The sequence below is a fragment of the Bartonella sp. OC16QHHD genome (assembly GCF_042194035.1).
Classification (GTDB): Bacteria; Pseudomonadota; Alphaproteobacteria; order Rhizobiales; family Rhizobiaceae; genus Bartonella.
Genome location: NZ_JBHIMJ010000089.1, coordinates 1 through 57,671, shown reverse-complemented (window position 1 = coordinate 57,671; position 57,671 = coordinate 1). Strand labels below are relative to the sequence as shown.

Annotated in this window: 44 protein-coding genes and 4 pseudogenes (1 of these 48 running past the window's edge); 13 read left to right on the top strand and 35 right to left on the bottom strand. The window is 38.3% G+C overall.

Annotated elements, in window-relative coordinates:
* Nucleotides 1-109 carry the final stretch of a glycine--tRNA ligase subunit beta gene (gene glyS, locus ACFIK1_RS09080; RefSeq protein ID WP_375662630.1) on the top strand. The gene continues 2,114 nt to the left of window position 1, outside the view, so 109 of the gene's 2,223 nt are visible here — the last part of the coding sequence; the start codon falls outside the window, past its left edge; it ends in the stop codon at nt 107-109.
* A gap of 124 nt (nt 110-233) precedes the next feature.
* On the opposite strand, the gene ACFIK1_RS09075 is transcribed toward glyS, so the two are convergent.
* The 8 genes from ACFIK1_RS09075 to ACFIK1_RS09040 form a co-directional block, all read right to left on the bottom strand.
* Nucleotides 234-728, bottom strand: a complete 495-nt coding sequence (locus ACFIK1_RS09075; protein WP_375612090.1) for a F0F1 ATP synthase subunit B — start codon at nt 726-728, stop codon at nt 234-236.
* Nucleotides 725-1,306, bottom strand: a complete 582-nt coding sequence (locus ACFIK1_RS09070) for a F0F1 ATP synthase subunit B (protein WP_375662629.1) — start codon at nt 1,304-1,306, stop codon at nt 725-727. The genes ACFIK1_RS09075 and ACFIK1_RS09070 overlap by 4 nt, the downstream gene beginning before the upstream one ends.
* A gap of 144 nt (nt 1,307-1,450) precedes the next feature.
* On the bottom strand, nt 1,451-1,681 hold the full coding sequence (locus ACFIK1_RS09065; RefSeq protein WP_005773968.1) for a F0F1 ATP synthase subunit C: 231 nt from the start codon (nt 1,679-1,681) through the stop codon (nt 1,451-1,453).
* A gap of 54 nt (nt 1,682-1,735) precedes the next feature.
* On the bottom strand, nt 1,736-2,494 hold the full coding sequence (locus ACFIK1_RS09060; RefSeq protein ID WP_375623586.1) for a F0F1 ATP synthase subunit A: 759 nt from the start codon (nt 2,492-2,494) through the stop codon (nt 1,736-1,738).
* Between the two features lie 7 nt (nt 2,495-2,501).
* Complete coding sequence (locus tag ACFIK1_RS09055; RefSeq protein WP_375662628.1) at nt 2,502-2,936, bottom strand: AtpZ/AtpI family protein; 435 nt, start codon at nt 2,934-2,936, stop codon at nt 2,502-2,504.
* Between the two features lie 1,064 nt (nt 2,937-4,000).
* Nucleotides 4,001-5,443, bottom strand: a complete 1,443-nt coding sequence (der, locus tag ACFIK1_RS09050; protein ID WP_375662627.1) for a ribosome biogenesis GTPase Der — start codon at nt 5,441-5,443, stop codon at nt 4,001-4,003.
* A 4-nt stretch (nt 5,444-5,447) separates the two neighbouring features.
* The gene (locus tag ACFIK1_RS09045) at nt 5,448-6,119 is read right to left on the bottom strand and encodes a tetratricopeptide repeat protein (RefSeq protein ID WP_375618447.1); all 672 of its coding nucleotides are present in this window, start codon (nt 6,117-6,119) and stop codon (nt 5,448-5,450) included.
* 582 nt (nt 6,120-6,701) lie between these two features.
* Nucleotides 6,702-8,474: an SLC13 family permease gene (locus ACFIK1_RS09040; RefSeq protein ID WP_375634700.1), complete on the bottom strand. Its 1,773-nt coding sequence runs from the start codon at nt 8,472-8,474 to the stop codon at nt 6,702-6,704.
* 354 nt (nt 8,475-8,828) lie between these two features.
* Between ACFIK1_RS09040 and ACFIK1_RS09035 the strand changes: the two genes are divergently transcribed.
* Together ACFIK1_RS09035 and nhaA are read left to right on the top strand one after the other, a co-directional pair.
* A complete protein-coding gene (locus ACFIK1_RS09035; protein WP_375662626.1) occupies nt 8,829-10,535 on the top strand; it encodes a hypothetical protein in 1,707 nt (568 codons plus the stop codon).
* 146 nt (nt 10,536-10,681) lie between these two features.
* Nucleotides 10,682-12,040: a Na+/H+ antiporter NhaA gene (nhaA, locus tag ACFIK1_RS09030; RefSeq protein ID WP_375618444.1), complete on the top strand. Its 1,359-nt coding sequence runs from the start codon at nt 10,682-10,684 to the stop codon at nt 12,038-12,040.
* Nucleotides 12,041-14,660: 2,620 nt separating this feature from the next.
* Here the strand turns inward: nhaA and ACFIK1_RS09025 are convergent.
* The gene (locus ACFIK1_RS09025) at nt 14,661-15,917 is read right to left on the bottom strand and encodes an aspartate kinase (RefSeq protein WP_375633544.1); all 1,257 of its coding nucleotides are present in this window, start codon (nt 15,915-15,917) and stop codon (nt 14,661-14,663) included.
* A gap of 189 nt (nt 15,918-16,106) precedes the next feature.
* Here ACFIK1_RS09025 and ubiG point away from each other — a divergent pair, with 189 nt between their 5' ends.
* Nucleotides 16,107-16,850: a bifunctional 2-polyprenyl-6-hydroxyphenol methylase/3-demethylubiquinol 3-O-methyltransferase UbiG gene (ubiG, locus tag ACFIK1_RS09020; RefSeq protein WP_375633543.1), complete on the top strand. Its 744-nt coding sequence runs from the start codon at nt 16,107-16,109 to the stop codon at nt 16,848-16,850.
* Nucleotides 16,851-16,870: 20 nt separating this feature from the next.
* Here ubiG and grxC read toward each other — a convergent pair whose 3' ends face one another.
* Nucleotides 16,871-17,125 (bottom strand): glutaredoxin 3, encoded by a 255-nt coding sequence (gene grxC / locus ACFIK1_RS09015; protein WP_375662625.1) that lies wholly within the window; start codon nt 17,123-17,125, stop codon nt 16,871-16,873.
* Between the two features lie 47 nt (nt 17,126-17,172).
* Complete coding sequence (locus tag ACFIK1_RS09010) at nt 17,173-17,958, bottom strand: ComF family protein (RefSeq protein ID WP_375634703.1); 786 nt, start codon at nt 17,956-17,958, stop codon at nt 17,173-17,175.
* Between the two features lie 195 nt (nt 17,959-18,153).
* On the opposite strand from ACFIK1_RS09010, the gene ACFIK1_RS09005 reads away from it, so the two are divergent.
* Nucleotides 18,154-19,032: a methyltransferase gene (locus ACFIK1_RS09005; RefSeq protein ID WP_375655207.1), complete on the top strand. Its 879-nt coding sequence runs from the start codon at nt 18,154-18,156 to the stop codon at nt 19,030-19,032.
* 7 nt (nt 19,033-19,039) lie between these two features.
* Here the strand turns inward: ACFIK1_RS09005 and ACFIK1_RS09000 are convergent, their stop codons facing one another.
* On the bottom strand, nt 19,040-20,395 hold the full coding sequence (locus ACFIK1_RS09000; RefSeq protein WP_375612078.1) for an L-cystine transporter: 1,356 nt from the start codon (nt 20,393-20,395) through the stop codon (nt 19,040-19,042).
* A 1,021-nt stretch (nt 20,396-21,416) separates the two neighbouring features.
* Between ACFIK1_RS09000 and ACFIK1_RS08995 the strand changes: the two are divergent.
* Nucleotides 21,417-21,647: pseudogene (locus ACFIK1_RS08995) on the top strand (type ISP restriction/modification enzyme); the annotation flags it as partial.
* 1,127 nt (nt 21,648-22,774) lie between these two features.
* Here ACFIK1_RS08995 and ACFIK1_RS08990 read toward each other — a convergent pair.
* The gene (locus ACFIK1_RS08990; RefSeq protein ID WP_375662624.1) at nt 22,775-24,148 is read right to left on the bottom strand and encodes a glutamate--cysteine ligase; all 1,374 of its coding nucleotides are present in this window, start codon (nt 24,146-24,148) and stop codon (nt 22,775-22,777) included.
* A 68-nt stretch (nt 24,149-24,216) separates the two neighbouring features.
* Complete coding sequence (locus ACFIK1_RS08985; RefSeq protein WP_375662623.1) at nt 24,217-24,960, bottom strand: 16S rRNA (uracil(1498)-N(3))-methyltransferase; 744 nt, start codon at nt 24,958-24,960, stop codon at nt 24,217-24,219.
* Nucleotides 24,961-25,195: 235 nt separating this feature from the next.
* Here ACFIK1_RS08985 and ACFIK1_RS08980 point away from each other — a divergent pair, with 235 nt between their 5' ends.
* Complete coding sequence (locus tag ACFIK1_RS08980; protein WP_375618436.1) at nt 25,196-25,339, top strand: hypothetical protein; 144 nt, start codon at nt 25,196-25,198, stop codon at nt 25,337-25,339.
* 315 nt (nt 25,340-25,654) lie between these two features.
* On the opposite strand, the gene ACFIK1_RS08975 is transcribed toward ACFIK1_RS08980, so the two are convergent.
* Nucleotides 25,655-27,535, bottom strand: coding sequence for an AsmA family protein (locus ACFIK1_RS08975; protein ID WP_375662622.1), 1,881 nt, complete (start codon nt 27,533-27,535; stop codon nt 25,655-25,657).
* A gap of 315 nt (nt 27,536-27,850) precedes the next feature.
* On the opposite strand from ACFIK1_RS08975, the gene folD reads away from it, so the two are divergent.
* A complete protein-coding gene (folD, locus tag ACFIK1_RS08970) occupies nt 27,851-28,750 on the top strand; it encodes a bifunctional methylenetetrahydrofolate dehydrogenase/methenyltetrahydrofolate cyclohydrolase FolD (protein WP_375618434.1) in 900 nt (299 codons plus the stop codon).
* Nucleotides 28,751-28,816: 66 nt separating this feature from the next.
* Here folD and edd read toward each other — a convergent pair whose 3' ends face one another.
* The 7 genes from edd to ACFIK1_RS08935 form a co-directional block, all read right to left on the bottom strand.
* Entirely contained in the window at nt 28,817-30,640 is a 1,824-nt protein-coding gene (gene edd / locus ACFIK1_RS08965; RefSeq protein ID WP_375662621.1) for a phosphogluconate dehydratase, read from the bottom strand.
* A gap of 55 nt (nt 30,641-30,695) precedes the next feature.
* The gene (pgl, locus tag ACFIK1_RS08960) at nt 30,696-31,448 is read right to left on the bottom strand and encodes a 6-phosphogluconolactonase (protein ID WP_375662620.1); all 753 of its coding nucleotides are present in this window, start codon (nt 31,446-31,448) and stop codon (nt 30,696-30,698) included.
* A 10-nt stretch (nt 31,449-31,458) separates the two neighbouring features.
* Nucleotides 31,459-32,931, bottom strand: a complete 1,473-nt coding sequence (zwf, locus tag ACFIK1_RS08955) for a glucose-6-phosphate dehydrogenase (protein WP_375633535.1) — start codon at nt 32,929-32,931, stop codon at nt 31,459-31,461.
* Between the two features lie 119 nt (nt 32,932-33,050).
* Nucleotides 33,051-34,334, bottom strand: a complete 1,284-nt coding sequence (locus ACFIK1_RS08950; protein WP_375662646.1) for an NAD(P)/FAD-dependent oxidoreductase — start codon at nt 34,332-34,334, stop codon at nt 33,051-33,053.
* Nucleotides 34,335-34,345: 11 nt separating this feature from the next.
* Entirely contained in the window at nt 34,346-35,773 is a 1,428-nt protein-coding gene (locus ACFIK1_RS08945; protein ID WP_375618430.1) for a glutamine synthetase family protein, read from the bottom strand.
* A 909-nt stretch (nt 35,774-36,682) separates the two neighbouring features.
* The gene (locus tag ACFIK1_RS08940) at nt 36,683-37,378 is read right to left on the bottom strand and encodes a hypothetical protein (RefSeq protein WP_375633533.1); all 696 of its coding nucleotides are present in this window, start codon (nt 37,376-37,378) and stop codon (nt 36,683-36,685) included.
* Nucleotides 37,379-37,974: 596 nt separating this feature from the next.
* A complete protein-coding gene (locus ACFIK1_RS08935) occupies nt 37,975-38,100 on the bottom strand; it encodes a hypothetical protein (protein WP_375618428.1) in 126 nt (41 codons plus the stop codon).
* 205 nt (nt 38,101-38,305) lie between these two features.
* On the opposite strand from ACFIK1_RS08935, the gene ACFIK1_RS08930 reads away from it, so the two are divergent.
* Nucleotides 38,306-39,139, top strand: a complete 834-nt coding sequence (locus ACFIK1_RS08930) for a hypothetical protein (protein WP_375662619.1) — start codon at nt 38,306-38,308, stop codon at nt 39,137-39,139.
* A 10-nt stretch (nt 39,140-39,149) separates the two neighbouring features.
* A complete protein-coding gene (locus tag ACFIK1_RS08925) occupies nt 39,150-40,370 on the top strand; it encodes an MFS transporter (protein WP_375662618.1) in 1,221 nt (406 codons plus the stop codon).
* Between the two features lie 822 nt (nt 40,371-41,192).
* Here ACFIK1_RS08925 and ACFIK1_RS08920 read toward each other — a convergent pair.
* From ACFIK1_RS08920 to ACFIK1_RS08880, 9 genes and pseudogenes are all read right to left on the bottom strand, one after another.
* Entirely contained in the window at nt 41,193-41,336 is a 144-nt protein-coding gene (locus ACFIK1_RS08920) for a hypothetical protein (RefSeq protein WP_375633529.1), read from the bottom strand.
* A pseudogene (locus ACFIK1_RS08915) lies at nt 41,333-41,740 on the bottom strand (hypothetical protein). The gene ACFIK1_RS08920 and the pseudogene ACFIK1_RS08915 overlap by 4 nt, the downstream one beginning before the upstream one ends.
* Nucleotides 41,741-42,010: 270 nt before the next feature.
* A complete protein-coding gene (locus tag ACFIK1_RS08910) occupies nt 42,011-42,178 on the bottom strand; it encodes a hypothetical protein (protein WP_375633528.1) in 168 nt (55 codons plus the stop codon).
* A gap of 248 nt (nt 42,179-42,426) precedes the next feature.
* Nucleotides 42,427-42,552 (bottom strand): NADPH-dependent FMN reductase, encoded by a 126-nt coding sequence (locus tag ACFIK1_RS08905; protein WP_375633527.1) that lies wholly within the window; start codon nt 42,550-42,552, stop codon nt 42,427-42,429.
* A gap of 341 nt (nt 42,553-42,893) precedes the next feature.
* Entirely contained in the window at nt 42,894-44,237 is a 1,344-nt protein-coding gene (locus ACFIK1_RS08900) for an MATE family efflux transporter (RefSeq protein WP_375662617.1), read from the bottom strand.
* Nucleotides 44,238-45,042: 805 nt separating this feature from the next.
* Nucleotides 45,043-45,951 (bottom strand): MFS transporter, encoded by a 909-nt coding sequence (locus ACFIK1_RS08895; RefSeq protein ID WP_375662616.1) that lies wholly within the window; start codon nt 45,949-45,951, stop codon nt 45,043-45,045.
* Between the two features lie 159 nt (nt 45,952-46,110).
* Nucleotides 46,111-46,233: a hypothetical protein gene (locus ACFIK1_RS08890; protein WP_375633524.1), complete on the bottom strand. Its 123-nt coding sequence runs from the start codon at nt 46,231-46,233 to the stop codon at nt 46,111-46,113.
* Between the two features lie 138 nt (nt 46,234-46,371).
* Nucleotides 46,372-46,542 carry a hypothetical protein gene (locus ACFIK1_RS08885; RefSeq protein ID WP_375662615.1) on the bottom strand — a complete coding sequence of 57 codons (171 nt, stop codon included), beginning with the start codon at nt 46,540-46,542 and terminating at the stop codon, nt 46,372-46,374.
* Nucleotides 46,543-46,607: 65 nt separating this feature from the next.
* Nucleotides 46,608-47,102 carry a hypothetical protein gene (locus ACFIK1_RS08880; RefSeq protein ID WP_375662614.1) on the bottom strand — a complete coding sequence of 165 codons (495 nt, stop codon included), beginning with the start codon at nt 47,100-47,102 and terminating at the stop codon, nt 46,608-46,610.
* A gap of 202 nt (nt 47,103-47,304) precedes the next feature.
* Between ACFIK1_RS08880 and ACFIK1_RS08875 the strand changes: the two genes are divergently transcribed.
* The 3 genes and pseudogenes from ACFIK1_RS08875 to ACFIK1_RS08865 all read left to right on the top strand — a co-directional run bounded on the left by ACFIK1_RS08875 (nt 47,305) and on the right by ACFIK1_RS08865 (nt 49,690).
* Complete coding sequence (locus ACFIK1_RS08875) at nt 47,305-48,471, top strand: tyrosine-type recombinase/integrase (protein ID WP_375662613.1); 1,167 nt, start codon at nt 47,305-47,307, stop codon at nt 48,469-48,471.
* A gap of 246 nt (nt 48,472-48,717) precedes the next feature.
* A pseudogene (locus ACFIK1_RS08870) lies at nt 48,718-48,810 on the top strand (DNA-binding protein); the annotation flags it as partial.
* 127 nt (nt 48,811-48,937) lie between these two features.
* Nucleotides 48,938-49,690, top strand: a complete 753-nt coding sequence (locus ACFIK1_RS08865; RefSeq protein WP_375662612.1) for a toprim domain-containing protein — start codon at nt 48,938-48,940, stop codon at nt 49,688-49,690.
* Between the two features lie 124 nt (nt 49,691-49,814).
* Here ACFIK1_RS08865 and ACFIK1_RS08860 read toward each other — a convergent pair whose 3' ends face one another.
* The 4 genes and pseudogenes from ACFIK1_RS08860 to ACFIK1_RS08845 form a co-directional block, all read right to left on the bottom strand.
* Nucleotides 49,815-50,105, bottom strand: a complete 291-nt coding sequence (locus ACFIK1_RS08860) for a CopG family ribbon-helix-helix protein (protein WP_375612607.1) — start codon at nt 50,103-50,105, stop codon at nt 49,815-49,817.
* A 140-nt stretch (nt 50,106-50,245) separates the two neighbouring features.
* Complete coding sequence (locus tag ACFIK1_RS08855; protein WP_015856193.1) at nt 50,246-50,650, bottom strand: hypothetical protein; 405 nt, start codon at nt 50,648-50,650, stop codon at nt 50,246-50,248.
* Entirely contained in the window at nt 50,647-51,693 is a 1,047-nt protein-coding gene (locus ACFIK1_RS08850; RefSeq protein WP_375662611.1) for a hypothetical protein, read from the bottom strand. The genes ACFIK1_RS08855 and ACFIK1_RS08850 overlap by 4 nt, the downstream gene beginning before the upstream one ends.
* 68 nt (nt 51,694-51,761) lie before the next feature.
* A pseudogene (locus tag ACFIK1_RS08845) lies at nt 51,762-57,671 on the bottom strand (hemagglutinin repeat-containing protein); the annotation flags it as partial.

Here is a 57,671-nt window from a genome sequence, read left to right as displayed (position 1 = left end):
ATTGGTGAATGATAAAAAACCTGATATTCGTGCTAACCGTCTTGCTCTTCTCAAACGCACTTACATTGTGACACAATCGGTTGCAGACTTCTCAAAACTTGTCATTTAAAATCAAAATACCCTATTAACTGATAAAAACAATAAAGATAATTTTTTCTTTTTTATGACTTTTATTAATTAATATTGAGAAAATTATGCAACCAAAGAGAGTGTTCTTTATCTCTCAAATATCATTAATTAAGATATGTTTTCATTTTGATAAATGATTCTTTCTCAAGAGACTCTTTGATAAGTTCATCAGCCTTGTTAGAATCTATTTCCCTTGCAATAAGGGTACGTGCTGTAGAAATTGCCAAATCAATCGCCGATGAAGAAACCATGCGTATTGCATCGGCTTCTGCTTGGGCAATTTTTTGTTCTGCCAATTTATTGCGGTTTTTTACATATTCTTCTGCTTTTGCACGGGCCTCAGCAATAACAGATTCAACTTCATGCTTTGCTGCTGCAATAATTTCTTGCGCATCTTTTTCTGCTTCTGCATGTTTGCGTTGATATTCAGCCAATATTTCCTGTGCCTCTTCACGAAGACGCAGCGCCTCATCCAGTTCATCTTTGATACGTTTCGCGCGTGCATCAAGATGGTGTATAACCCTCTGTGGAATTTGGAAATAGACTAAAAGAGCCAAAAAAAGAACTAACCCAACAAATGCCCAAAAAGTATCAGTCATCTTTGTCTTCCTCCATAATCCGCAGTTTTAACAACTGAACGAACAGCCTCTTTGCTGATATCAACGTCAATCAATTTTTTCACAATTTCAAGAGCTACTTCTTCAGCGATAGAACCAACATTTTGCATCGCTTTATCCCGAATTTTTGTTATCTGTTTTTCAGCATCTGCGAGTTTTTTCTCTAGACTCTCTTCAATTTCTTTCCGTTCAAGCTCTGCCTTTTCTTTTAATTCTTCACTAGCTACCTGCGCTATAGCCTGCGCGTTCAAACGCGCTTCCGCTAATTTCCGCTCATAAGTTTCAACAACAATGTCTGCTTCTTGCTTCATGCGCATTGCCTGATCTAAATCAGATGCTATTCGATCTCGCCGTGTTTCAATAACACCGCCAATACGTGGTACAATTACACGGGAGATAAAAAGATAAAAAAGTCCGAAAGAAATTGCCAACCAGAAAAAATGCGAACCAAAATGCACAAAATCAAAAGGCGGAAACACACGATTTGCATGCTCTGCCACCTTTTTAATATGTTCTATCGACGTTTCAGTGTTCTGTGCATAAGCGCTTGAAACAAACATCTTCTTTCATCCTTTAAATAGCTTATTAAAGCCCTCTATAACCGATGATAACTGACTAACATCTCTCTGGCATCTCTCTGGTTAAGAGCCTAAAAGGGTAAATCTTTCCTCATGCAAGAACATGATATACCCTTTTGATGATGATTAAACCCCAAAAAGAAGTAATAAAGCAATGAGCAATGAAAAAATTCCCAAAGCTTCTGTTACAGCAAAACCAAAGACGAGACGTCCAAACTGACTATCTGCTGCTGATGGATTTCGTAATGCACCAGAAAGATAGCTACCAAAAATATTACCAAGTCCTAAAGCTGTTCCAGCCATACCAAAGCAAGCAAGACCAGCACCAATATATTTTGCTGCAAGCACCATTTCCATGTTATTCTCCTTTAAAGCGAAATTGCATTATTCGACGGAAAACCGCCAGTTCTATTAATGTCCTGGATGAATTGCATCATTAAGATACATACAAGTTAAAACCGTAAAGACGTAAGCCTGAAGAAATGCGACCAAAAACTCAAGAGCAGTAATTGCTACAGTCATAATAAGCGGTAAAATCGAACCACCCACACCTACGAGTCCTACCCCAATCATTGAAACAACAAACCCAGAAAACACTTTAAGCGTAATATGACCAGCAAGCATATTCGCAAAAAGACGAAGAGAAAGACTAATTGGACGGGAGAGAAAAGAAATAACCTCAATCATTGTCACCAGAGGTAAAACCACAACAGGAACTCCACTGGGAACGAACAGTTTCAAAAAACTGACCCCATGCTTATAAAAGCCATAACCAATCACCGTCAAGATTACCACCATTGCTAACGAAAACGTGATCATGATTTGAGACGTAACCGTATAAAAATAAGGAAAGAGACCAATAAAGTTAGCAACCAAAATAAAAGTAAACAGAGAAAAAACTAAAGGGAAAAACTGCATTCCCTGCACACCAGATGATTCCCGCAGAGTCGATGCTACAAATTCATATGCCATTTCCGAAAGAGACTGCATCCGCGTTGGAACCAATCCACGACTCGATGATGAAATAAAGAGAAAAATAGAAGTTACAACAACCGTGAGGACTGTAAACAATGATACATTTGTAAACGATAAATCCATATTTCCTATGGAAATCTTAATCAGCCTTGAAACCTCAAACTGATGAATAGGATCTGGAGCGTGTGCTGTCACTTCAACCTCATTTATCGGACCTCTCATTGGCCCCTTTATCTTGTTTATCTTGGCGCAATACGCCTTTTTTTCCTAATTGACTGGAGGAAACATACCCCACAGACCGAAGAATACTCAATACACCCGCAGCAAATCCAAAGAAGAGAAAAAATACCAATCCCCAAGGCCATGAACTTGCTAACTTATCAAACCCCAACCCCAAAACAATACCAACTATAATACTTGCCAGAAACTCACTGGAAAGCTTAATTGCATCTGCCATCCTTCCTTGTGATTTTTCCCGCTCACTCTTATACTCCCGCTTCTTTAATGCTTGCTTGCGCACTAAAGCTACGCTTAAGTTCCTACTACGACATTCCAAATCCTCTGAATGAAGACACTCTCCTTGCTTTTTCTCTTCAGCCTCCTTACGGCTCATAACGGGTTTCTCGCCCATCGCCATCATTGGCTCCTTAATTAAAAAGCAACGTAAGAATACATTTCATAAAACCGTGTGCATCATATTGTTCCCGAATTTATTCGTCAAGATACTAAAAGAAATCTATCACAAGTTATCGTATAAATTTCATTGCAGAAATAACGTATTTTTCAATTTACATGCTTTCTTAAAAAGATATTCTAAGCACCTAAACCGATTTCACGACAGCACCCGTGAATGTATAACGAAAAGTTCCCGTGAATAATATAAAACTTATAGAACAACCATTTTACGCTTAACGAAAGGTGTAAACTAATACCATCTTATTTTCCGGCTCCCAATGTTATATCAGTCCTAGTTTTGAAAGAGAACATAGAAAACTAAAAACAGTATGAGAACGTTGGTTTTCTCCTTTTATTCGAATAAACTTGCACTTTTCATTTTATGAAAATGATAATAATCAATGGTTTCTGTATGATCCTATTCGCAAAGTATTTTATATACACCATTACAAGCCTCATCACGAAATGAGCTTGAGGGTATTAAGAGAAGCTCCTTTAAATACAAGATATTAATAAATCAAAAATTTCAAATAGATTAAGCCAATAGAACACAATAAAATTTAAATATGATTACCATACCACTTTATACAATTTTAATCTACTTTTATAAACTTCGCTCCTTACAATTGAATATCTGTGGATTCAGCAAATATTTTTGCTTTTTATTCAGACAAACAAGCAAAAGCGCTTATTCATAAGCTTTATTTTTATGAAACGATAATCTAATGCTGCTTTTCAAACAAGCATCATAATTATATTCCCCTACCCTCATATTGCATCTATTCTTGCACTTAAATAACCCATTAAGAGGATTATGTACTCTTTCTTAAATACTCCCTATTAAACTCTTCTCATGACATGCAAATAAATAATCTTTATCAAGATGAGAGAGCTCTATTCAATAGCGCTCATGATAAATGATTATCAATAAAATTAAAACTTTAGCAAATAAAACTTTTTCTTTTATGAAAAGAAAGATCATTAAAAAACTTATTTTTAAGATTCTTAATTATAGATTTCATTCACTTAAAAAATTAAAGAGTTATCATTTCTCTTGGAACGTGTCGCAAAAGGATTATCAGAGGCTCGTAATGATATGCGAACGGGTATACCAGACATATCAAATGTTTCACGTAACCCATTGACAAGATAACGCAAATACGACTGGGGCATACTTTTGGGGCGCGAGCAGGAAATCATAAATCCAGGAGGACGTGTCTTAACCTGTGTGATGTATTTAACCTTAAGTCGACGTCCAGAAACCGCAGGAGGTGGATGATGTGCCACAACAGTTCCAAGCCATTGGTTCAATTTAGCCGTCGAAATGCGACGATTCCATACACGGTGCATCATCATGACATTTTCCATCAGTTTATCAATCCCTTGACCATATTGTCCTGATAAAGGAACAGCTCTCAAACCACGAACTTGAGGAAGAAATCGCGCACATTTTTCATGCAAATCAATCAATGTGGTCTGACTGTTTTCAATAAGGTCCCACTTATTGAAAGCAATAACTGGAACACGCCCTTCACGAATCACAAGATCAGCAATTTGTAAATCCTGCTTTTCAAAAGGTATCGTTGCATCAAAAACAATGACCACCACTTCTGCAAAACGAATAGCACGTAAAGTATCTGCAACAGATAGTTTTTCTAATTTTTCTTGAATTCTCGATTTTCGACGTAAACCTGCAGTATCAAAAAGTTTAATATGACGACCACGCCATTCCCAATCTACAGAAATAGAATCACGCGTGAGTCCTGCTTCTGGTCCTGTTAACAATCGCTCTTGTTTCAACATACTATTGATAAGAGTGGATTTTCCTGTATTGGGACGCCCCGCAATTGCAATCCTAATGGGCTTACTTTCATCGTAAATAAGCTCCTCTTCTTCCAAATCCTTTACATCATCACCAACAGATGCAGGTTGTATCATTCTATCTTCTTCTTTGTTGTTGCCAAAAGCATGCTCTGACCCAACAGCATCTATAATTGCATCACGCAGATCACTAAGTCCCAAACCATGTTCAGCCGATATTGGGCACGGCTCCCCCAAACCTAATGACCACGCCTCATACTCTCCTCCTGTTGCCGCTCTTGACTCAGACTTATTGGCAACAAGCACAACTGGCTTTCCTGATTTGCGAACCAATGAAGAAAAATTTAAATCACTTGATGTTATTCCGCTCTTTGCATCAAATACAAATAAAATAAGATCCGCTTCATCAATTGCAACTTTTGTATGAGAACGCATACGCCCCTCAAGTGTATGATCACCTGCTTCTTCCAGCCCAGCGGTATCAATCACATCAAAACGTAGATCTTGAAGTTTTGCCGCATGAATACGCCGATCACGTGTTACACCAGGCTTATCATCAACCAAAGCCAATTTTTGCCCAACCAAACGATTAAATAGTGTTGACTTCCCAACATTGGGACGACCAACGATAGCAATGGTAAGGCTCATCGATTTATTCCTTATTTGCCTTGCCCTCAGCTTGTATAAGCTCAAGCATCATTCGAGCCCGATCTGTTATTTTTAAACCCAAAGAACCTTCTTCAGAAATTTTCTTAAAATAATAAACCGCCTCATCCATTTTATCCGCCTTATAAGCAGCTAAGCCTAAAGCTTCTCTTGCAGACATACGCATAGGATCGGTATCACTTGCCATATCTTTGATGCGCTTTTCAACATCAGTTAATGTCCCTGTATCAACCAGAATATAAGCCGCCCGAATTTTTGCAACTTTCTGCAAAATCTGCGGTGCTTTCTCGTCCGCTGCAACAGAATCAAAGATCTCCACTGACTTAATAATATCACCTTTCTCCATGAGTAAAGAAGCCTCACGTAAACGAGCAAGAAAAGGATACCCCCCAAAATGAGAGGTTTTAACAGTTTCTAATTGCTTTATCGCTTTATCAAAATCACGTGTATCCGCAAGATCAAGACTCTTTACAAATGCATCACCAATATAACCAGCTTTCTTTATTTGTGTATGATGATAAACTTGATAAGCAACTATCATGAATATAAAAAGAATAGCTGCTCCAATAATTGAAAAACCATACCGTCTCCAAAAAGCAAGCGCCTTTTCCTGACGAAATTCTGCATTCACTTCAGCAATAAAACTATCATACGACATATATCATACCTTGAAAAAAGTTACTTCACCTATGCTTTTACGCATAAATGGATAAAGATGGTAGCCCTAATTAACTAAAAATCTTTAAATTGCTCGTTTATTTATTTTAAATCAACATGTAGCCAATTCAATCAGATTTTTGCAACAGTCTTAATCGAAAATGATGTAAGCACCCTGTTTGTTCACATTACAGCTTTTACATATATTGAGTCTTATGAAAAATTCACTGCCTTAATATTTATCATGATTGCCTATCATCTCAAGCGAACTTTCTCCCCATTATATAGAGGGATAATCTTTTGAAGTCTTCAACCGCAATCGTTGGTTGTATTGGATTATACAATTATAATAGAAAAACCAATTCTTGAAAAAACTTGAATAAACAGTAAATTTCCACGAATGTCTACTAAAACCAAATAGATAAAGTTTTATCTGTATCAAAAATACCGAAGCGCCATGATTAAAGTGTGGTATAATTCCAAATCTTCAGTTAAAGTTCTATATACAAAGTGTATCCCTTCAGCTTATCTTCATGCGATTAACAACTTTTTATAATTGATCCTTAAAGTTTTTTAAAATATCCTATTGTAAGGGCCAAACCCACATAAGCATTGGAACAGCAATAATAACGATCAACACCGCCAATGGAGCACCCAAACGTGGATAATCACTAAAACGATATCCTCCTGGCGCCATCACGAGCATATTACTTTGATGTCCAATAGGTGTAAGAAACTCACAACCCGCACCAATTGCAACAGCCATCAAAAAAGCTTCAGGCTTATAATGAAGGGAATGAGCAAAACTTGACGCAATTGGTGCTACCATCATCACTGTTGCTGCATTATTCAAAAATGGCGTGACCAACATAGCTGTCACCAACATAAGTGCTAAGGCACCAGATGGTGGGAAAAATATTGCCAATTGGCTTAGCCATTGACCAATGAGATCCGTACATCCTGTTTTCTCTAACGCTTCACTCACTGGAATAAGAGCCGCTAATAGTACTAATATTTGGCCATCTAATGCCTGATACAGATCACGCGCGGGCAAAACGCGAAAGATAACCATTGCAGCAGCAGCAGAAAAAAAAGAAAACGCAACGGGAACAATATGAAAAGCTGTAAAAATAATTGCTATAAATAAAACAGCTAAAGAGATGAAACCATGTCGTAAATTTCCAAACACAATATTTCGTTTTGCTAGGGGCAGGCATTTCAATTCTCTTAACAAATTTGGAATAACTGCATCCTGTCCTTGCAAAACAATCACATCGCCAAGATGGAAAATAATATCATCAAGTCTTCCCCGCACCCTTTCATGTTGACGACTTAACGCAAGCAAATTTACATTATAGTGATCAAATAGGGAAAACTCTTTCGCACTAATACCAATAAGAGGTGAATTATGGGTGATGACTGCTTCAATAATATCGATGTCACTGTCCTTATCACCTGCAGCAATAGTTCGCCCCTTAGAAAACTCTAAACGAGCAGAGTTCATCACGCTATCTAACCCTGTATGCGACCCTTCCAGCAAAATAATATCATTTTCAGACAAAACAAAATCTGGTAATGGTGAAATAGATACTTTGTTTCTGATGATTTGAATCACCATAACATCACCACTTGATGGCTTAACCAAATCAACAATATTTTTTCCCACAATCGGTGAATTTATTGGAATATGCACTTCTGCAACATAATTACGAATATCAATGGCATCATCAAACGATACACCTGAACGCACACGCACAGGCAAAAGCCAATAAAAAAGAACCAAATATAAAACACCAGCCGTCGCAATAACCGCACCAACTGGTGTAAAATCAAACATAGTAAAAGGTGTTCCTGCTAAACGTTCTTGCATCGCTGAAATAACAACATTGGGAGATGTTCCTATCTGTGTCATAAGCCCCCCCAACAAAGAACCAAAAGCCATGGGCATCAAAAAGACAGAAGGAGAAACCTGAGAACGACGTGCAAACTGAAAAGCTATCGGAAGCATAATCGCCAAAGCACCAATGTTTTTAACAAACATTGATAATACGACAACAGAAAGAACCAAAAAAGCTAACTGAAGACGCACCGATTTCACGTCTGGCCATATCCGTTGGATAATAAATTCCATTATACCAGAGCGAGATACAGCAGTACTGACAACAAACACACTCCCCACGATAATAACGATATCATTACTAAAACCGCTAAAAGCTTCCTTCGGACTGACAAGACCAAGAGCACAAGCTATTAATAACGTACAAATAGCAACAAGATCATAACGAAATCGATCCCAAATAAAAACAACCATCATGAGACCAATGATCGAAAAAGCCATTATTTGATTTTCTGTCATAACACTTACCTCTCCCCATTAAATTATAATGAACAAGAACATATTTTTTATGTTTTAAATATTCCTATAAACAGCAGCAAGATAAAAGCAGACATCGAAATATTTTAGGATAATTTTAAAGTGATAAAAAATTATGATGCGCATAAACTTGCCTCTCCTTATTATGCGTGCTTTTCTATAAAGTGCTGAACCCAAAGAAAATTGATAAAAGTTGATAAAGCTATATTGCAAAAAAGATGAGAATAACTCTAATATAGAGAGTAGATAATTGTTGAAACTGGTACACGCTATATTTAAACCTTTGTCGTTGCTTAAAAGAATTTATCTTCACTCTCAATTCAAAGAGTGATAAAAATGAAAGAAGAAAGAATGGTCAATCTTAATAGTGGGTATCAAAGTAACCTCAGATATTGGCTCACTTGCATTATTGGATTTGTTGCTATCTTGGCAATTATAATTGTTGGTGGATTTTATATTGCAAAACCCTATCTTGACAGTTTTGTAAGAAAAGAAATAGCCCGTCATTCCATAAAAGCCGAAACATCTGAAGTAAGCATTCTAGGTAAAATTAATTTGAAGAATGTGACAATACCTGTTCCAGCTGGTACATCACTTAAAATTGGTGCCATTTCTGCCCGTCCTCCTCTTTCCTTTATTCCCGGAACTTTTACATTTTATAATGTTGATTTAAAGCATAATAATATTCATGTGCAAATTCCCCAAATTTCTCTTCGGAATGTATCCTTAAAAGAAAAAGATAGAACGATAACATCACGTCTTTTACAATCAATGATGCGTATTGAGCTTTCCTCAATTATTGCTCCCAATATACAACTTTCTATAGAAAATAAAAATAACCGAACAGAAACGGTTGAAATCAAGAATTTCCAGCTTTCTGATTTTAGAAATAACCATATCCATTCAGTTAGTATCAAAAATATGGATCTTAAAACGGTCGTAGCAAATGGTGCCAAACAGATGCAACTTATGGCTAAAAGTGATACAATAAAAGCCCATGATATCGACATCAACTATGCCTACTCTATCATTTTTGGAAAAAACAATGCTCTCAATCAAGGTAAAACCGTTACTGGCCCCATTTCTTTGAATAATATAAATGTCGATATTTTTGAAGAAGCAGAAAAAAACAGCTCTTTCTTCCTTGGGCAATTTAAAACATCTGGTTTAAAGATGAAACCGCTTGAGCAAACTCCTGAAAAATTAATCAAAGCTTATCTTAATGCAAGAAAAGAGAATAATAAAATCGCTGAAAAAGTAGCACAAAATGGTCTTCTTCTAAACATACTGCTCGCCATTACCTCAGCGGATGCCAAAGTTGATAATATCACCGTTGATATACCGCAGTTGAAAGCAACGCTCGAATCATTCCAATTCAAACCAAGTTTGTGGAAACAACCTATCCCTAAAAAGCTTTTTCTTTCTCTCAACAACCTTTCCGTTTTACCTAAAAAAATGAATGAAAAAGACTTAGAGTTCTTCAAAAATCTGAACTTTGAGCGCTTTAATGTTTCAGGAAAAATTGATATTTCTTACGATGAAAAAAAACGTATGCTCTTTCTTGATACAATGTCTTTCAATATGAAAGACGTTGGATCTGGGAACATATCGGCTAAGGTTATTGATGTTGATGAAAAGCTTTTTTCGGGTCAGAAAAATATAATGATTGCTGCGTCTCAAGACCTTGGCATCAATGAAATTGATATACAATATACGGATGCAGGTTTCATTGATAAGCTTTTTTCTTATCTTGCGCAAAATCTTAATGACAGCCAACATGATCTAAAAAAGGAACTTTATGACGATTTCTATCTAATGATGACGCAGACCCCAAAAATTCTGCTAAAAAATCATGACGAAGCAGAAAAAATTTCAAAATCCTTAGGAGAATTTGCTAAAAATCCACAAACATTGATCGTTAAAATTAAAGCAAACGATAATAAAGGTCTCGCAATAGTTGATCTCGAATCTGCTCTACAAAATGATCTATCTAAGGCTTTAAGCAAAGTACATCTCACTATTAAAAATGAAACATCACCTTAAACATTTTGTGCTTTAAACATGATGATCTTGCCTATAAATTAAGAACTTTGTTCCTCTTTTTTCTTTTGTATGATACAGAAGGTATCATACAAAGTCATTTATACAGAGAATATAGAATCTAAAATTGTCGATGCTTGGAGTTGTTCATGTCTGATTTATCTTCAAATCGCCTGCCTAATCGCGCTTCTCGTGTCACTAATCAAGCGCTTTCTGCTATCGAGCGTTTTCTCCATATTGAAGCTCTTAGTGGTGTTGTTCTTTTATTAGCTGCTGCTTCTGCACTTATTTTTGCCAATTCTAAATATGCTGCTTTCTATGAATCTTTTTGGCATACACCTCTTGGCTTTAATTTGGGTCATTTCACTCTTTCATGGGATTTACATTTCTGGGTTAATGATGCCCTTATGACTATTTTCTTTCTCGTCGCAGGAATGGAAATTCGACGCGAAATTCATGAAGGTGCTCTTGCCGATTTTAAACAAGCAATCTTACCAATTGTTGCTGCAATAGGGGGCGTTTGTGTTCCTGCAATTATTTACTTTATCTTCAATTTTAACGAGGGACATATCCGCGGTTGGGCTGTGCCAACAGCAACAGATATTGCCTTTGCTCTAGGTATTCTTGCTCTTCTAGGAAAAAAAATTCCTTCTAATCTTCATATTATTCTTCTATCATTAGCGATTATTGACGATATTATCGCTGTTCTTATTATTGCTTTTTTCTACTCAACAAACATTGATCCTAGCGGTTTAATGATTGCAGGAGCAGGTATTGCTTTGGTACTATTTTTTCAGTGGATCGGGCTTGCATCAGCATGGCTTTACATTTTACCTGGTGCAATCATTTGGTGGGGTTTAATGGTAACAGGCGTTCACCCATCGCTTGCTGGCGTAATCTTAGGGATGATGACTCCCGTTCTTCCCACCCGTACTCTTGTAGCGCCACTCACCATGCTCAGTAACGCTATGCAAATTCTTCAAGAAAAAAATACAAAAACAGATCTGCATCATATTTCAACAGCATTGAAAAAGATGCGCAAAGGACAACGGGCCATGATTGCCCCAGTAACACGTGTTCAAAAAGCATTGCATCCATGGGTTGCATACGGTATCATGCCAGTTTTTGCCTTCGCAAATGCAGGAGTAAGTTTTGCAAACTTTGATCTTTCTTCTGACAAATCATTCTTGATTGTTCTGGGTGTTGTCATTGGTCTTTTCATCGGTAAGCCTCTTGGTATTATCACTGCCAGTTATATAGCTGTAAAATCAGGGCTATGCCGCCTACCCCCTCATATGACCTGGACAGGCGTTTTACTCATTGGTTTTTTAGCAGGAATTGGCTTTACAATGTCTATTTTTGTTTCAATGCTCGCTTTTAAAGATATTATTCTGCTTGATGCAGCAAAAATTGGGGTCCTCTGTGGCTCTGGTTTATCTGCTCTTATTGGTCTGGGATATGGATTTATTTATATTAAGCGCAATAAAGGAATTTCTCATAGTTCCTAACAAACTAACTGAAAATACATTTTTATGCAGAACTTTTAAAAAGCGATTTCGCTCATTTGTTGGGTTCGGACGATATTTAATGTAAAAGCTGTTGTCTCGCCTCATCTTTACACTTATAAAGGAGAAAACTAACATCATCATACTATTTACGAGCTTCTAATGTTGAAACACCTTTGACTCTTAAGAAGTCTTATAAGAGATATTTTATTCCTTTCTTCAATATTCTTTTACTCATGCACCAGCTCCACTCATGTTGTGCACAGAAATAATTTTAATTGTTTCAATATAAAAGGCTTCGTGGTTTCATAAAAGCTGCCTTTCGTCGAGACTATTATTCACTATAAAGAAAAAATTAATTATTATGAATCAATATCTTATGTTTAATTATACGAAACAGATAAGAATAAGCAAAGTTCAATAATCAGTTAAGTAATTCCATGGTTTATTTTTTTCCAATAAACCACCCTCCTCGTTACTGATTTTATTGCCGGTATTCTAAACAACTTTAATTTTATCTTCTTAAAAAGCACATTATTTTTGGGTAAAAATATTTAATTTATCATTATAAATCTTGAATGAAATTCAAATATCGTATGATTTTTTCATTTCAAATCTGTACATGATGAATCAATCAAGACTATTCGCTTACACGTCACAAGCCGAAGAGAAATATGGATTATTGAGGAAAGAAATAAGAATGCTTCATCATATCCATACAAGAGCTGTTCAACACGAAAACTAAAAATTAAATGATGACGACCAACTGACACCTTTGATCTAAGAAGGAGATGGGGCCCCAATAAATTTTACGTTACACCATCCACAAACGCCGTAATGGGCTTGGGGAGAAATATTTCTTTAAAACAAGCGCGTAAATTGGCACTATAATAGCGTTTTTTTACGTGAAAGGCATATATGATTTAATAACGCAATAAACAAAAACGTGAACCAATGTGTAATATCCATTATTTAAAAGATATTGCTGTCAATCCCTTTGAAAGTTGTAAAGCAGAATTAAAAGGAAGTTGTAAAATGGAAGTTGGTTTTCACTTTTATGGCTTCATATTCTCCCCCAATTAGGTTTTATCTCCATTTCAGAAATTACCCCAACAGGTATACGCAACATCCTTGTTCCTATCTGGCATACAAAAACAGGAGTTGCTCGTAGTCCCCTTACCCGTCTCAATATATATCGTCAAACATGCATCTACGCTGATATTAGATATTGATACAGGTAACAAAAAACAAAAGATTTTTTTGGAATAACAACGTCATAACATTACTACTAGATTGACAATGGAGTGGAAAAATATTCCCGTTTTTTATCATCGACACATCGCTTGTCTCACTCCATGAAAGAATTAAACTTGAAGCATGCTTCCATAGGGAGCACTCTAGTTTACGTAATTAACTCGCGGGAAAAAAGAAAATCCTAGTCATTTAGACTATTCTAAAACATATGATTGGTGGAAAAATAGAGCATATATATCGTTGTTCTCCCCTTTTTCCGCTCTTATTTGATATTTATTTTCTTTTTGTTTAAAGAGCTCGCTCTATATTTCTTGATACCATAAAATACTCTTCATAGATAATTTAAAAAGCAATATTTTCGAGACTTTCAAATTATACAACGCCACATAAAATACAAGAAGAGTAAAATAATATGGCTATATTTCTCACAAGAAGAGTTTTGCTTACAAAGACCACCATTTGCAAAATATGTAAACATGATAAGAAACTAGCACAATATACTGCAAAAACGAAAGAATGTATTTCATGTGTGATTGGCAGTATGACACAGAAAATACTTATAATAGAGTAGTTAAGGGAAGAAAGTTAACCTAAAGAACATATGGAGGTATCAAAAACTTTGAAAATCTTAATCATAATTCAAAAAAGAGAAATAGACATGAAAAAAAATTTAATTAATAAAATCATAAAAGCAACACACTGTAACATTATCATTAATTTTGATCTATATTTACATGATTTTATGAAAAGTACTTCTGAAGAAGCTATAAACGCATAAGATATGGTAATTTTATAACTTATAGTGCAACATAAATATTGTCTATAAAGATATATTTTTTTATTGCCTCATAATATGGAAAAAATTAAATTTTCAAGATATACATAAAGTCATAAACAATCATTTGATGACAAACTAAACATCTCTAGAAAATACATCATCAATTCTATTTTTGGTAATTCCGTCACTAATCCAATGAGCGCCCATTTCTCTAAGATTTATAATATTAAATCTGTATTCACGAGGCTGTCCCTCATGTAACATGCATTCTTTGAATAAACGCAGTGCATTGTTCCTTAGTTCTATTAAGGCTTATCGTATAAGTCTTCTCCATCCCACTCTATAGGTTCTAAAACGTTTATAGACGGCATATTTTATATCCCTTCTTAAACAGAGTTTTTTACCTAAACATCTTTCTCTTGTAATATATAAGTGACCATTTTAAATTCATCATGAACAAGTTTAAAATAAGAGAGTTCTGCTGTATTAAATATTCCATTTAAGTTTAAAATATAAATTATCCTTAACAAAAATTATTAATTATATATTAAAGCTTTACGTTATTGAAACTCTGTTGAAACTAAAAAATACTTATCCCTTATCAAGTGCATAAACAGCATGTAATGTTCTAACCGCAAGTTCAGTGTAAGCACTATCAATCAAAATAGAAATTTTAATTTCTGAGGTCGTAATTGCTTGAATATTAATACCCTTTTCAGCCAAAGCCTTAAATGCTGTAGCGGCAACACCTGCATGACTACGCATTCCAATACCAATCACAGATACCTTGGCGAGATCGCTTTCAAATTGGAGAACATCAAATCCAATTTCTTTGCGATTCTTCTCAAGAAGTGTAACGGCTTTTTCTACATCTGATGATGGTACCGTAAAAGTCATATCAGTTTTTGAGCCATCTTCAGAAATATTTTGCACAATCATATCAACATTAATGCGTTCTTCAGCCAAGGGACCAAAAATTGCTGCCGAGATCCCTGGACGATCAGCAAGCCGCCGAAGGGAAATTTGTGCTTCATCCTTAGCAAAAGCAATACCAGTAACATTTTGTTGTTCCACAATTTCATCCTCATCGCAAATAAGTGTTCCAGAAGAACTCATTGGATCCTCCATGCCTAACGCATCAGGATCCTCAAAACTTGAACGCACAAAGGTACGAACCTTATGAACCATTGCCAATTCAACAGAACGAACCTGTAAAACCTTTGCACCAAGAGAAGCCATTTCTAGCATTTCTTCAAAAGCTACTTTTGGTAAACGACGCGCTTTCGGCTCTATACGTGGATCCGTTGTATACACACCATCCACATCTGTATAAATATCACAGCGATCAGCTTGTACAGCAGCGGCTATAGCAACAGCACTTGTATCTGATCCCCCACGCCCTAAGGTAGAAATCCGGTTATCCGGAGATAACCCCTGAAAACCAGCAATAACGGCAACCTGACCTTCCTGAAAACACTCGATTAAAAAAGATCCATCAATATTAGTAATACGTGCACGGCCATGCGCATTGTCTGTATGAATAGGAATTTGCCAACCAAGCCATGAACGTGCATTCACCCCCATTTCTTGAAGTGTCAAAGCCAACAAACCTGAAGTAACCTGTTCACCAGAAGCAACCACAACATCATATTCACGAGCATCTCTATGCATAGAGGAAGCATCACTTGTCCACTGAACAAGTTCATTTGTTTTACCAGCCATCGCAGATACGACAACGGCTACCTCATTGCCTGCATCAACCTCTCTTTTGACATGCCGTGCAACATTATGAATACATTCAATGTTTGCTACAGATGTTCCACCAAATTTCATGACAATGCGCGCCATTAATAACACTCTTACCTTTACATCTCTTATCTCAAACAGTAATGAGAATTAGATGCTGTATCAACTAACCATTTTCTCGACATAGCGAATATCTATCATTTGTGCAAGTTTCATTATGATTATATTAATTTCTCTTGACTTTGTATAAAATCTACTTGACCTGATCATTAAAAATAAAAGGAAGGCAACATGATCGATGAAACACAAACAACTATTGATCAAAGTGAAATTGATCATTTTTCACGTATTGCTACAGAATGGTGGAATCCACAAGGAAAATTTCGACCTCTTCACCAATTTAACCCAACACGCCTTGCTTACATCAGAGAAAAAATCTGTTTAGAGTTTAATCGTGACCCTTCTTCACTTACGCCCTTTGACAATTTGAAAATTCTTGATATTGGCTGTGGAGGAGGCTTGTTATGTGAACCAATGGCACGTCTTGGTGCTATGGTTGTAGGCGTTGATGCTGCACAAACAAATATTGAAGTCGCAAAAACCCATGCAGCTCAAAATGACCTTTCCATTGATTACCGCACGACGACAGCAGAAGTACTTGCCAATGAAGGAGAAAAATTTGATATCATCCTTAATATGGAAGTTGTTGAACATGTCGCTGACGTTAATCTCTTCATAGCAGCTACAGCAAAAATGTTGAAACCACAAGGGTTGATGTTTGTCTCAACACTCAACCGCACATGGAAAGCATGGGGGCTTGCTATTGTAGGCGCTGAATATATTCTACGTTGGCTTCCTAAAGGAACCCATGATTATAAAAAATTCCTAAAACCTCTAGAACTTAAAAATTTCTTATCAAAAAACGCTCTGACTGTCATTGATGAGATAGGTATTACTTATAACCCATTAAACGACAGCTGGAATCGCTCAAAAGACATGGGCGTTAACTATCTCCTTCTTGCAAAACGGTCTTAAGAATATGTAATTTACAAATATTATATGCCTTGTAATAGAGAATTCAGCTTTCCCTCAGCCTCTAAAGCATAAAGATCATCACAACCGCCAACGTGATAATCACCTATGAAAATTTGTGGAAATGTATTACGTCCATTTGCACGCTGTACCATTTCTTGGCGAAGGGATGTGGAAGCATCAATATCTGTATACTTTACGCCTTTTTTATGAAGCAAATCACGTGCTTTTGTACAATAAGGACAACCAGGGCGTGTATAAATTATTATCTCTTTCATAGTATTATCCTCCAATATTTTTTAATAATATTCATTTTAAATTCCTCTTAAGAAGAGGGAAAAATAGAATCTTCTTTGAGAACACGCGAAAATGTTAGCACATCAACCTGTCGTGCACCTGCATCTTTTAATGCAGCAGCAGCTGCTGTAACTGTTGCACCCGTTGTAAATACATCATCAATCAGCAAAACAGAACATCCTTTGAGATATTTTTTAACTTTATGCGAAACCTTAAAAGCATTTTTTACGTTAAGTTTTCTCTCTCTCGAAGAAAGACTAACCTGCGGACGGGTATGCCGACAACGAACAAGCCAACTCGGTTTTAAAAGCTTTTTTTGTGATGCTGCAATATAACGTGCAAGCTCAGCAGATTGATTATAACGCCTCTCCCAAAAACGACGAAAATGCAATGGAATGGGAATAATAACATCACAATCATCAATAACCTCGCGTCCAGCAAACATCATCCAATTGGCCATAAATGATGCCAATTCTATATGATCACCATATTTTAAGCGCGTTACTAAAGTTCGTGCAAGCCCTTTATGAACAATGACTGAGCGAACACGTGAAAAAGGATGAGTATTACGGAGTGCTTCACCACTAAGAAAACCTTCCCCCATATCACAAACAAAAGGAGTCCCCATAACAGGACAATAAGGTTTCGTGATAAATTGAAGTTCTTTCCAACATTCGGAGCAAATCGTACCATAAGTAGAAACATTTTGCTTACATCCAGGACAAATTGGTGGATAAAGCATCGTTTTCAAGCGTTCAACGAACTTACTTAGTATATCTCCGCTATTTAACGCCGCTTCTCGAAAATACAACATTATAAATTTAGGCTTTTACAAGTTTCCCTCAGAACAAAAGTTCCTTTGTATTTCCTCAATTTATAATTTTAATTCCTTTAAAAACTCTTACCTTCTATAAATTTATTTCTTTCATATTATAAACTTGACAGAGCTTGCACAAATAATGAACCTTTTCAAAATATATTCTTTCATAGATCGAAAGTGTTCTACAATATGTCGCATCCTTTAATTTTTGATCATAACCGCATTGAACAATTCCGAAAACGTGCCTTTCAAAAAGCAAAAAAAGGATGTGACTTTTTACTCTCTCACATGGCAGAAGATCTCTATAAACGCCTTAGCACTGTTGATCGCCTCTTTACATTAGCTCTCGATTTACACAGCCATACAGACCTTGCTGCGCAAGCTTTAATGAAATCTGGAAAAGTTTGTTCCATAGAACGCATTGAGACCGATCCGCTTTATCAAAGCCATGATAAAAAATTTCATTTACGTCATCGAGAATTTCTTGATTTACCTCAAAGTTACTGTGACCTTATTGTTTCACTTCTTTCATTACAATTGACCAATGATACCCCTGGTGTTCTAAGCCAGATAAAAAATACCCTTAAACCAGATGGCTTATTTCTTGCTGTTATGGCAGGAGCTGGTACATTAAGAGAATTGCGCGAAAGCCTGCTGCAAGCTGAAAGTGAAATTTATGATGGAGCAAGCCCTAGGGTCTACCCTTTTGCCGACATTCGTGATGCAGGCGCTCTTTTACAGCGTATTGGCTTTGCCCTTCCTGTAGCAGACGTTGAAGATATCACAATACGTTATAATACAATGTTTGACCTTATGCACGATCTTAAAGCTATGGGAATGCAAAATGCACTCATAAATCGTTCACGACGCCCTGTATCCAAACGTTTTTTTCTCCGCGCAGCTGAAATCTATGCACAACGATTTAGTGATCCTGATGGACGTATTCGTGCACATTTTTCTTTCATCTGGCTCTCTGGTTGGGCTCCTCATCCCAATCAACAAAAACCGCTCCAGCCTGGTTCAGCGCAAATATCTCTTACAGATGTTTTACAGCCCCAAAAAATATAATCTAAAATTATTTTTTAAAAATACTTTTATCTGTTGTCCGTAATATTTGACTGGTGACCGTTCCAGCTATCATTGAATCGCTCACGTTTAGAGCAGTACGTCCCATATCAATTAGCGGTTCAATAGAGATAAGTACAGCAACCAAAGTAACAGGAAGCCCCATAATTGGTAACACAATCAATGCAGCGAAAATAGCACCTCCCCCCACACCAGCAACACCAATAGAACTCAACGTTACAACACCAATAAGCGTAGCAATCCAAGTAGGATCAAGAGGATTAATCCCCATAGAGGGTGCAATCATGGTCGCAAGCATCGCTGGATAAAGACCAGCACAACCATTTTGTCCAATTGTTGCCCCAAAAGAAGCTGCAAAACTCGCAATGGATTGTGGTACACCTATCCACTGTGTTTGCGCTTCAATATTCAAAGGAATACTTGCAGCACTTGAACGACTGCTAAAAGCAAATGTTAAAACCGGTAAAACCTTTTTGAAAAAACGAAAGGGATTAATCCCAGAAATACCAAGCAATACACCATGAATTCCAAAAATTAAAATAATACCGACATAAGAGGCAATGATAAAAACCAGTAAATTTAAAATATCTGTAATACGCGATATTGCTCCTACTTTCGTCATAAGTGCAAAAATACCATAAGGCGTCAAAGCAATCACAATACGGACTAACCGCATAATCCAAGCTTGTGCCACTTGAATAAATAAAAGCGCTTTTTCTCCTTTTTCTGGCTCATCTTTCTTTAAAAGAAGAACCGATGCACCTAAAAATGACGCAAAAATCACAACACTAATAATTGACGTACGTTTAGCTCCACTCAACTCAGCAAATGGATTTTTAGGAATCATAGACAAAATCATCTTTGGTATATTCATATCTCCAAGTTTAGAAATATGACCTTCAAGAAGAGCAGAAACATTTTGCCCTTCATGCACCAAACCATCGGTTGTTAATCCAAAAAAATTAACCACAAGCACACCAACCAATGCTGAAAGAGCTGTTGTAAAAAGCAATATTGAAATTGTTATTATACTCATCTTTCCAACAGCATAAACAGAATGTAAATGAGCAACTGCTGAAACGATAGAGATAAAAACCAGTGGCATAACAATCATTTGCAACAATAAAATATAGCCCTCACCGACAATGTTAAACCATTCAACGGATTTCAATAAAGTACTTTCACCCTCTCCATAAATAAACTGCAAAACACTTCCAAAAATCAAGCCAAGGATAAGCCATAGCATAACACGTAGTGAAAGACTCCATTGCATTTTCTTACTTTGAGAAACCAACAATAAAAAAATAACAAATAGAAATAAATTGACGAAAAAATTAAATGTCATTGTCTATGCTCACTATTATTATGGTTGACATAAATAATCTGCATAATTCAAAATCAATGCATGATATTTAAAATTAACCTATAAAGCTTACAAGGCTTTTACAAAATCATTATTTTTTTAATTTATAGATTAAAAGAGAATTTTTTATCTACTAATAAATGTTTAAAGAAAATAAATAAAATTATTTTCTTATTATTTAAATTTTCACTCTCATAAAATAGTTAAAAAAGAGAAATATAAGCAACATTCATTGCATCTTAATACTGAATAATTCCAGCATATCTTATCCTATAAATCTCTTTACCTCTCTCTTTTTCTATTTGAACTGAAGCGAGCTTTCCAAGCAAGGATGAATTAACAATCGAACATTCATGATTTTTCTAGAAAATACACCAACAAGCTACTTCTGCTCATTTTATGGACTGCACTCTCAATAGCTTTGATCAGCACTTCAAATATAATTATTTTATTGAAAATACTTTTTATACATTCTTTCTTTGCTCTCAATGAAAGCTTTTTTATTTTTCAAAACTCTTTTTATAGTCATAAAAAGGATTTGAAAGACAAGATGTTGATTTATAATGATAATTTACTGTTTTGCATATTAAATGAGAGTCCCGAATAACGTAAGATTCTCTCATTTCAAACCTGTTTATCTTGAATCAATCAAAATCATTTGCTTGCACGTCATAAGCAGGGCTGGCCGTATGGGTAAAAATGTATAAGAAAGGAGTAGAAATACCTCTGATGAAACATCTTAGTGCAAGAGCTGTCGCAACATTGGAGAGCGGAGCTTGAGCAGCAATATAAATAATATGATTGCTTTTTATAATAGCGCAGTAAAACGTTTTAACGATACCTATTCATATGCTGATCGAACAACACGTGCACGTGCTGTAGATAATTTTGTCACTTTAGATATAAAAAAGATAAGTTGGAGTTATAATGTTACGCAAGAACTAATAAGAAGAAAGGTTTTGAATTTGAAGAGGCATGCCTCACTCAGAGTTCATATCATCCTTTTACGCAACAGTGGTTTTATTATAATCGGAATCTCAACGATGGAATTTACCAAATGCCTCGTATAGTCCTGATAGGACAAAAAGTTGAAAATAGGATGATACAAATTACAGGCATAGGAGCACGAAGCGTTTTTTCTGTATTGATAGCTAAGAATTTGCCTAATCTAGATGCAATAGATACAGGTCAATGCTTTCCACTGTATCTTTATAAAAACGTTGAATCTCTGTAACTGTTCATGATGAAAAACAATCCCATTTATTTGCAAATTCAATAAAGGAAAGAAAAACATCTGGTTTACAGAAGCGTGATGCCATTACGGATGAGGGACGAGCACATTTTAAAGCTGCTTATCCTAGTGAGAGCATAACAAAGACGATTACAAATTTCTAGATAATGAAAACAATGGAAAAGACTAAGGGTATATGATTAAAATGAGAGGCTTTAAGCCTACAAATATTATAAATTTTATAAATAGTACAGTTTAAAGCATTAAAAGCAGTCTTACAGTAAATTTACAATGTATGGGGATAATTAATCGCCTATAATAAGTTGCGCTCATACTGATAAAGATTATTCTGCTATAGAAATTTTGTGCTTTTTTGAATTTTTGTGCGTATTCAAACACTCATTCGTTGCAAATTCAATCTCTTTATCTCGTGCATCTTTATCAAGAATAATAGTATATTAATATAATACCCCTTTGCATACAAATAGTTATTTCTTATCTATGAATAGCTTATAATTTCATATAACTCTATGAAGATAATATTTTTATTTATTAATATTTAATGATGTAATTAACACATTCATTCTATATATTATCATCTTTATTTCTATCTATTTACATAATATATTTCTTTTTTCTATAAAAATAAACTTGAGTTATACATACATAGATCTATCGGTATTTTTTCTACTGTCTTTTTAGCACACTGAAAGATTGATATCATAATTTTTGTATAATAAAATGCTCTTTCATATAAGCATCGTATATTGAATTATAATAATTGACTATTAACCGCAAATTATATTTTTTTTATCCCTTTTTAAAGTGAAAAATATTATTTTCAGACCTATTCATAAGTAGGCTTAGCCAAGTGAATAAAAAATGTTTGATAATAAGCTTTATCTCTTATGAACTATCTTTTGTACAAAGGGACAACATTATGATTACGGAAATATCGTGATATTATTGGGTATAAAAATCACACTCCCCAAGAAATTTTTGTATTGTATCCTTTCCGTTATGAGAAATGTTAAAAGCAAGGTAGGATATGCTCTCTAGAGCAAATGAGTGAATAAACTACCACGGTGATATGCATTTTTTAAAAAATAGGAAGTATATTTGCTTCAAATTTAATAGGCACATTCTAAAAATAAAGGTTCTACAGACTCATTCCAAATAGAATAGTAATGGGACAAAAATTTTTCAGCATCTGTTTGTCCCATTGCAACAACCTCTTCTAAAGGATTAAGAAAATTTGTTTCATCAAAACCATTCGTATCATACTGTTTGCGATTTTTTAAGCCTTTGCGAGCAATAGCGAGAGCTTGACGTGCTAACTCTAAAAGAATAGTTTGACGAAAAGGAGTTCTTAACCCTTCTTTAGGAACGCGTTGGCGCAACTCTAAAACTTCTTCAAAACACCAATCTTTTGTCAAAGCCTCTGCCTCATTAAGTGCTTCCCTATCATAAAGAAGCCCAACCCAAAAAGCCGACAACGCACAAATGCGCTTCCAAGAACCGCAATCAGCTCCCCTCATTTCTAAAAATCTTTTTAAGCGGACTTCAGGAAATAACGTTGATAAATGATTAATCCAATCTCCCATGTTTGGAATTGAATTTGCAACTTGTCCTTTTAATGCTCCATTCATAAACTGACGAAACGTTATGTGTGTACAATCATAGTAACGACCATCACGCACAACAAAATACATTGGAATATCAAGGGCCCATTCAACATAATCAACAAAACCAAAACGCTCAGAAAATATAAAGGGAAGAACACCTGTCCTCTGATTATCAGTATTACGCCAAATTTCAGAACGCCACGATAAAAAGCCATTTGGGCGCCCTTCTGTAAAGGGCGAACTTGCAAATAATGCCGTTGCAATGGACTGTAACTTCATGGATACTTGCATTTTTCGCCGCATATCACTTTCGGATGAAAAATCAAGATTAACCTGAACTGTTGATGTGCGATACATCATATTAAGACCATTATACCCCACTTTAGGCATATAATCAGTCATAATCTGATAACGTGATTTAGGCATTCGCGGCGTTTCAGCTAAAGTCCACTTTGGACTAGCTCCAAGACCTAGAAAACCTATACCTAATGGTTCTGCAATTTTTTTGAGAAGAGTTAAATGCTCCATCAACTCGTGATATGTATGGCTTACTGATTTTAATGGTGCACCAGATAATTCAAATTGTCCCCCAGGTTCCAAAGAAATGGCTCCCTGATCTACTGATCCTACGAGCCCAATAATATTCTCTTCATCTAAAATAGGTTTCCATCCTAAAGCGCTTTGCATCCTCTCTAAAAGCGCTCGAATTCCCCTCTCTCCTTCATAAGGAACAGGGTGAAAACCATCTCTATAAAACGGAAATTTTTCATGTTCTGTACCAATGCGCCAATCATCTTCTGCTTTATACCCCCCTTGGAAATAGCTAACCAAAGAATCTAAGTCATAAATTTCACTTTCATCAGTTATATCAAGCGCCATAACTTACCGTATCCTATAATTGGTATCATCATCTTAAATAAATTGTTTAGAATGATTTTACAGATTTCTCAATCCATTGCCCAATCCCCCACGGTAGCATTAAGAAGAGCCAAAGCAGCAACAGCGGCAGTGTCAGCGCGTAAAATACGCGGACCTAGTGATATTGGAACCACAAAAGGATGTTTTTTTAAAAAGCTCCGCTCTTCTTCACTAAAGCCACCTTCCGGTCCAATAAGAATACCAGGTGTTGTAACGCCACGCTTTTTAAAAGAAGGTAATGGATTATGCGATTTATGCTCTTCATCACAAAAGAATAAAGGCTGTGTCTCATCCCACTGTGCTAAAAGTTCTGCTAATGATAGAGCCGATACGCATTCAGGAAGAGATAAAATTCCACACTGTTCAGAAGCTTCAATAACATTGGCTTCCATACGCGCCATATTGATACGCGTAACCTGCGTATGATGCGTTATAACAGGCTGCAAAATCGATACCCCCATTTCAACAGCTTTCTGCACCATATAATCCAACCGCGCATTTTTGAGTGGAGCAAAGCAATAAATAAGATTGGAATGCGTCGTTTGTAATCTTTCTTGATGGATAAGCTGAACCACAACAAATTTTTTTTTAACAGTGATAAGTTTAGCAAGCCACTCACCATCCTGTCCATTAAAAAGTAAAATTTCTGCTCCTTCTTTCATACGCAAAACATGCATAAGATAAGAAGCTTGTGCCCCCTCTATCTTTATTTCTTCATTCAAAGCCAATATCTGTCGGATAAATAATCTTTTAAGTTTATAATTTATGCGCATAAAAATTTTGCCAATGCTCACTATCGTCATCGAAAAAATGAAGAAAAATATATAGCAAAAAGAAAAAATTATATCTATAGAACTATAATATATTAAAGAATTATAGAGTTTTTTTAGCTTTATGAGATAATAATAGGAACTTATAGATCCTTAAGTGATTCTGCTTTCATAAAAGTTTAAATAATGCACCATTCATCTTTGCATTCAGTCATTGATGCATCCGTGGAGGAAAAATATGTCTGCTAAAAAAGCTACAATTATTACGATTACAACCCTCTTAGCCTTTATTTTGATTACAGTGGGAATTGGTTCTGTTGGAGCCGACGGGAAGCATACAATTACCAAAGATGGCTATGGTATTTCTTCTGCGACTCAATAAGCACTGGCCAACATCCTCCTTAAAATTTTAATGTTTTTTAGCAACTTTTATAAGATTAGCACCAATATTATGAATCTCTTGTATTTGAAAGATTCCATAAGAAGGGTTTTTATTCCTCTCTTCAGTCATTTATCTATACCAACCTCACTTATTATGACGGTGAGGATGGTTTTTACTGCTTCACGACGAACGGATTTAAAATGAGAGAATCTTCCGATAATGGGAGCTCTGATTTAAATTTAAAAGACAATTTTAAGTTGCAAAAAGACGAATTACCATTATAGGATAGAATATTATACAGATGAAAAACGATACTCAATCTGCGTCAATATCTTTTGTAACCCAAAGATCACCATGATTTTGTCCTTTAGAGCTTAGAGAAAATGTAAAAGGCCATGCAAGGCTATTAGCAAGACATTGGACGTCTTTACATAAAGTTTCTGATCTATAGTTTTTGCGTAGTTGTGCCTGTAATATCAGTTCATTTTCCTTCCCTTGCGCAATAGCAGTTGCAATGGTTCCTTGAATGGATAAGCTCAAGTCTGCTGTACGCATTAATGACTCTGTTACCTTCATCATACCTTCTGAAAAGCTTGTCTGAATATCCCAGTGATCAAATGTTGTTGAAAAAGTATCATTATTCATTAAAAGAAATTGTTGTTTATTTGAAAGTCTTGTTTGTAATTCATTCAGATCATACCCTAATAGCCGACCAGAAGACATCTTCAGTGTTAACTCACCCTGCATTTTCGTAAAAATTTCTCGCCAAGAATCAGCAAGTGTTCGTACCGTTGCAGTAAAATTCGTTTTGCTTTGTATAAATGGAATAAATCCCAAGGTTTCTAAAGTCTCCTGCATATTAATAGAAGCGCCTGAAATATTTCCTCCAATACGCACTCTCTGTCCAGCTGAGGTAACTTCAATATTACTTTGAATGGCCCCACCCCAAATATTCGCATGTCCAAGATCAAAAATACCATGCCCATCTCTTATTTGTATTGCAGCAGCTAAATTTGTGAGTGAAATATTTCCTATTTTAGCTTGTGGCGCAGAAAGTCGTATATCCACGCCAATACGATCAAAAGTTCTCATATCAAAGCAGGCATTTTTCTTTTTTCCTGAAAAAAATATTGAACCCAAGAGGCTAAGGTCTAGGTTATCAAAAGCTAAAGAGCCCATGACATTTGGTACATAATCTTGAAAATCGAGTTTTAAAGCTCCTCGCGCATTGGCTTTCCCCATCGTAAATGTAACATTGTTCATTTGGATATGCATTGGTTGCGCTAAAAAATGAGATTCCCATACAATGGGTATTTTTAATTTATGTCCCCAAAACTGATTTCCACCAACCCAAGACAATGTCTGATTCCATCCAGGAGAACGCATCGACACTTTTCCGTCAAAAATATAATATTCAGATAATCGAGCCTTTCCTGTAAAAGTTATTCCCCCACGTACAGAATTGAGACTTGCCCTAATATGACTTTTGCCTCCTGCAAGAAGCAGCAATGCTTGAGAAGCATCAAGTGATAATTTTGTAAATTCTCCGCGCCAACGCGCATCTGCACGTAACCGTACTTCCTGAGTTGATTCCGGCCAATCTAAAGTTGCATTTAATCCTGTTATTTTTTCTGCTACTCCTGAAAAACTATCGTGATACACAAGAACACCATTTTTAATGATAATCCGTCCAAAAGGTTGTTTTAAAAGGTGCTCTATCTCTGGATGCTCAGGATTATGTTTTAATATTTCACGCGTATTACGTATTGCCACCCCTAATGCACCTTGTGAGCGAGAAAACCGATCAAAAAAATCTGCTATTGTTTTAACAGGCTTTTCCATAACAAATTGAGGACGCATAATCCGCGTCTCTGAAAAAGAAATATGTCCCCAAAGAAGATCGACGACAGAAAGATCAACTTCTATTGATTCAGCTTCCATTAATGGCGCAACATCATCCATTTTTGATGTTAAAGTAACGCCAGAAAGAAATGCTTTAGGATAAGGAAAAAGATGTAACCGCGGTGGATCACGCAATTGCACATTGTAACCCGTCCATGCACTTAAATCCTGCGCTAAACGAATACGAATCGCATCTGTAGAAATAAGATAAGGTAAAACGAGAATCCCCACTCCAAATAAAAAGATAATTGTAATAAAAACTCCGCTCAAAAATTTTATTATTCTGATGCGCACATTATCCCTCTATACTTATCCCCCTATAACAGATTAAAAACAAACTTAAATGATCATAAAAAGTTTTTATAATCCTATAATTCACTATACCCACTTTGTATCTTCATTATTTTTGTTCTTTATCCAAAATTTATTCAAACAGCAATGTTGCTGCTTCTTTATAAAGCAATTATTTAAAAGTCTTCAAAACTATAAATCCACAACATTATAAAACCATTCTTACTGTTCTCATATGAATATTGCTATAAAACTCTATCGTATTATTAGAAAATGCTTTACAAAAAAAACAAACAGCCTTACCGAAAGGATCTCTGAATGAATAATATTATCGACGGAAAAAAACTTGCTGAAGAGATTATTGTGAAAGTTAAGGCCGAAACAGCAAAGCTCCGCCATCACTATAATATACAACCTAGTATCGCTGTTATTATCGTTGGAGATGATCCTGCAAGTCAAGTATATGTCACCTCAAAAAATAAAAAAGCCGAAGAATGTGGGTTTCTTTCAATCAAACATGTCGTTTCCAAAGAAACGCAAGAAAAAGAACTCCTTCAACTTATTGCAACATTAAATTCTGATCCCAAAATTCATGGTATTTTGGTACAGCTGCCTCTCCCTGCTCATATGAATACAAATCGCATAACACAAGCCGTTGCTTTCCAAAAAGATGTTGATGGTTTTCATTATATTAATGTAGGAAAACTCGCAGCAAACGCACTTGAAGATGCGATGATTCCCTGCACTCCAGCTGGAGCCATGATGATGATTGAACAACACTGTGGGCAAGATTTATCTGGACTTGATGCTGTCGTTGTTGGACGCTCTAATATTGTTGGAAAACCTATGGCTGCCCTTTTAACAGCAGCCAATGCCACTGTGACAATTGCCCATAGTCGTACCCGTGACCTTGATGATGTGTGTCGAAGCGCTGATATTCTAGTAGCAGCTGTAGGCCGCCCACAAATGATTAAAAAAGACTGGATAAAAGATGGTGCAATTGTTATTGATGTCGGTATTAACCGCGTTGCTGCACCAGAAAAAGGTATAGGGAAAACACGTCTTGTTGGTGATGTCGATTTTGAAAACGTAAAAGAAAAAGCTGCTGCGATCACCCCTGTTCCAGGAGGCGTTGGACCAATGACAATTGCCATGCTTATGGTTAATACACTCAAAGCGGCCGCGCGATCACACAATCTGCCTATACCAAAATTCTAAAAATTGTAACAATTCCTTGTATATGGTTTCATTGTATATGGTTCAGCTTATTTATTTTTGCATTTTTCATGTCATAAAAACAGATGCCCCTTGATCTGCACGATTAACGGATTGACGAAAAACATGAAAAAGTTCGCGTCCAACACCATGTTCGTTTTTTGAAAGATCCGGAGGTATGATTTTTCGCGCGTTAAATTTTGCTAAATCCTCCAAAAGAGTTAATTTACCCTCATGAGCATCAAGAAAAACAATATCACCATCCTGCAAACGTGCAATGGGGCCATTATCCACTGCTTCTGGTGTCACATGGAGAGCAGCAGGAATTTTTCCTGACGCTCCTGACATACGCCCATCGGTTATCAATGCTACCTTTTGACCGCGATCTTGTAAAACGCCTAAAATGGTCGTTAATTTATGAAGCTCTGGCATACCATTGGCTTTTGGTCCTTGATAGCGAATGACAGCGATAAAGTCTTTATTATGCAACACTCCAGATTTAAAAGATTTTTGTAGTTCCTCTTGATCATTAAAAACAAAGACTGGTGCTTTAATCTGCCAATACTCTGGTTTAACAGAGGAAACTTTTATAATAGCTGTTCCCAAATCTCCTGATAAAACACGAAGACCACCATCAAGCTGAAATGGCTTTCTCCACCCCGCTAACACCTTATGATCACCACTTTCCTTAAGAGCCACTTCACGTACCACATGACCATCAGCAGAAAGCTTTGCTTCAATTGCATAAGCATTGAGATCTTTACCAAAAACCGTAGAGACATCTTCATGTACCAAACCTGCCTCGATAAGCTCGCGAATAATAAATCCCATTCCCCCCGCAGCATAAAAATGATTGATATCTGCTAAACCGTTAGGATAAATGCGCGCTAAAAGAGGCACAACGGATGAAATTTCTGCAATATCATGCCATGTCAATTTAATACCGCAAACAGCAGCCATAGCAATCAAATGAATCGTATGATTGGTAGAACCTCCTGTTGCATTTAATCCTACAATGGCATTCACAAAAGAACGCTCATCAATGATCATACCAAGTGGACTATAATGATCACCAAGATCTGTCATTTCAAGTACACGTTTCGTAGCTTCTTTTGTTAAAGCATCACGCAACGGTGTATTCGCATTAATAAAAGAAGCTCCCGGCATATGAAGCCCCATCATCTCCAGTATCACCTGATTAGAGTTAGCTGTTCCATAAAATGTACATGTTCCTGGCCCATGATAAGAACGTGCTTCTGATGCTAAAAGTGTTTGGCGATCTATTTTATTTTCCGCGTAAAGTTGACGTATCTTCGCTTTTTCATCATTACCTTGACCACTTGTCATGGGACCAGCTGCTATAAAAATTCCTGGTAAATGACCAAATGTTAGTGCACCAATCAATAAACCTGGTACAATTTTATCACACACCCCAAGATACAATGCTGCATCAAAGACATCGTGTGATAAGCTTATAGCCGTCGCCATTGCAATTACTTCACGCGAAAAAAGGGAAAGCTCCATCCCCGCATTTCCCTGTGTAACACCATCGCACATCGCGGGAACACCACCTGCAACCTGTGCAACACCACCAACCATACGGGCCGACTCTTTAATTAAGTGAGGAAACTTTTCAAAAGGTTGATGCGCTGAAAGTATATCGTTATATGCCGTGATAATGCCAATATTCCCAACGATATTTCCCTTCAAACGCTCTTTATCTATTGCACCACAAGCAGCAAAGCCATGAGCCTGATTGGCACATCCTAAAAAACTCCGTTTGGGGCGATGAACTTGTGCTTTTGCAATACGATCTAAGTAAATTTCTCGTGTTGATCGAGAACGTTCATAAATCCTTCGTGTAACTGTGGCAATTGTCTTGGAAAGTGCCATATTTCTCTCCCCCTTTCATTGTTTCTTCCCCTCATTCATTGAGAGAGATTACGTTTTATTCACCTTGTGTCGCATACTTTGATTCACTTATTTCATTTTCTGCAGGCGACCAATAAACCTGAACGAGATGAGGGGAATTACGCAAAATTGCCCGAATAGGCATTTCTATTTCAGACTCGTCTTGACAAGCTTCTTCAAAACAATCGCGTTTCTGAAAACCTTCGAAATGGAGAATAATACAACGAGATTGCATAATAACTGGCAAAGTTAGTGAGAGTCTTGGCTCAACAGCACTCTTAGCATGAAGGGGTAAAACAAGTGCTTGTGTTCGTAAATCAAGCGCTTGCTTTAAACGATCAGCATCAGGAAAAAAAGAAGCCGTATGTCCATCCTCCCCCATTCCTAAAACAACAACATCAAAGGGTTTAGGCAAAGTATTAACACGACTCGCCGCTGAAAAAGCAGCAAGTTCAGCAGTAATTGCTTTATGATAAAGCCCTACAAAACGTGCTTTTTCGGCAAAATTTTGTAACAAATGACACCGTACCATATGTTCATTTGAACGTTCATCGTGTGTAGGGACAAAACGTTCATCGACCAAAGTGATAATGATCTTTTGCCAATCAATATCTGCTTTTGACAAATAATGAAAAAACAATTCTGGTGTTTTACCACCAGACACCGCTAAAACTGCTCTCTTGCGCTCAAGAACAGATACACTAAGCTCTGCGGCTACTCGATCTGCCAATGCCAAGGCTAAAGTCTGAGGGGTTTCAAAATCTAAACGATCAATATTCATTCTATACATACTTATTGCTCTAAACTAAATTGTTCCATATACGCCCATCACGTTCCATGAGGCTCATCGAAGCAGATGGACCCCACGAACCAGCGTTATAACTGTGAACAGGCTGTTTTATTGCTTCCCATCCCTCAATGATTGGATCAATCCAACGCCAAGCAGCCTCAACTTCATCACGACGCATAAACAGTGTTTGATCTCCACGAATAACATCCATTAATAAACGTTCATAAGCATCAGGATTACGTTCAGAAAATGCGGAAGCAAAACTCATGTCTAATGGAATGTGACGAAACCGCATACCGCCATAACTTGGATCCTTAATCATCAACCATTGTTTTACACCTTCATCAGGTTGGAGACGAATTACAAGCCGATTAGAAAAAATTTCATCTAAATCCACATTAAAAATATTATGAGGAATAGGTTTAAAAACAACAACAATTTCAGACATTCGCGTGAACATACGCTTACCTGTTCGTAAATAAAAAGGCGTATTAGCCCAACGCCAGTTATCAATCTTAACCTTAAGTGCTACAAAGGTTTCACTCTTACTCACTCTTCCCAGATCATCAAAATAGGACTCTACCGATATACCATTTGATAGACCAGAAAGATACTGCCCACGTACAGTATGCTGCCCTACATTATGGACATCAAGCGGTGTTAAAGAATGTAAAACTTTAAGTTTTTCATCGCGCACAGCATTAGCACTGTTAGTAAATGGTATTTCCATCGCAACCAAACAAAGTAATTGTAGCATATGGTTTTGAACCATATCGCGTAGAGCACCAGTGCTTTCATAATATTCTGTACGCCCCTCTAACCCCAAAGATTCAGCAACGGTTATTTGAACATGATCAATATAATTGGAGTTCCATAGCGGTTCATAAAGTGTATTAACAAACCGCAATGCCATTAAATTTTGAACAGTTTCCTTCCCAAGATAATGATCAATACGAAAGATCTGCTCTTCATTAAAGGCGCTTGCAAATACATCATTAAGTGAAACAGCTGTTTTTACATCACAACCAATTGGCTTTTCAATGATAATCCGTGTTTGTGCTGTCACCAAATCATTTTTTTCCAACTTCATCGCAATATCAGCAAAAAGTAACGAACCAACAGCCAAATAAAAAGCTCGAATATCCGCTGAATCTTGTGACAGAAGGAGGGCTAAATCCTCCCACCCTCGATTTGAGGAAACATCAACAGAAACATAGCTTAAACGTGCAAGAAAACGATTGAGTTCTGTTGAATTGAGATCTTTTGGATGGATATGTTTTTCTAAAGAAATGCGGACAAAATTTTGATATTCTTCACGACTTAAGGAAGTGCGCGAAACCCCAATAATACGTGTTGGCTCACTGAATTGCCCAGCACACTGACAATGATACAAAGCCGGCAAAAGCTTGCGCAACGCCAGATCACCATTGCCACCAAAAACAATACAATCAAAGGAAGAAACTGGAATAATTTTACGCACCATGAACTTGTTTATTTTCTATTCGATTATGAAATCCCATATCACTTATAAAAGCTTTCATCATTAAAGCAGACAGATACTAAATAAGCCATTAATTTTCTTCATTTCAAGCAATGTTTCCATTAAAGGCGATCCAATAAAGAAAACCAACGCATTGCTAAAAATATAAGCGGATAACGCAAAACTCTTCCTCCCGGAAAAGATGAAATCTTTAAGTCTTGGAAATAGGAAAAACGTTCATATTTTCCAGTTAACCATTCTGCGTATAATTTTCCCACGAAAGGAGCCAGCATAACGCCATGCCCTGAATAACCACCACAATAAGTCATCCTTGAAAAAATTTGGCGAACATAGGGCATGCGTTCAACTGTGATGGCAACCGTTGCTCCCCACCGATGGCTTAAATTGATAGAATGTAATTGAGGATAAATTTCAACAATTTGCCGTTTTATACGTTCATCTAAATTTAGAGGATGCTTATTATCATAACTTTCTACACCACCAAATAAGAGACGATTATCAATGCTTTTGCGAAAATAGCGAACCATAAAACGGGAATCATCAACCGATTCCCCCCCTATAAGAATTGAACTATGCTTTGGTAATGGGTCCGTTGCTCCAATATAAGAGCGAATAGAAACAATATTTTTTTCAATAAAACGCTCCAGACCAAGTTTATACCCATTTGTTGCAAGTAAAACATGCTCTGCTGTTACACTACCTTTTTCTGTTATTACTTTCCAATGTGCTCCCTTGCGCCTTACGGTCGTTACTTGTGACTTCTCATAAAGCTTAGCACCAGTATCTTGTGCTCTTTTTGCCAACCCAATAATCAATTTTAAGGGATTTATATGACCGGTATCCGCATCATAAATACCACCACAATAAAAAGTTGATCCAAGTCGCTCAAATGTTTCAGCCTTATCCATAAAAGTAAGCGCGTGATAGCCATAACGCTGCATCGCCTCAATATGCTGTTGATAAGAGAGAAGCTCACGCCTTTTATGAGTTACAGAAAGCTGTCCTCCTATCAAATCACAAGGACAATTAGGCATTGCGCATAAAGCTAAAATATCTCTTTTAGCTTCTTCTGCTAAATCAAACAGAGCCTTACTTCGCTCAAAACCATACTTTTTTTCTAATGTTTCTACCCATTTCCGTTGCCCTGTTCCCAGCTGTCCACCATTGCGCCCTGAAGCACCATCACCAAAACGTGATGCTTCAAATAAAACAACATCTACTCCAGCCTTGGCTAAATGATAAGCAGCCGAAAGCCCCGTAAATCCGCCTCCAATAATGACCACATCACACTGTCTGTTTTCACAAAAAGAAGGATAAGAGGGACGTTCTCTTAAAGCATCTTCATACCAAGAAATTCCTGGAGAAATTGAATTATAATCAATCATCGTCATAAAATTTAAACATTCAGCAGGAGATATTCACGCTCCCACGGACTGATTACTTCCATAAAAGTTTCAAACTCTTGTCGTTTGATTGCAGCATAAGTACTGACAAACACATCCCCTAAAATAGCACGTATCACTGTATCTTGTTCAAACAAATTGACTGCCTCAATGAGCCCACGCGGTAACTCAATATTATCAGCGTTTACATTATTTATCGCTGGCTCATCCGGCTCAATTTTTTGTTGCAAACCAATAAGACCACACGCTAAAGAAGCCGCAAGGGCTAAATAAGGATTCGCATCTGATGAAGGAAGCCTATTCTCAACACGTCGCGCTTGAGGAGCAGAACGGGGAACTCGAAAAGCTGTAGTACGATTATCATATCCCCACCGCAAATTAACAGGAGCCGAATTATCAGGGACAAGACGTCGATAAGAATTCACATAAGGCGCAAGCATCACAAGTACGCCTGGCATATGTTTTTGCAATCCACCAATAAAATGGCGAAAACAGATACTTTCTTCACCATTTTCCTGTGTAAAAATATTCATACCGGTTTTCTTATCAACAACCGATTGGTGAATATGCATAGCAGAACCCGGCTGCCCTTGAATGGGTTTTGCCATAAAAGTTGCATACATATTATGTTTTAGTGCTGCTTCACGAATTGTTCGTTTAAACATAAAAACTTGATCCGCTAATTCAATAGGATCACCATGACGTAAATTTATTTCAAACTGTCCTGCTCCTTCTTCATGAATGAGGGTATCAATTTCCAATCCTTGTGCCTCTGAAAATTGATAAATATCATCAATCAAATCATCGAATTCATTAACACCAGCAATGGAATACCCCTGTCCACCACCAATTGAACGCCCAGAACGACCAACCGGTGGAACTAACGGATAATCAGGATCGGGATTTTTTTGTACCAAATAAAACTCAATTTCTGGTGCCACAACAGGGCTTAAACCCATTTTTGTGTAAAAATGAACCACTGTTCGTAAAACATTGCGTGGTGTGTAATCCACAACCTGACCATTTTGATACACAAGATCACAAATCACCTGTGCCGTAGGAGCATCTTCCCATGGAACAATGCTTAACGTAGAAAGATCAGGCTCAAGGCGTAAATCACCATCTGCTTTAGGATATTCAAAACCATGACCATCTTCCGGATAATCCCCTGAAATTGTTGCCATAAAAACTGCTGAAGGCAATGCCAATGATGTTTCCGATGTAAATTTTTTAGAAAGCATCATCTTGCCCCGTGGTACCCCTGCTTGATCAGGCGTAATACATTCAATATCCTCTACCTTACGAAAAGCAAGCCATTGTGAAACTTGTTCCCAATTGCGCACACCACGTAAACTTTTGAGAAAACGAGAGACAGGTTTAAAATTCTTACTTTTCGTTTGTTTACCATTTTTTACAGCCATAACATACCAACTTTAAAAACAATCAAGTCCTATTCTTATTGTATCAGCCCATGCATATTGTATCAGCCCATGCATAAACGACACGAAAAAAATTTATCAACTGATATTTTTGAAGAATACTATAAGATCCATCAAGGTAAAAGAACTTTACGCTCAAAAAGCTATCCTATCACCATAGTGAAAAAATTGATATTGCACCCGATACATCGGTGCGAACCTTCTCCTTATATAAAACAGCGAGAAATACCATATTGTACGTAACCTAATTCCGATTCAAATAATCATATATAAGCAAACATTGACGAGAATAATAAAGGCGAGATATTTAATTCCCTTTTGGTTGTAGCAATGCTTAATTAAAAGAAAAGAAACTTTTCTTTTAATATGAAGCAAGTTTTGTAACTCTATTGTTATCCACATAGAAGTAAACACCCTAGGATGGCGAGTAGCCTTTACAGCTGTGCTTACAAATACTCACCCCGCCGTAATATGCGTAAATGTATTTTCAGGATAAGTCATACGCTCAGCATTTCCGACATGAAACTTAACCATCGCCTGCATAATATAGAGCTATCAACCTTGTTCTGAGCGGATGGTACAAACTCTGCACTTATATCAATTCCCACCGCTTGACATTGCACTTCGCACACAATATTTAGAGCTGAGAATCTAGTAGAGCATACCAAATCCAATAGATAGGATTTTTTGCTAATTGCGCCATGCGTGATCCAACATTTGATAGTTTCCAGCCCACTAGGAGGTGTGTTATTTATATCTAAAAAGCCAAAAAATCAGGATATGAGAACACAATAATATCAATTTCCTTTGAACTAACGTCCTTTACGTCGATCTTTCACTATCGTAAAATCTTTTTTGTATCAGTTGCTTTCACATACTTTGACTTATGATCTAGTGATACTGTGCAGATTGAGCACACATCCCCAGAGCCCAGATTATAATTAAGTTCGTACCATTCTGTTCTTTTATAGAGCTAATATTTGAGAATAAATAACCATAATCTTTAGATATAATACGCCTAGGTTTAATAATTACCGTAAGCTTATGTAAATCACAACCCAATTGTGATAATGCCTCATAAATTTTACGAGGGTATTCGTCATTGACCGTCACGGCATCGCAAAATGCTGTGGAAGTCGGATATCCTCCGCCTAGACTGATAAAACTTTTTTGATCCTTCAATGCGTAAATATCCTTTCCAGCCTTAGTTAAGGTGGATACTATTAACTCAGTCGAATTCAAATTAGAGCCCACATGCAAAGGCACCCCATTAAGCCTAATCCTATTGGATTCTAGCAAAGATAATGCGGCACGTAACTTCGCCGCAGTCATACCAAAACACGATCTATCCCCGTTTGCCAGTACATGGCACAATCTCAATGAGATTTTAGGTAATATGTCAAAATGGCGTGCAAGAGTGATGATGTCATGTAATTCGATAATATTATCACACTGGATATTTATATGTTTTCTAATAGATAATTCTATCTCTTCTCGAAGTTTTACAGGGATATTAAAAAATGTATCTCTACCTTTAAAACCATCTTTTTGCGCTAATGATATTTCATAACCAGACGCAAATTCCAAGTCGCAGCAACATAACAATGATGCCCCGCACGTCCATTAAAATACCCTGCTTTTTCTCGCCCTAGGCATTCATAGCCCGACCACGTAAAACAGGATACCAATTACAATATCAGACCATAAGGCTGCAAGAGAAAGTTCTTTTATATTTTTATCTTTACATTGCCTCTTAAACAAGCTCATCTGTTCATATAATGAGTTATATGTATAATACATATAACTTCTACAAAAGGAGGATTCATTATGTTCCGTAAAAATCTTTGGTAATACACTCGGATGATTGGATCACCTGTCGCCCGTCAATAATATAGTGCGAGTTAAGAAATTGGGGGAGGTAAGCTATGCAACTCGTGGATCATCCTTTTGTGAAGTTCGATCAACTCAAGCCGATTTACAACTTCACATATCCGTTATTTCGCACTATTTCAAATGAATTTTACGATTACCTAGACTTTAATAAACTAGCGCAAAGTAAGCAGATTCCACAAGCGCGTACCATTTCTCTTTATTTGCATATTCCCTTTTGCGAAACTATCTGTTCCTTCTGTCCCTTTCAAAAAGGGGCCTACAAGCACGTTAAGCAAATCGAATCTTATATGTCAGCGCTTACCACAGAGATCAGAACCAAAGGAAATTTCATTCGCTCGCTTAGAGGGCCCATCCGCAGCATCTATATAGGGGGGCGGCACACCGTCGCTTTTGTCCGCAGATAATATCCGACACATCGGAAAAGTATTGCATGCCGAATTTGAGCTCTCTTCCTTAACCGAATTTACACTGGAAAGCGAACCGAAGAGCGTCACACGTGATAAACTTTATGCTGCCCGTGAGATCGGCGTTAACTGAATCAGCTTCGACATACAGAGTTTCATTGAGCGTTTCCGATCATTGTTTAACCTCACCTCAACACGTGAACAAATCAACAATACCGTGGCTTGGTCACAAGACATAATTGGACATGTCGGTTTCAACCTACTATATGGCATGCACAGCCAGCAAACCGAAGAACTATTATACGATTTGAAGCAAGCCAGCGAGCTTCACCCTGAAACCATCAACCTCTATGCAATCAACAATCTGGCTATCACGTCGCAACTGCATAAGTCTTACGCACAAAAAGGGCTAAAACCGTCCAGCCTACAGCATCGACAGATGCTTCGATTATTTAGCGATATCGTTATGCGCAGCTGCGGCTATGCACCGTGTAATGGGCATTCCTATATCAAAATTGCCAATAACACTCCTCTAACGCTCGCTAAAACGAGTTCAGCTAATTATTTCCGCTATCACAAATATTTGCATGGTTATCATGACGATTATGTGGTTGGCTTTGGGGCGTTAGCACTGTCGATTCTCGGCTCACTCGTCACACGAGCCAATCCCAGTCGAAGCGGATACATTACCGACATACAACTTAAAGGAAAATCCAAAGTATACTACAATTGGGTATCAGCGGAGCAACAAGCCTCCAAAGCTTTGTGTATGCGGCTACCTTATAACGGCTATGCCAAAAAAGAAAGAATTGACTGGACCGCACTTCCCTCTTTCGTATACAATAACCTACAACAGCTCATAGGTGCAGGTCTCATCGCAGAAAGTGATAACAATCTCCAGCTGACTCAGCGTGGTTGGCAATGGTATTCCAACCTTATGTATTTTCTTCTACCTCAGGAAGACAGGAATATCTTGGACGACTATGTCTCAAACATGCTGAATACAACCGCCGTACTTGATGGAACAGTGGAAACCTGTGTGGCATCTTAAGGAGAACAGAATGTTCACGCTTTTTTCCAACAAGAACATACGCTATTTTTGCCTAACCGTTAGTCTTCTCGCCTTACTCAGCGGTGCTTTGCGCACTACCATCCCGCTATTAGCAAGACAATCTGGATATGGCGTAGTCGGAGTAAGTTGGGCGCAAGGTCTCTTTTCATTAGCGTGGCCAATTTTCGGCATCCTTGCAGGCGCTTTACTTGATCGCTGCGACAAAATAAAACTTGCTACCACAGCTCTCCTCATCTTCATGCTACTGCATATTGTCCTGTTCATACTACTTATGATACAGATTGCTCCAGCCGAACAAATTTTCTTCTATGCAACCATTGCTGGATTCATCGTCGTTTCTGCCGAAGCTTATATAATGACGATTCCACCACTTATCATGGAGGGAGAGCGATTGATGACCTTCTACTCTATTGTCTTGTTTTTAGATTTCGGGGTCTCCTATTTTCTTGCCCCTGTCATAACAAGCAGCATTTTAGCGCATAGCACACTGCTATTTCTCGGCCTGTTAATCGTGCTTTTTATCGCATTGATTTTTACCGCTCGCCATGCTGTTCCGACATCGCCAACACCTGATAAAGAAAACATCACTTTCCGTTATATCATTGCCGGCTTTCGTTTCATTTTTTCAAATCGGCATCTTACCTCCCTTACATTACTCACATTCTTTCTATCGGTGGTATTTGGAGCATTCCTAACCTCATTCATCTTCTTCGTTACCGACAGTCGGTATCTGGGCCTACATAGCAGCCAATATGGCGTGATGTTTGCAGCCTACGCGCTTGGAACAATGGCAGGAGCCCTATTTGCGCCGCGTATACGCTATGCACCGGTGCGCCTAGCTGTTCTCACTGACGGTTTAGGAACGGTTGTCTTGCTGCTGATTCCAGCCTTTTCAAAAAGTGCTGTCGTCGTATGGGGCGTCACCTTTATTGCTGGCGTTGGAGCAAGCTTATGGTTTATTGGTGTTACCGCCTTCAGGCAGCGCCTCACACCAAAGCAACTTCTCGGGCGAGCTAATTCTGCTTTTCGGGTGATAGGCTATGCTGGAACGCCGGTCGGAAGCTTTTTGGTCGGCGTCCTTGGTTCTTTTATATCATTGCAGTTTGCTGCCACCTTTATCGCTGGACTACTATTGGTAGCTATCGCGATAACGCTTCCATTTCTTTGGCAGGCTGATCATATAGACACCCCCAACCCTGCCACGAGGTAACAGCTGCTTTTAAAAAAAGACACGGTCGAAAAAGGCACACATACCCTATTACGCAATCAATTGATCTATTCTTTGGACGAGAAAATTATCACCATAATGGCTGATAGAGCCAGCGGCGCTATAGAAGCAGCCAAACAAACGCTAAAGACAAAACAGCCCCTTTACGTTGCATTGGGCGATGATCCAACGCCTATATGAAGGATGCAGAGAGCTTATAGCGTACGAAGTGCAATTCTTAACTAAAAACTCCGCCCTAGCAATGCCTACTTATACTCCAGTTAATCCGTCACCCACTGGACATCAAATGCCTCACCCCTTCTGCTCCTCAAAATACATTTTGCTTCACTTACGCGCCGTATTCTTCCTTTGTAATTAAAAGAGCAGCCCTCCTTTCCTAGTTTAGGATCTTTGCCTACACAACGCAGCAACAGATGCGACCATATATGCAATCACGCCTTAGGGCCTGCATAGTAGAAAGCTTAGTTCGAGAGATTCATAAAGCCTATATCCCAATAAATTTGCCGCCCAATCCATCTTTTAAAAGGGCAGTTTTATATAAACCGTTAGAGCAAGCTATGAAATCCTTAGGTGTATTAGAAATAATTGGCGGTTTTTACCTCAGACCAATGTTGATTGACTTTTACTCGTGCATATACGCAAGCGGTGCTACTCTTTTCTTAGATAGAAAGGACATAATCGTTACCATCTGACCTATTATTGTTTGAAAATAAAAAAAGTATCAGTGCGACTGATGATATTGAAGAGCTATCTCATTATGTGGCTGTACTTAATTACGGCATTATTACGGCATTGGGAAGCTAGTCACGCAATCACCCGTTTCTGCGCGCCTTCTGCATGATATTCATAAGATTTTATTACGCGATAAACGCGGTACGTCCAAAAGCCTTGGCGAATTTCGCAAAGCACAAAATTAGCTTGGTGGTACGCAACTAAAGACAGCGTCATTCGTGCCGCCCACTCCTACCACAGCCCCCCACTCTCTCTACCACCACCCCCCGCTTAGAATCGCGCCAACTCATCACCAGTGCCTCGTTAAACACCACACCAGTCTCAAGGGCGGTAAAATGCGCCTTGCCGCATTTAATCTTCAGCATTTCTTTAAGGCGCAAATCAAACTCGCTATTCGTTCCTTTTGTTTCCAGTACAAAATAAAGCTTTTGCGCGCCATCTCACTCTAAAAAAACCGCCCAATCAGGCGTATAAGAACCAATGGGAGTGGCTATTTTTAAATTTCTTGGCAGTTTAAAAAACAATCTTACATCAGAGTCATTATCAAGATTTTGCGCAAACTCTTTCTCAATACGGCTCTCACAAATCACATGATCATAAACACTTTTCTCATTGACCACCGCCGGCCATATGATCGCCTTTTCCGACCTAATTTACAGATGTGGGATCAATCTTATTATGATGCGCACATCCAGAGATTATTTTATCCTCTGCATTAGAACCAAAAACATGAACAATACGCAAGCAGCTTCGGTAAGAAGACCAACCGCTCAATCTCAACCTACACGAAAATGCATGTGCAGGCGAATGCCCCCCATAATATGCAATATTTCAAGCCCGTCTATAGTGGTATCCCTTTTTAAAATTGTGCCTATGGCTTATAATAATCTTCAAAATATACATTTAGCCCTTGTCTGAAATAACTCAATTTTGGATTGATGAGAACGAAAACGCGCTGCGATAATCACGTTGTTCAGCCCTAATAACCGGCACAAGGGAGCCAATATTCCTGTACCACCAACGACTAAATAACGGTATTTCCTATCAATTTTGATCATATCCTCCACCCTTATTATTTTAAAATTTGTACATTTTATCAGCAAGATGTGCGCAGCAAACCCGTACATTTGCGCTGCTAAGTCTCCATGTACGGACTGCATTCTCAGACACAAAATCATCTTTAGCTGAAGCAACTTGATATTGCAGTGCCTGTCCATAAAGCATATGCACAATTAGTACCAAATATACACATGGCAGTGCGCATTTTTGGTTGTATTGTCATGAGAGAAAAGACCAAAAGCTTTATCTAAAAAGCATCATAATCTAAATTATCAAGAGCATTTTTCAATCCCCCTGAATAAGACCCGTGATAAACAGGGCTTGCAAGAATAACATCATCAGCGTCTGCGATTGTTTTGACAAATGTATACACTTTAGCATCGCAATGGTAATAACTTATAAAAACAACAACTTTTTTAAATGCCTCCTCAACGGCGTATGAATATAAGCACGTTTTTTCTCGTCATTTTTTAAGGTATTAAACTCTTCCAATCTACCGAGCTTACTCTTAAATTGAAGCCGAATGATTTTAATAAATCCATATTATTTTAAAATTCAATAAAGAATATTAAGACTACAATCAAAGGCACTTCTTTTCAATATTAAGCAAGTTTTGTAAGCTATATTGTTATCTCTATAGAAGCAAAACAGCCTCTATGGACGGTGAATAGCTATGCCTTCACAGCTAGTGCTTTACAAGCGCTTTTATAACACTCACTCTGCCCCAAACATAGGATTGCATTTTATTAAATAACCCACGCGCATATAATTAAAGATAGAAACGATTAAGCTTGCACCAATCATGCCAAGCCAATAGCCAATAAAGTCATATTCAAAAAAATGCGCCATTAGCGCTCCCCCCAATAGGCCTAACCCCCAATAACTTATTGCTACAACAATTGTTGACCAAAACGTATCAAACAAACCCACAAGTATGCCATTGAGCATAGCTCCTAAAGTGCCAAAAGCAAAAGACAATAAGATGAACGGAAGCAACTCCCAAGAGAAAACAACAACGCGTTCTGAAGAAATATTAAAGATGGTTGTAAGGATGAATCCATAAGAGAGATAAACAATCCCTGATAAAAACAAGACATAAGCTACAGCAAAAACTGTGACACTCATACGCAATTGTTTTAGAGCCATATTATTCCTATCTGCTCTATACCACGCTGCTATTGTCGCGGCTGCGCTGGAAATCCCCAAAGCCACCACAGAAATAAGCATATCGAGACGCATCCCTATCGTATGCGCGGCCAAAGATTCAACCCCATAAGCCGTAATCATAAATGCAATGACCGAAGGAAAGCCCTCCGCAATAAGAATACGTATACCAATGGGTAGCCCTACTCGCAGCAATTTTATTATTCGTGAAATCTCTAACTTTGGTCTCAAATAATTAAAGCGAAAAGAATGAAAAGCAGAATTGCGGGACAAAATTATTGCTGCTGCAATAACAATTAAAATACGGATCAAACTGCTCGCAATTCCTGCACCAAAGACACCTAATCCGCTTGCAGAACCTATACCAAAAATAAGCAGCCAAGAGATAAGAAAATTCACAAGGATAGCCGCAAGCATAACCCAGGTTAAGGGCTTTGGATTACCAATTGCTGACAGTAATCCCCGGCTATTTACATAAAGATAAAAAAACACCACCCCTATAGCAGCGCCACGATTATATTCTTGCGCTATAGTAGCAATTGCCTCATCTTGTCCGAGAAGACACAAAATATTCCTCGTGTTGAGTAAAATGATCGCACTCATCATTCCAATCAAAAGGGAAAGCCATATTCCTTGATCAAACCATGCCTTTAATGCATATCTATCTTGTCTGCGAAAGCTTTCCGCAAGTTTTGGTGCAACCGCGGTAATAATACCTAGCCCAAGCAACATAACAAAACTAAATATACTCAGAGCTAACATTGTACCACTCAAGGCTTGCACGCCTAAATGCGCTACAAGCGCTGCATCTGTGAAGGAAATTATCATCTGAGAGATAAACCCTATAGCCAGTGGCATACCAAGAGATAGCAATTGCTTCATCACAACAAACATTGTGAAATACCCTTCCATATTGAAAGGTGTATTAAGATCGGATCTTTTAAACAAAACACATTGATTTTTTCCGTAAAGCCTTTCCATCGCAAGTCTTGCCTAAAGGATGCATAATGAGAACGCATTACGGTAAGAGGAGATGCCCAGTTCTTAAAAAAGAAGCGCAATGCGCCTTTATTGGTTTTTTGGACTTTATGCCATGCGTTTTTTTGTACAATATTATGCCCCCAAGCAACTACAGTCATTGATAAAAGATCCTCAGCGAGCCGTTTGTTCGTCTTGTATATCCATTTTTAGTATTTTTAATCAAACTTTTTGGTACTGCAAGTAATACACCTGTGCTAACCTTTGCTTATTCGCTGCTTACATACGTAAAAAAACAAAGCCGACCAAGTTGTCAAAAAACACAGGCATTAGCATTTTTACAATCCATTGTGCCTATACACCGATTAAAACAGCTATTAATTTCGACTAAATCCATATAAGATGACCCACACACTATTTTTTCCTGTGTCTTTATGTAAGTCATAGGCAAGTCCCTATTCAACTGTATCTTCACTCTCAAACCTCCTCGTCTTTATTAACTTTTTATCAGTATAAAGCCAAGCCAAATTAAGCGGGATAATTAAACATATACAAACCAAGGCGAAACAAAAAGCTGCTTCTATACAAACATTGTTTGCCAACCAACCAATCAGCACAAGCGCTAAAATACCAAAAATACGTGCAAGAAAACTAACAATGGATAAAACCGTATTTGCATTCTTTTGTTGAATATGTTTAAAAAATTCTGCTTCAAACTGCGTTACGGGGACAGAAAAAAACTGTGAAATACGGTGAATAAAATAATGGGGGCCCAACTGTTTGCAACGAGAAGCAGAGCAAGCATAACAACAGCACTCAGGACTAGTGAATACAAAGTTATCGCCATAGGAGCGTATTTTTGCATAAAATATTTAATTACAAAGCGATTAAATAAGTATTTTACGAGAGTATAAGACACAAAGCACAGGCCAAGAATAAGAATTTTAGTCTTTCCTGTTGCATTGTCTAATACTCCTGTTTGTCCCAAAATAAAAGGTTGCCAAAAATGAAATACTGGCTGCAATGCAGCAACAATAAAACCACATATCAATATATAATATAACCCGATCTTTGAGGTAACTAAATAAGCAAAAGCTTCTGTTGCATGCAACAAAGAACCTGAGTCTATTGGCTGACTATCCGAAACGGATGCAATAGCTATCCCCGTCACCCGACTAAACAAGAATACAAGCACGAGAAACCCGAAAGAACAAAAATAATATGCTGACTGATAATTATCCATACACAAAACAATAAGAACACCTAGCGCACCAGCAACCATATTCATGAATGCCGCTAGTTCCCGTTTATAGGCGTTTACTTGGTGGTAGATCAAATTACCCTTGTAACCACCGCCGTCGATTAAGCCTTTAATCCATGTGCTATCAGCGCCAGAACATAAAGCAAAGCCTAAAGCATAAATAATTTCTGCCGGAATTAAGACAAAAAGATTAGGCGCGTAGATACATAAAAAGAAAAAGAGCGAAAAAAAGAAACATGATAAGATAACATTTTTTTTAACGCCAATTTTATCTCCTAAAATCCCACAAGGCACTTCAAAAATACAAATAGCTGCGCTAAACACAATTTGTAATAAAGCTAACTGTGTTATACTAACGCCCATAGACAAGAAAAAAAGCATGGAAAGAATCTGTAATCAGCCGAACCCCCACTCATTGCCGCACAGCCATAGAGCAACTTTTTAACTTCATAATCTATCGTCATTAATATATCCAAAAGCTATAAAGCTGGCGTTTTTTCTGCCGCCAGCTTTATATATTTTAAAATCTCAATTCAGAAGGGCACATCGAGCAGCCATTTTCTGCTCACTTACTCGGGCTTTGAGCGTAGCAACATCAACACGCTTAATTTTAATTTTTTTCAGTGGATTATACATATTTTTAGTTTTCATAACTTTACCCCCCGTATTAAATGAAAACAATTAAATTTAACATGAATTGTACATTATAGCTACCTTTTGTCAATTTATTATCTTGATATAAAAAGCTTTGCTCTCCCCCTCACCCACGTTAAGTATTTCATGCACCAATCATTCTGCAACAACCACCGCAGCACTTGGAAACTCATGCGCCCCTTCGGGCAAAGTACGCTTATATTCACCCCAATTTATCACCGGCTGGTCGTTAAACGCAACGCTCGTTTGCAGTGCAGCAAAATGCGCTTTACCGCATTTAATCTTCAGTAATTCTTTAAGGCGCAAATCAAACTCGCTATTCGTTCCTTTTGTTTCCAGTACAAAATAAAGCTTTTGCGCGCCATCTCACTCTAAAAAACCGCCCAATCAGGCGTATAAGAACCAATGGGAGTGGCTATTTTTAAATTTCTTGGCAGTTTAAAAAACAATCTTACATCAGAGTCATTATCGAGATTTTGCGCAAACTCTTTCTCCACACTGCTTTCATAAACCACATGATCATACACACTCTTCTCACTCACAACAGCTGTACGCTCTAAATTTGCCACAAGCTCTTCACTGGTAAAAAGCTCTTGCACACTATATTCTTGCCCGACCAGCTTTAAATATTTAATGCCATCAATTGTAAGATTAACATAGGTTTTATTGAGTATTTCTTCTATGCACTCTAAAAAAGCTTGTGGAGTTTTCACAAACTCATGCTCACGACCACTCTTTGTCAAAATACCAATAATTGTCTTTGCGGTTAATTTCAGCTTTAAGGTCAAATAATGTACAATGTTCGGCAGTGCACAAAAACTATAATCAAGCGCACTCTGCTTTAATAACTGCTCTTCATAGGTCACACCAGCACTATCCAGTTCTATCTCTACAAGGCATTGATTTATAATGATAATCTATCGTTATTCATATTGAATGAGAGTCCCGAATAACGTAAGATTCTCTCATTTCAAAGCTGTTTATGTTGCATCAATTAAAATCACTCATTTGCATATAACAAGTGGGATGAGTGTGTGGACTCAAATTTGTATAAGAAAGGATTAAAAAATGGCTCTTATGAACCGTCTTAATGCAAGATCTGTCGCAACATTGGGAGTTGGCAAATATAATGATGGTGCCGGCTTGCTTCTTCATAAGCGTAAAGATGGAGGTGCTCAATGGATTTTACGGTATACCCTTCACGGGCGCCGCCGTGAAATGGGCTTGGGAGCGTTGCGAGATGTCTCTTTAAAAAAAGCCCGTGAATTAGCAAACCAATGGCGTTCTGTTTTGCATGAGGGACGTGATCCCATTAAAGAACGTGAGAAACAAAAGCGTGAGGCAATAAGCAATCTCCATTATTTAAAAGATATTGCTTTAGATGCTTTTGAAAGTCGTAAAGCTGAATTAAAAGGAGATGGTAAAGATGGGCGTTGGTTTTCGCCTTTACGTCTTTATATTCTCCCTAAATTAGGATGCTTGCCCGTTTCAGAGATTACACAAACCGAGATACGCAATGTTCTTGCTCCCATTTGGCATACAAAAGCTGCAACAGCAGAGAAAGCATTGATACGTCTCAAACTTTGTCTTAAACATGCGGCTGCTTTAGGTTTGGATGTTGATTTACAAGCAGCAGAAAAAGCACGCGCGCTCTTAGGGAAACAACGTCATAAAACGCAAAATAGACCAGCTATGGATTGGAAAGAAGTGCCGGCTTTTTATCAGTCACTCTGTAAAACACAAAACATAACACGACTGGCTTTGCGTCTGCTTATCCTCACAGGGGTTCGTACTAATTCCTTGCGTCATATTCGTGAAGATCAAATTGATGGCGATATATGGACAATTCCTGCTGAAAATATGAAAGGAAAGCGTGATACAACAACAGAGTTTCGCGTGCCTTTATCATCAGAAGCAATGAAAGTAATTGAACAAGCCCGCTGTATCTCTAAAAGTGATTTCATTCTGTCTTTTTCTGGTCGTGCTCCCATTGCTGAAAATCGTATGGCTCAATATATGAGAGATAATAAACTTGATGCCTGCCCGCATGGATTTCGCTCTAGTTTACGCGATTGGCTTGCTGAAACAACCGATGCCCCCTATGAGGTCGCTGAAACTATTTTAGCTCATACGGTCGGCGGTAAAGTAGAACGTGCCTATCGTCGTACTGACTATTTAGAACAGCGCCGCGTTTATATGGATAAATGGGCGGCTTATGTCACAGGTCAAACCTAAAATATGGGGTGCATAACCCCATTATCTGTGAATAACTTTATCTCTCTTCTCTCTCATTCGCTCTCAATTAGACTCATAATTTATCACATGAGAATTTATATAATAAAATATTGTTTTCTATAAATAAAACATCTTTCTAAATGAACAAAAATGTGGTTAATAAATGATTATGATTTGTTTTTGTTTTTATAGTGAAAGGATTTTAATATGACAGAAAATGATATTCTTTTAACAGACCGTGAAAGNTTAAAATTTGGTTTTTTATCGCGTTGGTTACAATCAGATCTTTTGAATGTCATCGAGCAAGCAAAACAGCAACGTTATAACGACGCGGCATAAAAAAAACCTTATCACGTAAGGACGGACAAGGCTTTCTCAAACTCATCAACCTGGAGCTTTATTTGGTGTAAATTCAAGGCTTTCTCTGCTGAAGCAAGACTTAAGGTTTGCATTCAAGTTGTTCTGAATGTTTTTTACAATAAGANATTGTTATGCTGGCTGCTCTTTTAGAGAGATCATACAAGCGCTTATTAGAATTGGATTGCTTGGAAAACAAGCTTATGATCATACGCTCTCTTTCTCCAAACAGTTTTGTGCTGATCTCAAACAAGCAAAAAGGAAAGCAGAGAGAGCAAAAGCAATTTGGCAACAAAGCCAACCAATTAAAAATACTTTAGCAGAAACCTATTTACGTATGCGGGGTATTACATGTGATTTGCCTACTGATTTACGCTTTTACGACAAATTTCCACACCCCTCTGGGGGTACACTGCCCGCGTTGATTGCTCTTGTTAAGGGGGATGGTTCCTTTGCCATTCATAGAACCTTTTTACAAGCCAATGGCTGCAAAACAGATCAAAAACCAGCCAAAGCCATGTTGGGTTCTGTCACGGGTGGCGCTGTGCATTTAAGCCAAGGTAATCCAAAACATCTAGTCATTTGTGAGGGCATTGAAACCGGTCTGGCTCTTTTGTCTGGGTTGTTACCAGAGCCCGTTGATTTATGGGCGTCCCTTTCAACCCATAGCATGAGGCATGTGAATTTACCTCCTACAAAAGCCCGTCTCACCATTGCAATGGATGGCGATGATGCGGGGCGTAAAGCAGGTTCTAACCTCGCTGCGCGTGCCTATAGACAAGGCTTTGAGGTCTTTATGATGCAAGCCCCCTACGGTCTAGATTTCAATGATTTTTTGATACTGAAAGGTATAAATAAATGAGAGAGAATAAAAACAATATTGTAGATACCAACAATCAAAATGTTTGCAGCAGAAGGATTATCTTGTGATATGTATTCACGGATCTTTTTGCGGTCAACGTGTGCTACTTGTGTCCAAATTAGCTTCATAAAGTTGATCTATCGAGTTTACTTTGTGTTTTTAGGCGCCATTCCTTTGCTTCTGCTTCGATTTCTTCAGAAGATATTATATCACCTGCATTAGCAGAGTTTATCCCTAATTGAACTTGTTCCCGAAACCATAAATCGTATGCACTTTTTTCTTTTTGTTCTTTTACGATATCGCGCATATAATCGCGCAATAATTGTGCACCAGATCTATCACACGCCTTTGCTGCTTTGGAAAATTCATTTTTTAATACATCATCGACGCGAAAGGTAAATGTTGTCTCAGCCATTTTACGACCACTTAATGTGTTACAAAGTAGTTCTAATGTAATGTATTTTTACTGTTTCTTCAATANTTGCTTGAGGAAACAATCCCGCACAGGCATGTAAAAACGTGAGTGTGGGGATTGTCGGTCATCACAAACAAAACTTAAGGTTGGCATTCATCCGCATTTTTATACCTTTTACAAAACGGGCTGTTTAAGCGCTTTTCGACATTTCGTTGCGGGATGACAGCACCAAGCTGACAAATGGGAAGGTCTTTATAATTATAGCACCAATACGGACCACCGTATCTATCACGAAATCCTGCTTGGACCATACAAGCATCAATGGATGCCATTTGATTTAAACTGAGGTTTCTATTTTCTGAATCAGGATCGATAAGACTCGGCATTCCACATTCTAATAAGGCTTTTCCTATCTCAGTAAAATCTGCTCCCGCCTTCAACCACCCATGTACTTCCCCTGGAGGAGGTTTGTCAATATTTGATATGTCACATCCAGAGACACTTAACAGAACTATTCCACTTAATAATTTAAACAGTGTATTCATTTTTTTCTCCATAAATAACCTAAACCTAAATTATCTAAAATTGCATAAGGTGCATAAATTTTTGCATTATGATGTATTCCATAATTATCTTGACATTTTTTCCCCGCATTACCATAACACTTATGGGTACTAGGGTTATGCCCGATGAACGCTCCCCCTTGCTCTATCATTGGAGTTGCTGGTGGAAATATTGCATAAGGGAACCTCAAGGGTACCTTATAAGCAGTAGGTGGATTGTGACCAAATCCTGTACCTATGGGATCGAATATATGGTTTTGTAAGTAAATATGATCTTTTTTACCATCACTCACATAATAGAGTGCATTCGCTATTGATTGAGAGTTATCAGCTGGTCCAAAAAGATAGATATCTGTTTTTTCTGCTATACCGTGAATGCCACGCTGTTCAAAGTCACGCATTCCATTGCCCACTGTCAAACTACCACGGCTATGCGCACTAACAATCGCCCCTGTATTGCCATAACGATAGATAAAATCTTGTAACTTCTTGGTCGAATTACTCCATCTCCCAAAATATTCATAAATCGCTACTCCGATCTCTACGAGCCTGTCTTTAGCTTGTGGGTGGTATGTAAAATAAAGGGGTTCATGTTCATTATCAGCTAAGTGGACAGCATTACCGGCTGCTTCATCTGGTGTGTTAAAAATACCATTATAGAACATACGCCTGTTGCCATCAGAGCCAGCTTGTAAATGCTGCTCATCTTCAGCATTTAAAAAGTGATACAGCGTAATATATTCTCCATCGCTGTCTTTTATAGGTTTTCCATTTTCATCGGTTAAATAGAGGACATTGCCATTTTCATCATGCAAAATCTCACCTACTGGATGTTCTTTAACATTTGCGACTTCGCGCACTTTGTCCCAGTATCCCAATCCTTCATCCGATAAATCATTGATCATATCTAGGCGATTATGCACTGCTCCCTCAAGCGGTGCGACATCTAGCTGTCCTACAGCTTGGTGGGCTGCTGCGGTGTTGCGGTTGAGAGAGCCAATGATTTGTCCAGCATCTTGCCCCATCGCCCTCTGTCCAGTTGTATCAGTAAGGATGATAGTCCCATCGCTGATAGCAGATTTGGTTTCCCCTTCTACTCCATCATGCGCTTTTTAGAGGCTTCAGCATTACGCTTTTTAGAGGCTACATCATTGTGCTTTTTAGGGGCTTCAGCATTACGCTTTTTAGGAGCTTCAGCATTACGCTTTTTAGGGGCTTCAGCATTGCGCTTTTTAGGGGCTTCAGCATTACGCTTTTTAGAGGCTTCATCATTGCGCTTTTTAGAGGCTTCATCATTGCGCTTTTTAGAGGCTTCATCATTGCGCTTTTTAGAGGCTTCATCATTGCGCTTTTTAGAGGCTTCATCATTGCGCTTTTTAGAGGCTTCATCATTGCGCTTTTTAGAGGCTTCATCATTGCGCTTTTTAGAGGCTTCATCATTGCGCTTTTTAGAGGCTTCATCATTGCGCTTTTTAGAGGCTTCATCATTGCGCTTTTTAGAGGCTTCAGCATTACGCTTTTTAGGAGCTTCAGCATTACGCTTTTTAGGGGCTTCAGCATTGCGCTTTTTAGGGGCTTCAGCATTACGCTTTTTAGGGGCTTCAGCATTACGCTTTTTAGGGGCTTCAGCATTACGCTTTTTAGGGGCTTCAGCATTGCGCTTTTTAGGGGCTACAGCATTGCGCTTTTTAGGGGCTTCAGCATTACGCTTTTTAGGGGCTTCAGCATTGCGCTTTTTAGGGGCTACAGCATTGCGCTTTTTAGGGGCTTCAGCATTACGCTTTTTAGGGGCTTCAGCATTGCGCTTTTTAGGGGCTACATCATTGCGCTTTTTAGGGGCTACATCATTGTGCTTTTTAGGGGCTTCAGCATTACGCTTTTTAGAGGCTTCAGCATTGCGCTTTTTAGGGGCTACATCATTGCGCTTTTTAGAGGCTTCTTCACTATATTTTTTATAGGCTTTATCACTGTATTTAAATCCTTCTTCCAGCAATTCTGTTGCCATTTTACGGTCTTCACCAGCTGTTTGTTCCAGCTTAGTGACATCTATTTGTGATACACCCTTATGAGCTTCAGCGGTATTACGGTTAAGGGAAGCTATGGTTTGATCAACGCCTTGCCCTGTTAATGCCTTCTGCCCTGCTTCATCAGTAATGACGATAGTGCCATTGCTGATAGCGGATTTGGTATATCCTTCCCTTGAATCCTGTTGTTCTGCATGATCTAAAACATTTTTGGCAATGTTTTTAGCGATGTCGTATTCGCCCATTGCACCACCCGCTGCAATGCTAATCCCATCACTGCTGGCTTTGGCACTCGCACTGTTGGTAATATCACTGGTGCTGATGCTTCCTGTGGTCAGGCTGTTTTTTTCTGCCAAGGCTGTGCTTTCAATAATACCTCCAGTCAGCGTTGTTTTATCTTTAACGGTGATCTCAAAGCCGTCATCACGGGCTTTAATGCCTGATTGTTCCACAACACTGTGATAATCGCTGGAGGATTGATCATTTTGGAAAGAGACGTTTATTGATGCACCATCAGGCTTTCCATTGCCTTTAACCCCGACAGAAACAGAGTTTTTTTTGCTGGAACTTTGTCCCGTATCACTGCGGCTGACAACGGTAAAATCACCTCCTACTTCCATTTTTACACGCTCTCCAGAAACCACGGCGCCTGCCAATGTGGTGTTTGCCCCACTCGTGGTATGAACAGTACCTGTGCCAACAATATGGCTGTTCTTTTGTTGAACCTGTTCACTGGAACCTTCCCCTTGACTAAAAGCAGCACTGCCTGTTACCCCTGCGCCACCAGTACCATAACTGGCTCCAATATTCATTGAAGCGCTTTGGTTATGGTTTTGTGTGCTTTTCTTGTTTTGCGCACTTTCAAAGGTAATATGCTGTCCTGCTTCCAAGTTGATATTCCCGCTCTGCGGATCATTTGCATAAACAGGATTGGTGCCAGCGATAATATCAGCTCCAACACCATGGATGCTGCCTTTGTGGGCTTTCATATTGACAGAACGCCCAGCTTCTATGCTATTGGTTACAGCAGTAGATGTCTGAGAAGACTTCTCTTCCTTTTCAGTCTTAAAGCCTACGGTAACACTGGTAGAAATATCCACCATCTTGAGAAGGGAATCTTTTGTTGATCCGCTCTTTATCCCATTATAGAGATCTTTGCCTTTGTTATAGAGATCTTTGCCTTTTAGACCAAGAATGATGCCATTGCCGATTTTGTGTTTTGTATCCCCATGACCAAAACGTTTTCCTGCATCCTTTATATCTTGTATGGTACTAAGAATGCCAACATTGACAGAACCTGTAACACCAGCAAAGAAATTTTCATGGTTTTTTTGTGTCTTAGAGATATCTTGGCTTTCCGAAAGCGTGATATTATTACCGGCATCAATGTTCACATCACGATTTGCCGAAACAATAGCTGCTTGCATATTTACATCATTGTCAGCAGTAATCTGCACATCTCGGCGTGCCGTGATGTGTGATTGTGCGGAAGTGGTTTCCCATTGATCGCCCGTATCTTTGACGCTTGCAACCCCAACACCCAAAGAAACACTACTGCTGCTCTTTCCAAACTGAATGCCAAAACCTGAACGCTTTTCTTCAGAATTTGACTTATGGCTATTATGACCCACAAGCACATTGACATCACGAGCTGCCGAAAGGTTAATATTCTCACCTGCAAAATCAGAGCCCACTATGCTCACATCTTTTTTCTTGGCAATGATGTTGATAGTGCCATACGCATTGAGAGAAGAGCCTTGATGTTCAAAACTCTCTTCATTTTGCACCTTTTCCTCACTCCCATATATCGACACAAAGTCCTCACCTGAGCCCGCGCCAAAACCAGATGCATGTTCTTCTGAGTGGCTGCTATGGTGATCTTGCATGCCATCAATCGTCACATTTTCTGCTGTCACATTGATGTTTTGACCTGAAAGCAGATGAGAAGCAGTAATTGTGGACTCTTTTTCTGCTTGCAAATCAATGTTGCCCGTTGCCTCAAGAACAGAGGAAACTGTTGTGGTGTGCGATTCAGATTTATCGGAAGATTTCTCATGCAAAAAGCTACTTGATGACGATTGGTATTGCTGATCGTAGTGTTCTTGAGCGCCTTTTATGAGAATATTCCCACCAGAGTGAATAGAAATATCTGCTTTTGCTTGATCTGGTGTTTCCTCTTCTTTTCCAGCAAAAAGCATCGATCCAATGATTTTTGTATCGTTGCCAGATTCAAAGGCCATCCCTTCACCCCCTGTTATACTTGAGCCCACAACTTGAGTAGCCTCAACATTATTATGGACTCTCTCACTAAATATTCCATCCTCTTTGTGATCGGATATCTCATAATGTAAGCTATCTTCTGCATTGTTGATCAGGATATCGTTACTGGCTTTCAGCCCCACCTTGCCCTTGGCATCTATATCGGAAGCCGCCATATGGATATCTTTTCCAGAGAGAACAGTGGTATCTTTTCCAGAACTTAAATGAGAGCCATTGTGCAAGGCAACATGAGATGTTTCACTCCCATTCTGATTGTCCATGCTGTTGCGTGTGGCATCAATCGAAACATTCCTCTCAGCTTGCAAGAGGAGTTTATCCGTTGCTTGAACATCAGAGCCTAGAATATTCAAATCTTTTCCAGAGGCAAGTGTCGTCGAGCCTCCAGAGTTGACTTCTGATTTATGATGCATGGTGGCATCACCGTGTTCATCATGGTAATGGGTTTCTGCTGAACCGATCGTCAAGTTACCTTCTTCTGTAGCCATGGCAAGATCACCTCCGGTAGTGATCCCCACCCCTGAGGCTGTGATATCTTGTTTGGCAATCACCGTTGCATTACCACCAGCAGAAAGCGCCTCGGTGTTTAATACGGTCTCCACGCCGTCAACCGTTGTGCGCCCTGCATCCAAACGAATATTCTTCTCCGCAAGGATAACAGCATCACCACCCGCCGCAAAATGCCCCCCTTGACTAAAGATATCCCCGCCATGCACATGCAATTGGTGGTTTGCCGCAATCCGCCCTGAATTGGTTATTGTGGAATTGCTTGTATTTTGGCTGGTGATATTGATATCATCGCCCATGATAAAGCCCCAGCAGAAACAAAGGAGGCTCTGTCTTTTTCATGGATATAAAGCACCGGTGCATAAACATCCATGCCCTTGACCTGTTGGCGCACATAAATCACCATCGGGGCTTCTAGGGATGCTAATTGTTCTTCACTCAAAGCCTCACCAAAAGGGAGATTGTGTGCTTTTGCATAGTCTGCCCCAACATCCAGCAAAGTTTTGACTTGTTCAATGGCATCACTTCCAGGAATAAAGGAACCTTTGCCCAACCCTTGACCAACCAGATCACGCATTTGTTTCTCAATCAGCTGCTTTTCGAAATAAGCATCGCCTAAGAAAAAAATCTCTCTGTCAGGATTGTAGCCAATTCTGTTCAAATAATAGGCTGAGCCATAAAACTTGCCAACATCAAGGAATTCTGCCCGCGTTTCATAAATAAAATTTTGATTGGGCAGTGTGCCCCCAACCCCACCCGATTGGGGCTTTGGTAAAGGGAGCCCCTCAGAAAGTTCCCCTGCATTATTGAGATCCACTTTTGGTGTAAAGAGAGCGCCAGCCCCGGTTAAACCACTTAAGGACTCCAGTGGATTGCCTTCAACGGTTTTTGCTTCAAAATGCGCATCCCCTGTAATGGAACCTTCCGCTGCCGTGTTATTGAGTTGATCGACCACCAGATTTAAAGTGCCACCCGCTTGGACAAGACCAGGAACACTCTCCAAAGCTTCTGAGCGGATATGACGAAATTTGCCATCGGCTATATCTAAAGAAACATCGCGGCTTCCATCAGCTTTATAGCCATAACAACTGTCTGTATTAGCCTGACAACCCATATAGGTGTTTTTATAAGTTGTTGCACCCAAATTGGTGAGCACATTGGCGTGGATATAGGCATTTCCCCCTGCTTCTATAAAACTATAATGGTTGTCAATGTTATCGGCGTTAATGATGAGATTGCCGTGAGATTGTATCATCCCCTGAATGGTGGGCTTATGCGAAAACCCCTGCGTGACAGTTTCTTCTGTCATATGTGACTGATTATTCCATTGATACCGTCTTATATTACTTTTTGTTTTATCATATTTCCAAGTAAATGCCCTATAAAATGCTCCATCTTCCAAAGTTGCTTTACCGTACGTTCCTCCTTTGTTAGCCCACAGCTCTTTATCAAATACAAATACTTCTTTATAAATTATATTTCCAGGATGTGGCGAAGATTGTTCTTCCTTAACGTGCCCTTTTCCCCAAAGGTTGGGACCATCTTGATATAACATCCCATCACTGAGTTGATCAGAACCCTTTGGTCTTTGGAAAGAAATATCGCTATATTCCGTTTTTTCCGTGATGACAGGCGTGCTATCAGCTTCGTTTTTCAGGGTGTTGGTTTGGATATTTAAGTTTCCACCAGCTTGAATCAAGCCTGCTTTATTGACAAGCGAAAGGCTTTTTCCGCTGCCAGCCGCATTGGTGAAACCCAAATCACCCTCTGCCATTATGGTGCCAAAATCATTCAACAAAGCCCCATCAACTTGTAAAGCACCATTGCCCTTCACATAAATTAAGCCCGTTTTGTTGTTGGTCACATTGCCCGTCACGCTAAAGACTAAATCCTGCCCCGATGCCAATTGACCACTATTGTGAATCTCCCCTGTTTTGATCACGAAATCTCGTGCTGCTAAAACAGACGTTGTCTCATCAACCATAACGCTTGGAGCAATAAAGAGAATATCTCCAGTCCCACCGCCATCTCTTACGGCTTGTAGCCGCGCATTGTGAATATCAAGAGCATTGGTGCTTTGAAAGTCTAAACCGCCATAAGTCAATTTACTGTCCGAGACATCAATATGATCTGCAATTAAATACAGCGTTTGCGGCGTGTAAATATGAGAACGATTATTGCTTAAATCGAGAGTG

Bases quoted from the DNA above. Each gene is read 5' to 3' on its own strand.
- ACFIK1_RS09010 (WP_375634703.1), bottom strand. From the start codon at position 17,958: ATGTTGTATTTTCGAGAAGCGGCGTTAAATAGCGGAGATATACTAAGT.
- ACFIK1_RS08945 (WP_375618430.1), bottom strand. From the start codon at position 35,773: ATGGCTGTAAAAAATGGTAAACAAACGAAAAGTAAGAATTTTAAACCT.
- folD (WP_375618434.1), top strand. From the start codon at position 27,851: ATGAATAATATTATCGACGGAAAAAAACTTGCTGAAGAGATTATTGTG.
- ACFIK1_RS08890 (WP_375633524.1), bottom strand. From the start codon at position 46,233: ATGAAAACTAAAAATATGTATAATCCACTGAAAAAAATTAAAATTAAG.
- ACFIK1_RS09000 (WP_375612078.1), bottom strand. From the start codon at position 20,395: ATGACATTTAATTTTTTCGTCAATTTATTTCTATTTGTTATTTTTTTA.
- edd (WP_375662621.1), bottom strand. From the start codon at position 30,640: ATGGCACTTTCCAAGACAATTGCCACAGTTACACGAAGGATTTATGAA.
- pgl (WP_375662620.1), bottom strand. From the start codon at position 31,448: ATGTATAGAATGAATATTGATCGTTTAGATTTTGAAACCCCTCAGACT.
- ACFIK1_RS09070 (WP_375662629.1), bottom strand. From the start codon at position 1,306: ATGTTTGTTTCAAGCGCTTATGCACAGAACACTGAAACGTCGATAGAA.
- nhaA (WP_375618444.1), top strand. From the start codon at position 10,682: ATGTCTGATTTATCTTCAAATCGCCTGCCTAATCGCGCTTCTCGTGTC.
- ACFIK1_RS09025 (WP_375633544.1), bottom strand. From the start codon at position 15,917: ATGGCGCGCATTGTCATGAAATTTGGTGGAACATCTGTAGCAAACATT.
- ACFIK1_RS09040 (WP_375634700.1), bottom strand. From the start codon at position 8,474: ATGACAGAAAATCAAATAATGGCTTTTTCGATCATTGGTCTCATGATG.
- ACFIK1_RS08925 (WP_375662618.1), top strand. From the start codon at position 39,150: ATGTTCACGCTTTTTTCCAACAAGAACATACGCTATTTTTGCCTAACC.
- ACFIK1_RS08855 (WP_015856193.1), bottom strand. From the start codon at position 50,650: ATGAATACACTGTTTAAATTATTAAGTGGAATAGTTCTGTTAAGTGTC.
- ACFIK1_RS09075 (WP_375612090.1), bottom strand. From the start codon at position 728: ATGACTGATACTTTTTGGGCATTTGTTGGGTTAGTTCTTTTTTTGGCT.
- zwf (WP_375633535.1), bottom strand. From the start codon at position 32,931: ATGGTGCGTAAAATTATTCCAGTTTCTTCCTTTGATTGTATTGTTTTT.
- der (WP_375662627.1), bottom strand. From the start codon at position 5,443: ATGAGCCTTACCATTGCTATCGTTGGTCGTCCCAATGTTGGGAAGTCA.
- ACFIK1_RS09045 (WP_375618447.1), bottom strand. From the start codon at position 6,119: ATGTCGTATGATAGTTTTATTGCTGAAGTGAATGCAGAATTTCGTCAG.
- ACFIK1_RS08935 (WP_375618428.1), bottom strand. From the start codon at position 38,100: ATGTGTCGGATATTATCTGCGGACAAAAGCGACGGTGTGCCGCCCCCC.
- ACFIK1_RS09035 (WP_375662626.1), top strand. From the start codon at position 8,829: ATGAAAGAAGAAAGAATGGTCAATCTTAATAGTGGGTATCAAAGTAAC.
- ACFIK1_RS08990 (WP_375662624.1), bottom strand. From the start codon at position 24,148: ATGGCGCTTGATATAACTGATGAAAGTGAAATTTATGACTTAGATTCT.
- ACFIK1_RS09065 (WP_005773968.1), bottom strand. From the start codon at position 1,681: ATGGAAATGGTGCTTGCAGCAAAATATATTGGTGCTGGTCTTGCTTGC.
- ACFIK1_RS08920 (WP_375633529.1), bottom strand. From the start codon at position 41,336: ATGACGCTGTCTTTAGTTGCGTACCACCAAGCTAATTTTGTGCTTTGC.
- ACFIK1_RS08950 (WP_375662646.1), bottom strand. From the start codon at position 34,334: ATGATTGATTATAATTCAATTTCTCCAGGAATTTCTTGGTATGAAGAT.
- ACFIK1_RS08850 (WP_375662611.1), bottom strand. From the start codon at position 51,693: ATGGGGCAAGATGCTGGACAAATCATTGGCTCTCTCAACCGCAACACC.
- ubiG (WP_375633543.1), top strand. From the start codon at position 16,107: ATGATCGATGAAACACAAACAACTATTGATCAAAGTGAAATTGATCAT.
- ACFIK1_RS08860 (WP_375612607.1), bottom strand. From the start codon at position 50,105: ATGGCTGAGACAACATTTACCTTTCGCGTCGATGATGTATTAAAAAAT.
- ACFIK1_RS08910 (WP_375633528.1), bottom strand. From the start codon at position 42,178: ATGATCAAAATTGATAGGAAATACCGTTATTTAGTCGTTGGTGGTACA.
- ACFIK1_RS09055 (WP_375662628.1), bottom strand. From the start codon at position 2,936: ATGGCGATGGGCGAGAAACCCGTTATGAGCCGTAAGGAGGCTGAAGAG.
- grxC (WP_375662625.1), bottom strand. From the start codon at position 17,125: ATGAAAGAGATAATAATTTATACACGCCCTGGTTGTCCTTATTGTACA.
- ACFIK1_RS08980 (WP_375618436.1), top strand. From the start codon at position 25,196: ATGTCTGCTAAAAAAGCTACAATTATTACGATTACAACCCTCTTAGCC.
- ACFIK1_RS08900 (WP_375662617.1), bottom strand. From the start codon at position 44,237: ATGTTTGTTGTGATGAAGCAATTGCTATCTCTTGGTATGCCACTGGCT.
- ACFIK1_RS09005 (WP_375655207.1), top strand. From the start codon at position 18,154: ATGTCGCATCCTTTAATTTTTGATCATAACCGCATTGAACAATTCCGA.
- ACFIK1_RS08985 (WP_375662623.1), bottom strand. From the start codon at position 24,960: ATGCGCATAAATTATAAACTTAAAAGATTATTTATCCGACAGATATTG.
- ACFIK1_RS08875 (WP_375662613.1), top strand. From the start codon at position 47,305: ATGGCTCTTATGAACCGTCTTAATGCAAGATCTGTCGCAACATTGGGA.